Source organism: Streptomyces sp. C1-1, assembly GCF_050214755.1.
GTDB lineage: Bacteria > Actinomycetota > Actinomycetes > Streptomycetales > Streptomycetaceae > Streptomyces.
In genome coordinates, this window is record NZ_CP189826.1 from 4,032,278 (window position 1) to 4,088,668 (window position 56,391).

Genomic DNA, 56,391 nt, shown 5'->3' on the forward strand with positions numbered 1-56,391 from the left:
GGGCCTCGGGGCCGGGCGCGCCGGGTGTCTCGACGGCGACGACGAGTCCGTTCCGCAGGTGGAAGGTCGCGCCGGGCACCCCGGACACCCGTAGCTCTCCGGTCAGCTCCTCGCGCCCACAGGCGGCCAGGGACCGCGCCAGCAGGTCGTAGCCCGACATCACGCTCCTCGCCCGCCGCAGCCGTCTCGCACATACGCCTGACGCGTAGCGCTGAGGGGGGAAGATTTATCAGCCGGAGCGCATATTCCGGACGGAGATTTCCGACCTGTCGCTCAATGGCGGAAGTTGGGCCGAGGGTCCGCGCAATTGGTTTTGTTCGGCGCTCATTTGATCGAACGGGAAGGGGATTTCGAGCAGGTCGGCGGTCAGGCTCCGGCCTTGTCGTGGGCGTCGCCGGGGGCTGCGCCCCCGGACCCGGCTTCGGCCTCGACGGCCTCGTCCTCAATCGCCGGACGGGCTGGGAGCTCGACGGCGTCCTCCGGTTCCGTCTCGTCCGTCTCCCCCGCCGAGTACGCCCTCAGGTAGCCCACCACGGTGTTCGTCACCGCCACCAGCGGGACGGCCACCACGGCGCCGCCGATGCCCGCCACCATGCCGCCCGCCGCGACCGTCAGGACCACGGCGAGGGGGTGGACGCGTACCGCGCGGCCGAGGATGAAGGGCTGCAGGATGTGGCCCTCGATCTGCTGCACGGCGAGAACCACGACCAGGGTCATCAGCGCCGTGAAGACGCCCTGGGTGACCAGTGCGACGACCACCGCGAGCGCGCCGGAGGCCACCGCGCCGACCAGGGGGATGAAGGAGAACAGGAAGATGAAGACGGCCAGCGGGACGGCCATGGGGACGTCGAGGAAGTAGATGCCGAGGCCGATGAAGACGGCGTCGATGAGGGCGACGAGGACCGTGCCGCGGACGTAGGCGGTCAGGGTGCGCCAGGCCCGCGGGCCCGCGCCGGCGACGCCCGGACGGGCCGCCGCGGGGACCAGCTTCAGGAACCACTCCCAGATGCGCCGGCCGTCGTAGAGCAGGAAGAGGGTGGAGAAGAACGTCAGCAGGATGCCGGTGAGTGCCTCGACGACGACCTGGACGCCCTCCAGGCCCGCCGAGGTGATCTGGTCGGTGTTGGCGCCGACCGCGTCCCTGAGGTTCTTGGCGATCTGGTTGATCTGCTTCTCGGTGACGTGGAAGGGACTCTTCAGCAGCCAGTTGCGCAGATCGTCGATGCCGTTCTGGATCTGGTCGGAGAGCGTGTCGATGTTCTCCATGACCTGCCAGGTCACGAACCAGCCCAGGAGCCCTATCACGATGAAGCCGAGGATCGCGGTGAGGGCGGTGGCGGGGCCGCGCGGGACGCCGTAGCTCTTCAGGCGGGCCACCGTGGGCTGCAGCAGCGCGGTGATGAGCAGGGCCACGACGAACGCGAAGACGACGAGCTGTACGGCGCTGATGACCCGCATCAGCACCCACACGGTGCCCGCGAGCACCAGCAGCCGCCAGCCGGCCTCGGCGGCGACGCGCACGCCCCAGGGCACGGCCTGGGCGGGGTCGGGGCGCACCGGGACGACGACGGCCTGGGGCACCTCGTCCGACACGGGTTCCTTCGCCGAACGCACCGGACGCGGGCGGTGCGGCGGCCCGATCTCGGACTCCTCGCGCTCCACCTCCGCGCGGCGTTCGTCCAGCCGCTCGCCGACCTCCGTCAGCCCGGCGCCGAGTCGGCCGAGCCACCCTGGCACTCGCGACATGATCCGTCCTCTTCCCCCGCGTCCCCGGGTGCTGGCCACCACTCCCCCCTGGAGTCGTTCGCGTCCGACCGTACAGGGCGAAAGCCCCTCCCCCTAGGACGGGGAGGGGCTGCGCGGGGTTGAGAGGTGAGGCGGTGAGCCTCGCCGACTCAGTACCAGTGGTTGGCGACCCAGAAGGACTGCGCCTCGCACGGGCTGCCGTAGCGGCTGTTCATGTAGTTGAGGCCCCACTTGATCTGGGTGGCCGGGTTGGTCTGCCAGTCGGAGCCGGCCGTGGAGTACTTCGAGGCGGGCAGTGCCTGGAAGAGACCGTAGGCGCCGGAGGAGGCGTTGACCGCGTGGTAGTTCCAGCTGGACTCGTGGTCCACGATGTAGCTGAAGCACTGGAACTGGTTGCCCGGCACCATCTGCCGGGCCATCGCCTGGATCTCGGCGACCGTGTACGAGCTCTGGACCGGGAAGTCGGCGCTGCTGCGGCTGGCGGCCTGCTTGACCTCGGCGCGCTGCTTGGCTTCCTTGGCGGCCTTCTCCGCCGCCGCCTTCTTGGCGATGGCGGTGTCGGCTGCGGCCTTGCGGGCGGCAGCCTCGGCGTCCTTCTTGGCGCTCGCGTCGGCCTGGATGGCCTGCGCGTCGGCCTGCTGCGTCAGGGAAGCGGTCTGCACCTGGGCCTGCTGGCCCGTCGGTATGTCCGCGAGCAGCGTGGTGTCGGCGGCCGTCGGCTCGGCGTCGTTGTTCTGCGCGACGCTGCCCGAGGCAACTCCGACGACGCTTCCGACGGCGGTGACCGCGGTGGCCGAGGCCACTGCGAATCCCCGGACCGAAATCCGGCTCACACGGTTTCCTTCCAGCATCGCCCGCTTCGGTGACCCTGGCGGACGCAATCGTGCCCCTGGCGCTGGCCTCCCAACTACGGGGTCACGGGAGACACGGGCCCGGTGGGCAACTCCCGCTCGGGGAGCGCCGCGTGGTGCTCGGGCGGCATACGACGACGCTATGGAGTTGGCTGTGGTGCTCTTGTGGTGCCGTACCGCTGGGGGTACAGGTGTGTCGTATGCGGGGCCTGACAGGAGTGAGACTCTGCCGTACGGGGACGCCGGGTGGCAATTCTGAGTTGCGTGTGAAAGCTCACATGCTGTTTGCCCCACGGGATTTCACGGAACGGCACCACGCGAAGGCGCCGCCCCGCTAGGCTCTCGGCCTTTACGAGACGGCGCCAACTGGTGCGGAATCGGTCAGATTTGACCGTCTTCCAGCATTTCGGTCACAAGCGCCGCGATCTGGGACCGCTCGGACCTCGTCAGGGTCACGTGCGCGAAGAGCGGATGCCCCTTCAGCTTCTCCACGACGGCGACGACACCGTCGTAGCGCCCGACGCGCAGATTGTCCCGCTGTGCCACGTCATGAGTGAGAACCACCCGTGAATTGGCACCGATTCGGGACAGAACGGTCAGCAGGACGTTCCGTTCCAGCGACTGCGCCTCGTCCACGATCACGAACGCGTCGTGCAGCGAGCGCCCGCGGATGTGGGTGAGCGGCAGGACCTCCAGCATCCCGCGGGAGGTGACCTCCTCGATGACCTCGCGGCTGGTGACCGCGGACAGGGTGTCGAAGACCGCCTGCGCCCAGGGGCTCATCTTCTCGGCCTCGGAGCCCGGCAGATAGCCGAGTTCCTGCCCGCCCACCGCGTACAGCGGACGGAAGACCATCACCTTCTGGTGCTGGCGGCGCTCCAGGACCGCTTCGAGGCCGGCGCACAGCGCGAGCGCCGACTTGCCGGTGCCGGCCCGACCGCCCATGGACACGATCCCGACGTCCGGGTCGAGGAGCAGGTCGAGCGCGATCCGCTGCTCGGCGCTGCGGCCCTTGATGCCGAACGCCTCCCGGTCGCCGCGCACCAGCCGGACGCTGCCCTCGGCCGTGACCCTGCCGAGCGCCTTGCCGCGCTCGGAGTGGATGGTCAGGCCGGTGTGCACGGGCAGGTCGGAGGCCTCGGGGACGTGGATGTGCCCTTCCTCGAAGAGGATGTCCACCTGCTCGGCCGCCAGGGTCAGCTCGGACATTCCGGTCCAGCCGGAGGAGTCCGTGATGGCGAGCTCGGCGCGGTACTCCTCGGCGAGGAGACCGACGGAGGAGGCCTTGATCCTGAGCGGCAGGTCCTTCGACACGACGGTGACGTCGAACCCCTCGGCCTGCAGATTGCGGGCGACCGCGAGGATGCGGGAGTCGTTGTCCCCCAGGCGGTAGCCGGTCGGCAGAACGCTGGGGTCCGAGTGGTTGAGCTCGACACGGACGGTCCCGCCGAGTTCCCCGATCGGGATGGGGGCGTCGAGGCGGCCGTACTTCACCCGGTAGTCGTCGAGCAGACGCAGGGCCTGCCGGGCGAAGTAGCCGAGTTCGGGATGGTGCCGCTTCGCCTCCAGCTCCGTGACCACCACGATGGGGAGCACGACCTCGTGCTCCTCGAAGCGGGTCAGGGCGTTCGGGTCGGCCAGCAGGACGCTGGTGTCGAGAACATAGGTGCGCCGGTCTGGCTTGTGGCGCTTTGTGCTGGTCACCACGGAAGGACGTACCCCCTCGGATGAGGTCGGGGAGCGACGGAGTGGAGCTGGACCGGTCGACGGCCGCGATGCACGGGCCGAGAACCGGCCCTCCGCCTTGTCTTCCGTGCTGGAACCGCACGGTCGGGCTGGTGCAAAGGGCCTCCCGGGCGGACGGCCCCGTGCCGTCCGCTGAGATCCGACACCCGTGGTTCGGGCATCGACCTGACTGGCTTATGCCCTCGAACACGCGTCACCATGCCGACACTCACGACGGCGCCCCGGTGAACTCCTTGTTACACCCGCCCCAATGTGGGTAGGGCCGTCAGCCTCCGTAGCGCCGGTGTCGCGCCGCGTAGTCGCGCAGGGCCCGCAGGAAGTCGACCTTGCGGAAGGCCGGCCAGAAGACCTCGCAGAAGTAGTACTCGGAGTGCGCGGTCTGCCACAGCATGAAGCCGGACAGCCTCTGCTCGCCGCTGGTACGGATGACGAGGTCGGGGTCGGGCTGGGCGCCGGTGTAGAGGTGGCGGCCGATCATGTCGACGTCGACGGCCTCGGCGAGGTCCTCCATGGTGGTGCCCTTGTCGTGGGCGTCGAGGAGCATCGAGCGCACGGCGTCCGCGATCTCCTGGCGGCCGCCGTAGCCGATGGCCACGTTGACGAGTATCCCGTCGACGTGGGCGGTGGTCTCCTCGGCCTCCTTGAGCGTCGTCTGCATGTTCGACGGCAGCAGGTCGGGGGTGCCCACGTGGTGCACCCGCCAGCGGCCGTCGGCTGCGAGGGTGCGCACGACGTCCTCGATGATGCCGAGGAGCGGGCCGAGTTCCTCCTGCGGCCGGTCGAAGTTGTCCGTCGACAGCAGCCACAGGGTGACGACCTCGACGTCCGTCTCGCTGCACCAGCCGAGGAACTCCTCGATCTTCTCGGCGCCGGCGCGGTGGCCGTGCACGGTGGTGGAGCCCGAGGCCTTCGCCCAGCGCCGGTTGCCGTCCATGATGACGCCGATGTGCTTGGGCACCTGAGCGTGGTCCAGGTGGCCTTCCACCCGGCGCGCGTACAGCCTGACCAGCAGGCCGCGCAGCTTGTCGCGCAGGTTCACGTGATTGTCAGCCCCTCAGATGCGATCGGACGGCGGGCCCAGGCGTGCGCAGGGCGCTCCCTGTCCGTATGGCGGTCCCCGGCGGCGAAAGCCTACCCCCGCCGCACCGCCACTCTCCCAAAGGCGGCCGGGGAGCACAAAAAACGGGCCGGTCCGTGGGGGGGAGACGGACCGGCCCGAGGGGGGGTTTCCACCATAACCCTTCGTAAGTGATGCTGCGTGCATCGGCGTGCCACAACTACTCTCCGGAATCGAACGGCGACGCGCGGGTGCTGGTCGAGGGCCCTTTTCGTGGCCGCCCCATGGCCGAAAGACAGCTGATGGACAGGGGTTTCGCGCAGGAGGCGGCGAGTCCGGGAGGTCCGGCGCGCCGGTGCGGCCGTTCGGCGGAATGCCGTCGGGGTCGCCCGGGCGGGTGACGCGGGCCGCGAACCCCGGCTTGACGGCGGTATCGGCCCCGGACACGTGAGAACGGCACCGCGCAGCCCCCTCCACCGCGCGGTGCCGACCGCGCAGCTTTGCTGACGCGAATTACCTTGGTCTGAACCTACGTGACGGTTGGGGCTGGATGCGACTCGCGGGCATAACAATGTGGAAACCGGGGTGCGTGGGCCGGACGGACCGGGCCCGGTGAACCGCCGACGGCGGCGGACAGCAGCTGTCCTCATCCCGTCCCGCGGGTCGTCGTCGGCAGCGACGGTTCCCGGCCAATCCCACCGAAGCGGGCATCGGGGGGCTGTCGGCGTGGCTTGCGGACGTCGAAGAGGTGACGGGTGCTGTGGGCGACGAAGGGGCCCTTGCTCTCGATCTCCTCGTGCAGGGACCGCAGGCGGTCCTCGTACGCCTCGACCGTGAAGCCGGGGACCATCCACACCACCTTGCGGAGGAAGTGGACGACGGCCGCGATGTCGTGGAACTCGATCCGCAGGCGCTCGGCGCGCAGATCGACGACCTCCAGGCCGGCGGCCTCGGCGCCCGCGCGTTCACGGCCGGGGTCACGGCCCATGCCCTGCTCCGGCGGGAGCGGGCCGAGGAAGCGGTCGACGAGTTCGAAGACGCTGCGGGGTCCGACGTGCTGGGCGAAGTACGTGCCGCCGGGCCGCAGGACGCGGGCGATCTCCGTCCAGTGCGGGGTCACCGGGTGCCGGCTGCTGACCAGGTCGAAGGCGCCGTCCGCGAAGGGGAGCGGCGCGTCCTCGTGCGCGTCGACGACCACGGTGCCGCGCGGGCCGAGCAGTTCGGTGGCCTTGGCGACGTTCGGCGGCCAGCCCTCGGTCGCGGCGCTGAGCGCCGGCGCGCTCGCGGCCCGGCCCAGGGCGAAGTCGAGTACCTCTCCTCCCCCGGTCTGGATGTCCAGCGCGGCGGTGGCACGGGCGAGCCGGCCGGCCAGCGACACGGCGTATCCCCACGAGGGCCGTTCCTCCGTGGCCCGTCCGTCGAACCAGGAGAAGTCCCAGCCCTCGGTGGGGACGGCGGCACCCTCGGCGAGAAGGGCCTCGAAGGAGCGGGGGGTGTCGTCGGCGGCCATGAGGTGATCCTGACAGGGGTACGGCGACGGGCGCCTCCGAATTTTCCGGTGTCCCGCCCGTCGGTTCACCCCGTGCCGTACCGCGGGCCGAGGCCCGGTCGGGGGAGCTCGTACGCCTGCCGGACGGTCTCGGCGTGCCCAGCCGGGTCGCCGGACCCGGTGCGGCCGCCGTTCACCGCACGAGGGGCCCGACCTCCTGGGCCGCGAACCGCACGAACCCCTCCGGGTCGGGTTCGTCGCCCGTCGGCTGAAGGATCACCCGGTCGGCGCCGGCCTCCGCGAGCCGTCGGACGGCCTTCGCGACGGTGTCGGCGTCTCCGGCGACGCCGAGGTCGGGGACGGATTCCAGGCCCTCGGCGGTGAGTTCGGCGCGCAGCCGGGAGGCGGCGTCGGGGCCGGTGGCGGTGAGGAGGTAGACGACGATCTCGTGGAGTTCCGCGGTCCGTCCGGCCGCCTCGCGGCCCTCGTCGACGAGCCGGCGTGCCGCCCGTACGCCGTCGGCGTTGGTCGACGCGGTCAGCAGGGTGCCGTCGGCGGCCTCCCCGGCCAGCCGCAGCGAGCGCGGGCCGGTGACGCCGGCCAGCACGGGGACGGGCGTGGCGGGCGGCCAGTCGAGGGCGACGTCGTCGAGACGGACGTAGCGTCCGGTGGTGGTCAGCCGTTCCCCGCGGAGCAGGGCGCGCAGGGCGAGGAGGTGCTCCCGCAGCAGGGTGACCGGCGACGCGGCCCGCGCCCCGACCTGCCCCATCCAGTCCTGCACTCCGTGTCCGACGGTGACGATCGGGCGGCCGGGGAACATGCGGTGCAGCGCCGCGGTCTCCATGGCGGTGACGGCGACGTTGCGCAGCGGCACCGGCAGGAGACCGATCCCGACCTTCAGCCGCTCCGTCCAGGCGAGGGCGGCGGCGACCGTGGAGATACCGCCCTCCAGGAAGCAGTCCTCCCACAGCCAGAGCTCCTGGAGCCCGCTGTCGTCGGCGAGTTCGGCGACGGCACGCAGTCGCTCGGGCGGGAGTTGGGGTCGGAACACAACGCCGAGTCCAGTCATGCCCCCTTCCTACCCGGCGGGGACGAACCGGACAACTTCTTTACTCCTCGCCGGTGTTGTCGTCCCGCCCGTAGTGCAGCAGTACGACCCCGCTGCCGAAGACGTGGCTCTCGACGAGCCTGAGCGAAGCGGCGATGTCGCCCTCCGGGAAGAGCCGCCTGCCCCGGCCGACGAGGGCGGGATGGACGTACACCCGGTACTCGTCGACGAGTCCGAGGCGCAGGAACTCGGCGCCGAGTTCGGCCCCGCCGACCCAGAGATCGCCTTCCGTGCGTTCCTTGAGGGCCCGGACCTCCTCGGGCACGACCTCCCGGACCAGGGTGGCGTTCCAGTCGACCTTCTCCAGGGTCCGCGAGTACACGAACTTGGGGATGTCCCGCCAGATCGCGGCGAACTCGGCGGTGGTCGGGGAGGCGTCCGGGTCGGCGTCGGCGGTGGGCCAGTGGGCGGCCATGAGCTCGTAGACCCGGCGGCCCTCGATCAGGCCGCCCAGTCCCCTGACCGTGTCGTTGAAGTGCCGGTGGAGTTCCTCGTCGGCCCGGGACCAGCTGATGTCGTGGTCCGGTCCCTCCATGTAACCGTCGAGGGAGACGGACATCATCAGGACGATCTTTCCCATGGTCCCCTTCTTTCCCGTGCGCAGGGCGGATACCTTCGGTTCGCGCGGTGGGCGGCACCGCCGGGAGGTCCTGAGTATGGCGCGGCGATGGCGTGACGGACGGGGCGAACTCGTAGTGCGTCCGGAGGACGGGGCGGCCGCCGTGTCCGTGTCCCTGGAGATCGCCGCCTCCTATCGGGCGCGTACCAGAGGGCTGCTGGGGCGGGACGGCGTCGACGGCGCGATCCTGCTCTCCCCCGCGAACAGCGTGCACACCTTCCGCATGCGCTTCCCCATCGACGTCGCCTACCTCGACCGCGGCCTCAGGGTCGTCGCCGTGCGCACCATGCGTCCGGGCCGGCTCGGGCTGCCCCGGCTCCGCTCACGGCATGTCCTGGAGGCCGAGGCCGGAGCCATGGAGGGGTGGGGCCTGCGGGTCGGGGAGCGGGTGGCGGTTCGGGCCTAGGGCCGGGGGCGCGCCCTGAGCGCGGCGGTCAGGGACTCCCACGACCTGTACCGCTTGAACGGGGTCTCGAAGACCTTCGAGAACAGCCACGCGCCGGTCACCGAGACCGGCAGCGCGACGGCGAGCGTGAACAGGAACGTGGGCAGGCCAGGCGCCACGAAGTGCGGGGCCACTCGGCGGATCACGGCCAGGACGATCGGCAGATGGATGAGGTAGAGGCTGTAGGAGAAGCCGCCCAGGCTCTCGACGGGCCGCGTGGTCAGCAGCCGCACCAGGACGGCGGGCCTGCCGGTGGCCACCCCGGCGAGCAGCAGCGTCATGGCGGGGGCGATGGCCAGATCCACCCAGAAGTAGTGGTTCACCGTCCAGACGGAACCCTGTACGACGCCCAGCACCAGGACGGGCAGAGCGGCCAGAGCCGCGAACCAGGCCCACGGCAGGCGCCGCACTCTCTCGGAGGCGGCGACGACTCCCGCACCGGCCATGCCGGCGACGAACACGGGGGCGAGGTGCGGAGCGAGCCAGTTGTCTCCCTCGACGGGGGACGCGCCGGGCGCCGCCAGGCCGCCGGCGATCACCGGGAGTGCCACGCAGGCGACGAGGACCACGGCGTTCGTGCGCCGCCTGACGTACAGGAAGAGAAGGAAGAGGAGGTACAGCTCGGCCTCCACCCCGATCGACCAGAAGGCGCCGTTCGGTGTCGGAGCGGTGAACACGTCCTGTGCGACGAGGCCGTAGACCAGGACCGTCGCGGCGGTGGGCGGTCCGAAGTGCGACGCCGGAACGACGAACCAGGAGATGGCCAGGCTCAGGACCAGCGCCGCCCAGTACGGGGGCAGGATGCGCCAGGCGCGGCGGCGCAGGAACTCGGCGGCGCCACCCGAGCGCCAGCCGTGGCGTGCCGGGGAGATCGCCAGGGAGAAACCGGACAGCACCAGGAAGAAGACGACGGCGACCCGCCCGAACATCAGCCCGTCCAGCCAGGCGGGCGCGGAACTGTCGGGATAACCCGGGAAGGTGTACAGCCAGCAGTGGAACAGGACGACGTACAGCGCCGCCAGGCCGCGCAGGCCGTCCAGGCCCCGCACCTGCTGCCGGCGGGCGGGTGCCCCGCTCGCCCGTTCCGTCCGCCCCGCGGGGCCGGCCACCTCCACGGCGCTGCCGACCGGCGGACTCGAATCAACTGAAATCGCTCGGACCCTTCTCTGGGCGCACAGGCCTGCCACGGACCGTCACCGACTGGTACGTGGTGCCCGGCCGAGCGGTTCAACGCGCGCCCGTCAGCTCTCGCCGCGCGGGAACGACACCTCCACGCGGCGGTTCTTGCGCCGTCCCTCCTCCGTGGCGTTCGAGGCGATCGGGTAGTCCTCGGAGTAGCCGCGGACCTCGAAGGTGATGCCGGGGTCGTTCAGTTCCTGGGCGAGGACGTCCTGTACGGCGTTCGCGCGCTGCCTCGACAGGACGAGGCCGTGGGCGTAGCTGCCGAGGTCGTCGGTGAAGCCGAAGACACGGACGTGCGTCGCGTTCTGCTTCTTGATCTCGTCGGCGATCGTCGCGATACGGGACTTGGCCTCGCCGTTCAGCTTGGCGCTGTCCTTGCTGAACAGGACCTCCGCCTGCAGGGCGAACGTCACGGACGTGTTGGTGTCCGAGCGGCGTTCGTCGCCGTTCTCGTCCTCCACGACCGACTTGATGTCCAGGACCTTGGGGGCGGCGAGGGTGGCGCCCTCCGGCAGCTTCAGATCGGGATCGTTCGGGTCGACCTCGACCGGGGCGGAGGCCGAGGGCTCGGTGCCCGGGGGCACGCTGGGGCTGCCGTCGGCGTGCGCCGACACGGCACCGACGAGGTTGGTCGCGACCATGAGGGTGGCGGCCGTGAGGAGCAGGGGGAGGCGGGGGGCGGTCACCTGGGGCCTCACCCGGAGATCTCGATGTCAGCGGGCGCGAACATAGGCAGTTGGAAGGACACTTGGGTCGTGTCGGCGGGCGGCGCGGGGAACTGCATGAATACCGGGACGCTCTCGCCCGACTTGACGGAAGTAATGCCCGTCGTGGTCAGCGGGCGACCGTCCGTGTCGCGCAGGACGTAGTACCGCTTCTTGCCTTTGGAGTCCACCAGTGTGGCGCCGCCCAACGATCGGCCGTTCCTGATGATCTCGGTTTCGTTGCCACTCAGCTGCGCCGGAAGCGTGAGTGTCTTGCCGCTGTCGTTCTTCAGATTTCCACTGACTGTGACAAAACCACCGGAATCCCGCTTGGCGGAAGTGACCTGAATAAGCAGGCCGTCGGGACCTTTCAACTCTGCCAGGGGCTCTTCGGACTGACCTTCCTGAGCACTCGGGTCGGTCCCCCCGGCTTTGGACGCAGACGCCGTTGCCTCCGGCTTCTTGCCGTCGCCACCACTGCCGCAGCCGGCCACTCCGAGGGCCAGTCCGACCGCGACGGTCAACGCGACCGCCCCCCTGCGGGCCTTCGTGGTGAACCGAATGCTCATGACTGCGTTTCCCTTGTCTCGTCGTTCGTTTGTCACTCGGCCAGGTGGACGTCGAACAGGTCCTTGGGTTCCGGCAGATCGGTGAGATCCTTCGGATCCAGCTTCCAGTCCCTGTCCTTGCAAGTGAGCTGCGGCAGCGTGTCGCCTCCGGCGTCACCGGCCGGAGGGACGAACGAGCACAGCGGGTCGATGACGGCCGTGGCGGACGCCCTGGAGCGCTTGTCCGCGACACCCGGGACGATGGAGTCCCCGACGGGCTTGTTGGTCGTGACCTCGACGGTGTAGGTGAGGAGTTCCGGCCGCTGACACATCGCACCGCTCAGCACCGCGTCGTTCTGCTCGGCGAGTTGCGCTGCGCGGGCACACGCCTGGTCGTCCGGCAGATTGCCGTCGAAGAGGTCCTGCCACTTGGCCGGATCGAGTACGTCCGTCACCCACTGGCCCGCGAGTTCGTCCCTGGTGTGCTGAGCCGCCGCGAGCGCTGCCGCATCGGCCGCCGTTTGTGCACCGTTCCGATTCACAGCGGCCTGGCCGACCGCGACGTAGGCGAACGCGAGAAAGAGCAGACCCGCCACCACCGTGATGTAGATGGGGAAGGCCTGCCCTGCATCGTCGTGACTACGCAGGCGCATCAACCACCGGTCACCTCGGTGATCTTGTCCGTGATTGCGTTGAAGATCGTCTGCCCGATGTCCGTACCCGTGATCGCCAGCACGATCGCCACGACCACCGCGATGATGCCCAGGTACTCCACGGCCGTCTGGCCCTTGTCGTTGCGGGCGGTGCGAGCCTGCAGGTACGCGACGGTGGTGTTGATCCAGTTGCTCATGGTGCTCCCCTCCGGGTTCGCTTCCGATCCCGGAACCGTACGATGCCGTCCCTCGCCGTCCCGAGGGTCCCAGGACCCAATCCCGGGCCCAAACGCGCCTTCGACCCCGCACGGCGCCTCACCCCGTCCCTCGCGTACCGAGCCATGTGGCGGTGGCCTCGGAGCGGTTGGTGCTGTGGAGTTTGGCGAAGATGCGGTTGATGTGGTTCTTGACGGTCTTCTCGCTGATGAAGCAAGTGGCGGCGATCTGCTGGTTGTTCATGCCGGACGCGATGAGGTCCATGATCTCCGCCTCCCTCGTACTCAGCCGGGACCGTGACCCCAACTGTCCCACATCCGGTTGCACTTGCGAAAGACTTTGTGAAGAAACTAGTGGAGACTTGACAGTTACAGCAGAAGGGGAATGTGCAATCGCACTTCGCAGTACGTCGGCCGCCGTCGCCGTGAAGTGCGCGCGGCCCTCCCTGACGTCCCGTATCGCCGCGACCAGCCGGTCGGCCGTGAACTCGCCGTGGACCAGGTAGCCGCCCGCGCCGCGGCGCAGGGCCTCCTGGACGATCTCCGACTCGCTGCTGTACGTGAGCATCAGCACCGGTGCGATCGGCACCAGGTAGGGCAGGACCGACAGGCCGTCCATGCCGGGCATGCGGACGTCGAGGAGGACGACGTCGGGGCGGCAGCGCCGGGCCGCCTCGTAGGCCTCGCGGCCGTCGGCCGCCTCGGCGGCGACCGTGATGTCCTCGCGCCCGGAGAGCAGGGCGGTCAGGCCCGCGCGGACGACCAGGTTGTCGTCGGCGACCACCACCCTCAGCGGCGGGGGCGGCTGGGCCGCGGGCAGGTCGGGAAGGTCCGGCATCGACGGCCTCCTCTCGTCGGCGTGGGAAATCGGCGTGACGCTCATGCGGTCAGTGCGGTCAGGGCCGTGAGCGGCAGCTCCAGGCGGACCTCGGTGCCCTGCGGGTGGTCTCCGCGGCCGACACTGATCCGGGCGCCCACCGAGGCCGCCCGCTCCGCCATGCCGACCAGGCCGAAGTGGCCCGCGCGGCGCAGTTGTTCGAGGGTGGTGCCGGGGGGCAGGCCGCCGCCGTCGTCGTAGACGCTGATGCACAGCAGGCCCTCGTGCACGCCCCCGCTCACGTCGATCCGGGTCGGGGCCGCGTGGCGGTGGGCGTTCTCCATGGCCTCCTCGGCGATGGTGAGGAGCTGGCGGGCGACGGCGGGCGGGACCGGGGGCACGGTGTCGTCGCCGGTCGGGCGGCAGGCGGCGGACAGGCCGGTGCGGGTGGCGAAGTCCCGGGTGCGGGAGGCGAGTTCGGCCAGTACGTCGGTGCCGTGGTCGGGGTCGTTCTCGCGCCGCAGGTCGGTGAGGAGTTCACGGGTCTCGGCGGCGGCGCGGCGGGCGGAGCGGGCGACCAGTTCCGCCTGCTGCCTGAGCCGGGCCGGATCGGCGCCGTCCCGGCCCGCCGAGGCCGCGAGGCCGTCCGCGGCGAGGGCGACACCGTGCAGGGTCTTGGCCACCGAGTCGTGCATCTCCCGTGCCAGGCGGGCGCGTTCGGCGCTGACCGCCTCGGTGACGGCGAGGCGGGCCTGGACCTGGGTCAGGGCCTGGGTCGCCGTGCCGAAGCGGAGCATCAGGCCGCGCAGCGAGGAGCCGACCGCGCCGGCGATGACGCACAGGCCGGGCAGGAGCAGCGACTCGGCGAGGGCGGCGTGCAGGTCGTGCCTGGTCGCGTAGACCAGCAGGAGGATGAGGGACTGCAGGGACGCGAAGCAGGCCGCTCCCCGCCAGCTGTAGACGATCCCGGCGAGCAGCGGGGTGCAGACGCTGACGTACGCGAGCGTGGTGTCCGGGCCCGCCGAGATCAGCAGCAGGGAGCCGAGGAGGGTGTCGACCGCCAGCAGGGTGGGGTGGCGCAGGAGCAGGGGGCCGAAGCGTTCCCAGTCCCGGTAGAGGACGTAGGAGCCCATGAAGGTGACCACGACGGCGGCGCCGACCAGACGGACGGGCATGCCGGGGGCGGCGTTGACGAGGGCGGCCGGGGCGGCCAGGGCGATCATGGCCAGGCGGAAGGCGAAGACCTGACGGCACATGGCCTGCAGGGCGTTGACCTGGATGGAGAGGGCGGGGGGTTCCGGGGTCTCCGGCAGGACCCGGTCCGGCGGGAGCAAGGGGGTCACCGAGGGCACCGGGACGTCGGGGGCGCCGGTGCGCGCGTGGTCCGCGAGGACCGTGCCCGTCGGCGGTGTGGTGATCCGCGCCGTCCGCGGGCGGCGCCACGGCGGCCCGCCGCGTTCCTTCGTCGTCGCCATGCTCGTCGCCCTCCCCTGCCTACTTGCCCGTGAGCGTGCCGAAGTCGGTGCCGGAGCCCAGCAGCAGTCCCGCGCCGAGCAGGAGCAGTGTCGCCGGGACCATGAAGGTGGTGATCATCAGCGTGGCCCGCGGGACGGCCCGCGCGGCCTTGCGGCGGGCGTTCTGGGCGTCCGTGCGGCGCATGTCCTTGGCCAGCGAGACGAGGGTGTCCACGATGGGGGCGCCCAGTTCCTCGCCCTGCTGCAACGCCGTCACGAACATGGCCACCTGCTCGGAGTCGTTCCTGCGCCGCAGTTCCGCGAAGGCCTGGCGGCGGCTCATGCCGAGGTCCATCTGGCGCAGGGTGATGCGCAGTTCGTCGGCCCAGGGGCCCTCGTAGCGGGACGCCACCCGGTCCAGGGCCTGCCGGAAGCCGAGGCCCGCGCTCACCACGACCGCCAGTACGTCCAGGAAGTCCGGGAGGGTGCGCTCGATGACGTCCTTGCGGTGGCGGATCGCCACCCAGATGCCGACCTCGGTCCAGAACGCGCCGAACGCGAGCAGCAGCAGCGCGACCAGGTACTGGCCGCGCAGCAGGAACACCAGGAAGCCGACGGCGCCGAGGAAGCCGTAGACCGCTCGCCGGGCCGCGTACCGGTCGATGGTCAGACCGCCCGGGTTGCCCGCGAGGTCGATCTTGCGGCGGTACTTGGCGACCAGCCCGGGGCCCATCAGACGCAGGACCGCGGGGGCGTAGCGCATGCCGAGGCGGTCGATGAGGGAGTCGACCGCGCCGGTGCGGGTGGCGCCGACCTCCAGGGCCAGGAGCAGGTCGCCGGGGAGCTTGGCCTCCGCCCGGTACATGCGGATGCCGGCGAAGACGCCCCAGACGCTGAGGCCCATCACGAGCGCGAGCAGCAGTGCCATGTCACATACCCCCCTTTCCTCAGACGTCGATCCGCGACATGCGCCGGATGAGCACGAACCCGACGGCGTACATGGCGAAGGCGATGATCACGCACGCCTGGCCGACGGGCGAGCCGGTCATGCGGTCCAGGGCGCCGTCCTTGACCCCGTTCATCAGGAACAGGGAGCCGATGCCCATCACGGGTACGGCGTACGCCGTCATGTTGACCTGGGAGAGCTGGGTGCGGATCTCGCGCCGGGTCTCCTTGCGCTCCTCCAGCGTCTCGGTGAGGTTGCGCAGCGCTCCGACGACCTGTCCGCCCGCCCGGTTGGACAGCACCAGGGTCGTGACGAGGACGACCAGTTCGCGGGAGGGCAGCCGCTCCGCGAGGTCCCCCAGCGCCTCGTCGAGGGACTGGCCGATCGCCAGCTGGTTGGCGACCTTCTCCAGTTCCTCGCCGGCCGGCGCCTCCAGTTCCTCCGCCGCCATGCTGATCGCGGTGCGCAGCGCCAGCCCGGCCTGCGTGGCGTTCGCCAGGATGCGGGCCAGCTCGGGGAGTTGGTTGATGAACTTCTCGATGCGTTTCTGGCGCTGCCAGTTGAGGAACTGCCAGGCCGCCCAGACACCGAGCAGGCCTGCGAGCGGGCCGAAGAAGGGGGCGAGGGAGGCCTGGCCGATGAGCCACAGCGCGGCGACCCCGGCGAGCATGTAGACGAAGAACTCGCCCGGGGTGATGTCGAGGCCGGTCGCGGTGAGCTTCAGCTCCAGTTTCCGGCCGAGCCCGGTGCGGCGCAGCCGGCGGTCGAGGTTGCGGAAGCGGCGGGCGCGGCCGGTGACCGGTATCTGGCCGGTGTGCGAGAGCCGTTCGATCAGCGCGGCGCGCTCGGCGCGTCCCGTGGCGTACGCGTGCAGACCCATGACGGCCAGGAGGCAGGTCAGCAGTGTGATGCCGGTGGTGAGGGCGACGAGGTCTTGCAGATCCATGGGGGCGGCACCTACCTGGCTTCTCGGGTGGCTAGCTGGTCTGCGGACCGGGCGACGCCGAAGGCCTGGGGGACGGCCTGGTTCGCCATGTAGAGGCGGTCCGCGCTGCGGCGGGTGAGGGGGTAGTGCTCGAAGGCGCCGTGGATCCGGCCGTCCGGGGCCATGGGCCGGGCGTTGAAGCGGGCCACGGTGGCCAGCCGGTACGGCTCCCCGCCGTGGCTGTCGAGCAGGGCGACCTCGGTGACGCGGCGGGCGCCGTCGGCGAAGCGGGTGAGCTGGATGATGACGTCGACGGCGCTGTTGATCTGGTCGTGCAGGGCGACGAAGGGGACCTCGACGTCGGACATGGACGCCAGGGTCTGCAGGCGCATCAGGGCGTCCTCGGCGCTGTTGGCGTGGACGGTGGCGAGGGAGCCGTCGTGGCCGGTGGACATGGCCTGGAGCATGTCGAGGGACTCGCCGCCGCGGACCTCGCCGACGACGATGCGGTCGGGGCGCATGCGCAGGGAGTTGCGGACCAGGTCGCGGATGGTGATCTGGCCCTTGCCCTCGACGTTGGGCGGGCGGGACTCCAGGCGGATCACGTGCGACTGCTGGAGCTGGAGTTCGGCGGAGTCCTCGATGGTGATGATGCGCTCGCCCTCTGGGATCAGTCCGGAGAGGGCGTTGAGCAGGGTCGTCTTGCCGGTGCCGGTGGCGCCGGAGACGATGACGTTGAACTTGGCCCTGACCAGGCCCGCGAGCAGGAACAGGATGTGCTCGTCGAGCGAGCCGAAGCTCACCATCTCCTGGAGGGTGAAGGAGCGCGGGAAGCGGCGGATGGTGAGCGTGGCGCCGGTGAGCGACAGCGGCGGAATGATCACGTTGACGCGCTCGCCGGACGGCAGGCGGGCGTCGACCATCGGGTTCGACTCGTCCACGCGCCGGTTGACCGTCGACACGATCCGCTCGATGGTCTGCATGAGCTGGTCGTGGGAGGCGAACCGGAGCGGCAGTTGCTCGACGCGGCCGCCGCGTTCCACGAAGATCGCGTCGGGGCCGTTCACCATGATCTCGGTGATCGACGCGTCCTCCAGCAGGGGTTCCAGGATGCCCAGGCCCAGGGCCTCGTCGACGACGCGGCGTATCAGCTGGGAGCGTTCGACCGTCGACAGCACCGGGCCCTCGCGGCTGATGATGTGCCCGAGGACGCGCTCCAGGCGGGCCCGGCGCTCGGCCGCGGCCAGCGAGGACATCTCCGCGAGGTCGATCTCCTCCAGGAGCTTGGCCCGGTAGGAGGCGACCAGGTGCGCGTCCTCGCCCCGATGGCCGTTCTCCTCGGGGGAGTTGATGCGTGCCCGCAGGCTCATGGGTCGGTGCTCCTCGCTGTGCCGTGCGTCAGTGGTCGAGCGGCATGGTGGCGGTCTTGCTGGCGTAGTGGCCGTCGCCCACTCCCGGGAAGATGCCGGGGATGCGGACGCGGGAGGTGACCTGGACCTCGGTGCCGAGGCCTGCCTCCGCGCAGGTCACTTGCAGGCTCACGGCCTGCGCGCAGGCCGCGCCCGCGTCCTGCCCCAGGGAGGCGGCACGAGCCCCCGCCCGGGCCGCGGTGCCCGCCTGCTGGGCGGCGTAGGCGACCAGCCCCAGCTGCACTCCGGCGAGCGCGACGAGAAGCAGGACGGGGAGGAACCCGAGGTACTCGATGGCCACTTGGCCCGCGTCACGACGTCTGCGGTGGTACGACATCTCACTCCTTCACCTCCTCCACGGCGCCCGCGTGTCCGTGCACGGTGAGGGGGAAGGAGACCGACCCCGGGAACAGGACGGGGACCTTGATCGCCACGTCCGCGGTCACGAAGCCGGTGCCGTCGCACTGCTCCACCGTGGCCGCTCCCCTCCATGCCCCCGACAGATGCTTCAGCGCCGCCTGCTGGCAGACGCCGAACCGCTCGCCCCGGGGTGCGGCCGTTCCCGCCCGTACGCCCTCGTCGGCAGCATTCCCCGCGAGCGAGTAGGCGTACCCCACCAGCACGAACTGCCACACCAGCACCAGGGTCAGGATGATCAGCGGTGTCATGCCCAGGAACTCGATGGTCACCTGGCCCCGGTCGCCGCGCCGCCTCCTCATGGCCCCAGCTCCCTGCGCCGCCGGAAACTCACCGACCCCCGGTCCCCGCGGAGCCGCCCCCCGCCGCGGTGCGCCCCTTCCATGGCCCGCATCAGGCCCAGCTCTCCGGCGAGGCCCCAAAGGGCCTGCTTGATCGCACCCTTGTTGTCCAGTTCGTGGATCCGGCCGGCGTCCACCGCGGACTGCAGTTCCTTGAAGTTCGCCGGGATCGCGGTCGCCGCGACCGCGGTGCCGGTGATCTTCTGGATCAGCGGCGGCTGGATCTCGGCGGCCCGCGAGTGCCGGTTGACGACGACCGTCGTCTCCTCCGCCTTGCGGATCTGCAGCCGGTCCCACATCCGCACCGTCCGCTTGGCGCCCCGCACCGCGACCACGTCGGGCGTGGTGACCAGCAGTGCCAGGTCGGCCATCTCCACGGCGGCGGCACCGGACCCGCTCAACTGGGCCCCGCAGTCGACGACCACGACCTCGTAGCGGGACCTGAGAGCGCTGACGATCTGCCGGGCCGCCCGGTCCGTCATCTCCTCGCCGCGCTCGCCCTCCCCCGGCGCGAGCAGCAGCGACACGCCCGTGTCGTGCCGGAAGACCGCGTCCGCCAGGACCCGCGGCGAGATGTCGGTGATCGCGGCCAGGTCGACCACCGACCGCCGGAACTGCACGTCCAGGTAGGAGGCGATGTCGCCGGTCTGCAGGTCCATGTCCACCAGGGCCGTGGCCCGTCCCGAGGCCTGCGCGGCCAGGGCGAGCTGGATGGCGGTGAGGGTCGCCCCGACCCCGCCCTTGGCCCCGCTCACCGTCACGACGGTGCCGCCGACGCCGGTGAACACATCGCCTCCGGCGCCCAGATGGCGCCGTACACCCACCGACCACTGGGCGACGGCCTGCACGCGGCTCGCGAGTTCCTCGTAGCTCAGCGGGAGGGCCACCAGGCCGCGCGCGCCGTAGTCCATCGCGGCCTGGAACAGGCCGGGGCTCGCGTCCGTGGTGACGAGGATGACCCCGACCGCCGGGAAGCGCAGCGCCACCTCGCGGATGAGTTCCAGGGCCGGGACCGGGCCGATGCGTTCGTGGACCACCACGACCTCGGGGAGCTCGTCGACCGACTCGGCGGCCAGGCGGGCGAGGGTGTCGACGAGCTGGGTGGAGTCGACGACCGGGGCGACCGGTTCGGCGTCCGGGAGCTGGCTGAGCAGGGTCGTGAGGGAACGGACCGCGTCCGCGTCACCGACGGCCGGGAGGATCCTGGTGGGCATGCGGGCTCACTTGTCCTTCGCGAGTTCGTACGTGCGGTCCTTGTCCGGGACCGTCGTGCCGCCGCCCGGTGCGACCAGCGCGAGCCGGACCCGCTGGGCGAACGACTCGGCGTAGGTGATGCGCTGCGCGTCGAGGGTGGAGAGGGCGAAGGTGATGGGGACGGTGTCGGTCGGCTGGTTCTTGCCGGCCTCCGCGGGGTCGAGCGCCTTGATCTGGCCCACGTTCAGGACCTTCGCGTTCGTTACGATGATCTTGGACTCGGCGGGGTCGCCCTGCCGCTGGCCCGCGAAGGTGGCGTAGACGTTGACCGTCGAACCGGGCGTGATCTGGCCCGCCACCCCGGTCGCCGCGTCGATCATGATGGCGACCTCCTGCTGTCCGGGCTGCAGGGCCGGCTGATCCACGATCATGTCGGTCTGCAGCAGGGAGCCCGGCTTCAGCGTGGTGACGGCGATCTTGCCCCGGATGTCGCCGATATGGGTGACCGCGTTCTCCGACAGCCAGCGCCTGGGCATCGAGATCTTCTCGAACTGGTCTGCACTGAGCTGGGTGTACGGCTCGATCTTGGCCTTGACCTGGTACGCCGTCACCTCGGGCCCGACCTTGGACCGCACGTCGCCGATCACGGACAGGACGCCGGCGAACGCGCCGAGGGCGCAGACGATCGACAGGACCAGCAGGAGCACGCCGCGGCGCTGACGGGAGTTCATGAACCGTACAACCTCATTGGGGGATATCGGTCGAGCGGATGGGGGGTGTGCGAGCGGTACGCGGGGTGGTGGGCGGCGGCTTCAGGAGCCTCTCCCGGCGGGGAGCTGCCTGGGGCCGTCCGGGGGCGGTGGCGGGGTGGCGGAGCAGAACACGCAGCGGTCGCCGATCACGTCGATGCCGCACCAGTGGCAGACGCCCTGCCGGACGGACGTGACCAGCTGGTAGAGGACCGAGAGGTCGGGCAGGTAGGCGGCGAACTCGATCAGCTTGTTCGTGCCCCACCAGGCCGCGGACTCGGCGGGCGCCGGGATCTCCCGCAGTCCCTGGGCGTTCCACTGCTTGGCCAGGGTGGCGGTGACCCAGTCCGACTGGAGCTGTCCCTTGGCGACCAGCATCCGGGTGCCGAACTCCGGTCCGGCAAGGGCGGCCCCGGGCCCGAGCTTGACCAACTGCGGCTCGGGATGGGCCAGTACGGCGAACTGGCTGCCCGGCACCCAGGACTTCGCGTGCGACTTCAGGCCCACGGGAACGCGGTCCAGCCGGGCGACGGAGCCGAGCAGCGCGCCCGCGTGGATGTAGTGGGTCAGCAGCCGGCCCGCGGAGGCCAGGACGCCCGGACTGAGGTCGCAGGAGGCGAGCTGGCGCAACTGGCGGGCCAGGACCGCGAGTCCGAGCGGGGGCAGGTCGGGCCGGAACAGGGCGATCCGGTCGCTCTCCAGCAGGGAGCGGATCGTCCGCAGCCGTTGCTCCACTCCGGCGGGGGCCGCCTTCGAGCACACGACGACGAGATGCCCGTACTGGTCGATCAGGGCCTGTACGGCCGCCAGCGCCTGGTCGAGAGGCTGACGGTCCAGGTCCCGCAGGACGACGGCGGGCAGGGTCCGTTCGTCCTGCGGCGGCAGCGCCATGTCGGCACTGGTCACGGCAACGGCTGTTGGCACGCGCAGCTCCCCGTGTTGCGCCGTCGGCGCGCCGGGATTACTCCGGTGCACCGAAATGACTTCACTGCGTGACTACGTCAGCACTGTAACCACGGGCCTGTGACCGGAGAACAGCGTTTGTGCAGCTGATGTGGAACTGCCGCCTCGCAAGTTGCGCCAAAACGGGGCACCTTGTGCATCTTGCCGATCCCGAGCCGACCCTCGCCCTCGACCGCCCGCATTTGGTCTGGACCTCTTGACAGCAGTATTGGTCTGGACCAACTTATTGTCATGTCCCCACAGAGACGATCAGCACGGTTCTGGTCAGGAGCCGTCACCGCCGCCCTCGCCCTCACCTTCCTGGGCACGGGCCAGGCGTCCGCCGCGGACGTCAACAACGCCCAGAACGCCGGCTTCGAGTCGGGCCTGGGCAACTGGACCTGTTCCGCGAGCAGCGGGACGACGGTCTCCTCCCCCGTCCACAGCGGCTCGGCCGCCCTGAAAGCGACACCGGCCGGGCAGGACAACGCCCAGTGCGCCCAGACGGTGGCCGTCCGGCCGGGCTCCACGTACACCATGAGCGCCTGGGTGCAGGGCGGGTACGCCTTCCTGGGCGTCACCGGCACCGGCACCACCGACGTCTCCACCTGGACCCCGGACTCGTCCGCCTGGAAGCAGTTGTCGACGACCTTCACCACCGGCGCGTCGACGACGTCCGTGACGGTCTACACCCACGGCTGGTACGGGCAGGCCGCCTACTACGCCGACGACGTCTCGGTCTACGGCCCCGACGGCGGCGGGGGCAGCGGCGGCGGGGGCCCGACGGTCCCGGCCGCGCCGGGCGGCCTCGCGGTCTCCGGCACGACGTCCTCCTCGGTGTCGCTGGCCTGGAACACCGTGTCCGGCGCGACCGGCTACAACGTCTACCGGGACGGCACCAAGGTCACGGCGGTGACGGGGACGTCGGCGACCGTGACCGGCCTGGCCGCCGCCACCTCGTACTCCTTCCAGGTCACGGCGGTGAACTCGGCCGGTGAGTCGGCGAAGTCCGGGGCGGTCACCGGGACGACGGCCACCTCCGGCGGGGGCGGCGGAGGCGGCGGCACACTGCCCAAGCACGCCGTCACCGGGTACTGGCAGAACTTCAACAACGGAGCGAAGGTCCAGAAGATCTCCGACGTCTCCGCGCAGTACGACATCATCGCGGTGGCGTTCGCGGACGCGACGACGACACCGGGCGCGGTGACCTTCAACCTCGACTCGGCGGGGCTCGGCGGCTACACCGTCGACCAGTTCAAGGCGGACATCAGGGCCAAGCAGGCCGCCGGGAAGAAGGTGATCGTCTCGGTCGGCGGCCAGAACGGCACGGTGTCGGTGAGCGACTCGGCCTCCGCGACGAACTTCGCCAACTCGGTCTACTCCCTGATGCAGACCTACGGCTTCGACGGCGTCGACATCGACCTGGAGAACGGGCTCAACGCCACCTACATGTCCCAGGCGCTGCGGTCCCTCTCGGCGAAGGCGGGCTCGTCCCTGATCATCACCATGGCCCCGCAGACCATCGACATGCAGTCGACGTCCGGCTCCTACTTCCAGACCGCGCTGAACATCAAGGACATCCTCACGGTCGTCAACATGCAGTACTACAACAGCGGTTCGATGCTGGGCTGCGACGGCAAGGTGTACTCGCAGGGGTCGGTGGACTTCCTGACCGCCCTCGCCTGCATCCAGCTGGAGGGCGGCCTCGCCCCGTCCCAGGTGGGTCTCGGCGTCCCGGCGTCCACGAGCGCCGCGGGCAGCGGGTACGTGTCGCCGACCGTGGTGAACAACGCCCTGGACTGTCTGACGGCCGGCACCAACTGCGGTTCCTTCAAGCCGTCGAAGACGTATCCCGCCCTGCGGGGCGCGATGACGTGGTCGACGAACTGGGACGCGTCGGCGGGCGGTTCGTGGTCCGGCTCGGTGGGAGCGCATGTGCACGCGCTGCCGTAGCCGAAGAAGGGTGAAACATTTCCCCGGGGTCACCGCATCAATGAAGTGAGAACGGCGCCGGCGGACAGGGGGAACGGGCATGAGACAGGCACGCGCGGACGAGTACGCGGAGTTCGCGGCGGCGCGTGCCGGGCATCTCTACCGTTCCGCCTGTCTGCTCACCGCCGGTGACACGCATCTCGCCGAGGACCTGGTGCAGGAGACCCTCGGCCGGCTGTACGTCAGCTGGGGACGCGTGTCACGGGTCGGCAACCCCGCCGGGTACGCGCAGACCGTTCTCGCGCGCACGTTCCTCGCGCATCAGCGCCGGCGCAGCAGTACCGAGCGTGCCACCGACGTGCTGCCGGACCGGGCGCACGACGGCACCGGGGACACACCGCTGCGGCTGACCCTGCTGGAGGCGCTCTCCCGACTGCCCGCGAAGGACCGGGCGGTGGTCGTCCTGCGCTACTGGGAGGACCGCTCCATCGAGGAGACCGCCGACGCCATGCACGTCAGTTCGGCCGCCGTGCGCACCCGCTGCGTCCGTGCGCTCGGGCGGCTGCGCGGGCTGCTGGGCGAGGAGCTCGGCGAGTACGCACGCCCCTGACCGCTCCTTCACACCTCACTTCGCGAAACGGTGGTCCGTCATGCCCGACGTCGAACAGCACAGCGACCCCTTCGAGGAACAGCTCTCGGCCGACCTGCGCCGCGCCGGCGCCGGGTTCGACGCCGACCGGGCCGCGCTCGTCGCCGCGGGGGCGGTGCGCGGACGGCGCCGGATGCTCAGGCGGCGCGCCGCCGTCGTGGGCGGCGCCGCCTCCCTCGCGCTCGTCGGGCTGGGCGGGGCGCTGCTGCTGCCGGGCGGCAACGGGTCGGCACCGCGGGACGAGGCCACCGTGGGCACCTCCGGCAACTCCGCCACCGCGGCCCCCGCCCCCGACCCCGTCTCCGGCGACGCGTTGATCCGTGCCCTGGAGAAGCTGCTGCCCGAGGGGAAGTTCAGCAAGGCGGAGGCGCGCGGCACGGACGAGGAGCCGGGTCCGTACGTGAGTGGCGTGTACGACGACGGCAAGGGCGCGGCGGCGATCGCCGTGAGCCTCGGGCGGGTCCAGCCCGGCAGCGACGAGGCACGGCAGACCACCGAGTGCCCGGGAAAGGTGTTCACGCACTACGACACCTGCGGCACGACCCGGCTGCCGGACAGCTCGGTGGTGATGGTCCTGCAGGGGTACGAGTATCCGGACCGCCGGGTGGACACCAAGCTGTGGAGCGCCGAGCTGGTCACGCCCGAGGGGCAGCACATCGGCATCAGCGAGTGGAACGCGGCGGCCGAGAAGGACGCGCCGGTCACCCGGCCCGAACCGCCGCTGTCCCCGGCCGCGTTGCGGCAGCTCGCGGCGGCCCGCGTCTGGCGGGACGCCATCGACGCGACACCCGAGGTCCCCGGCCGGCCGGCCGGCGATCCCACGCCCACCGCCACCCGGCCCGCCGTGGCGGTCGCCCCGACGCTGCGGGGCCTGCTGCCGAAGGGGAGGTTCACGGTGTCGGAGGACAGCGGCGACGACACCGGCTTCGGCTATCTCGTCGTCGACGACGGAAAGGGCAAGTGCCTCGTCCAGGTCAACGTCCAGGACGACATGTCGGACGTCGCCGGTGACCTCTTCGGCTCCGGCTCCCAGACGCTGCCGGACGGGACGAGGGTCGCCGTGCACCAGGGGCCCAGTGAGAAGGGCGGCGCGGGTGCCGTGATGTGGACCGTCGACACCATGCGCGGGGACGGGAGGCGGGTCGTGATCAGCGAGCTCAACTCCGGCGCCCCGCACGACGCCGCGACGCGCGGCACCCCCGCCCTGTCGGTCGAGCAGCTGCGGGCCATCGCCCTCAGCCCGAGGTGGTGGCGGTAGCCCCGACGGCCTGAGGACCGTCTGCCCGGCCGGGCAGGTGACGGCCGCCCGGGGCTGGGCAACCCCCCGGGCGGCCGGACCGAGCGGAACGGCTATCGCCGACCACAGCCGTCCGCCCCGCACGTACCGAGCTCGAACCACACGGTCTTGCCCGGTCCCTCCTGGTGGCAGCCCCAGCGCAGCGCCAACGCCTCCACCAGGAACATCCCGCGCCTGCTCTCCGCGGTGTCCGTGTCGAGCACGCGCGGCTCGCGGCGGCCGCCGTCGCTCACCTCGCAGCGCAGCACGCCGTGCGCCGCGCACAGGGTGAGCCGGAAGCGGCCCGCGGAGTGCCGCAGGGCGTTCGTGGCCAGCTCGCTGACCAGCAGCTCGGCCACGTCCGCCAGGTCACCGTCGCCGTCCGTGAGCCCCCACCGCTCCAGCTGCCCGCGCACCTCGGCGCGGGCCTCACGGACACTGGTGGGGCGAGGGGCGTAGTCGGTGCTCGAACAACCGGCTCCCAGGGGCGGTTGGGGATACGCGGTGTGCACCATGGGGAGAGGATGGCCTTCCCGCGGGCGCGGCGCACGGGGAGGACTACCCGAATCCATACCTGCCACTACCCGTACTGCAGCCGCACGGTCGCCCCGTGGGCGTCGTCACGCACGTCGACGTACGCGCACACCTGGCGGGCGAACCACAGCCCCTGCTCCGGCTCCAGTTCGGTGGCGGGCGGCGGGACGAAGCCGGCCAGGGGGTCCTCGACGCGGCGGGTGATGCGCAGTTCGCAGACGCAGGCGGGGGCCTCGCCCCACAGCGTGACGCCGGTGACGGGGCCGAGGGCGGCGGCCGCGGCGGTGACGGACTCGGCGAGCAGCTCCGCGTCCACCCGGCCCAGTCCCCGCGCCGCAGCCCGGGAGCGCACGGCGTCGGCCCAGGGCTCGCCGAGCGGCTCCGCGTCGGACGGGGGCGGCGCCAGCGGTACGGCGTCCAGCTCGGCGGCGAGCCGGACCGGGTCCTCGTAGACGCCGGTGCCGGGGTGGGCGCGGCGGGCCGCCGCGGCGAGGGCCTCACCGGTGATCCGGGTGTCGTAGGCGCACAGGGCGGTCGTGGCCATGGGCGCGAACAGGAGGTTGGCCAGGGCCTCGTAACGCAGCCACTCGCCGGTCTCCCGGGCGGAGCGTCCGGCGCGGCCGTCCCACACCGGTTCCATCAGCAGGTGGAGACGGCCGCCGGGACCGGCGTTCCCGGCGAGGTAACCGGCGCTCTGGGCGACGGCGTTGGCGGCCGAGCCGGTGTACCAGTCGGTGTGCTCGATGAAGGCGACGTCCTTGGCGTCGGCGCCGAGCGCGTCCCGCAGGAGGCCCAGCTTGCCGGGGGCGGCGATGGCGACGGGCGGGGGTTCGCCGGGCGCGCCGAGGCCTTCGGCGAGGAAGGGCAGGGCGGCGGCCACGAACTCGTCGTCCGCGCCGAAGACGGCCATGCGGTGGTCGAAGCGGGTGGTGGGTTCGGCGGTCATGGTTCTCCTCGAATGGGGAGGGTGCACGGGCGGTTCAGCGCTGGGCCGTCATCCAGGCGGCGATCTGGCTGCGGTTGCTGAAGCCGAGCTTGCTGAGGATGCGTTCCACATGGCCTTCGGCGGTGCGGCGGGCGATGACGAGACGGTCGGCGATCTGCTGGTTGGCCAGTCCCAGGGCGACGAGCTGGGCGACCTCGGACTCGCGGCGGGTGAGGCGGACGACGTCCGCCGGCCCGTCGGCGCGGGCCGGCGTGCCGTGCGCCGGCGGGCGTTCGGCGGTCTCCTCCCCCATCGCGTATCCGACGGCCTTCGTGAGGCCCAGCGCCGCGCCGCACCGGTAGGAGCGTTCGAAGGCGGCCGCGCCGAGGGCCTCGCGGGCGCGGGACTCGCTCTCCAGCCGGGTGGCGCCGAGGGCCTGGGAGCCCCAGCGGAAGCGGTCGACGTCGGCCCAGACGCGGTCGGAGCCGCCGAGCAGGACGGCCGCCCGCTCGAAGGCGCCGAGCCGGGCGGCGGTCTGGGCGAGCAGGTCGAGGGTGAGGCCGATGCCGGTGGCGTCGCGCACGGCGAGCTTGAGCCGCAGCGCGTCCCGGGCGTGCCGTTCGGCCCGCTCCCAGTCCTGTTTGACGCTGTGGGCGAGGGCGAGCATCCGCTGCACGTACGACAGCACCCATTCCTCGCCCTGCTCCTCGCACAGCCGCCGGGTCTCCACGCAGACGGCGACGGCCTCGTCAGCCCGGCCCAGGAAGCTCAGGGCACAGGCGAGTTCGACCCGGTCCAGGCCGACCATGCTCAGGTGCTGGCCGGGGACGCGGCCGCGGGCGACGGTGGCGCGGAAGTGCTCCAGGGCGCCGGTGAGGTCGTCGTTGAACAGCCGCAGGACGCCGATGACGTACTCGGCGTGCGCGGCCTCGGCCTCGTCGCCGAGGGAGCGGGCCAGGTCGCGGGCCTCCTCGGCGCGCCGGCGGCCGGAGGTCAGGTCCTCCTGGGAGCCGGCGAGCAGTCCGGCGATCCACAGGGCGCGGGCCCGCTCCCGGGTGGGCTCGGGGCAGGCGGTCAGGGCCCGTTCGAGCCAGTAGCGGCCCTCGCGGGGTGCGCCGCAGGCGTGCCAGTAGAACCACAGGCTGCCCGCGAGACGCAGTCCGGCCGGTGCCTCGCCCGGCCCGCTGAGGCTGAAGTCGAGGGCGGCGCGCAGGCTGTCCTGGTCGGCCCGGAGCCGGGTGACGATCGCGCGCTGCCCTGGCCCGAACCAGGCGCGTTCGGACTCGGCGGCCCGGCGCTGCATCCAGTCCCGCTGCCGCCGCCGGGCCGCGGTCTCCTCGCCGTCCCGTCTCCCGAGCCGGTCCAGGCCGTAGTGCCGCAGCGTGTCGAGGAGCCGGAAGCGCACCCCGTCCGGGCCCTCCTCCCGGCTGAGTACGGACTTGTCGACGAGCCCGGCGACGGCCTCCAGCACCTCGTGGGAGGCGACGCGCTCGCCGTCCGCGCACACCGCCTCCGCCGTGCGGGCGTCGAAGGAGCCGGCCAGCACGGAGGCCCGGGCCCACACCAGCTGTTCCCGTTCGGTGCAGAGTTCGTGGCTCCAGTCGACGGCGGCGCGCAGTGTCTGGTGGCGGGGCAGGGCGGCGGAGGAGCCGGCGGTGAGCAGGCGGTAGCGGTCGTCGAGGCGTTCCAGGAGCTGCTCGACGCCGAGGACGCGCATCCGGACGGCGGCCAGTTCGATGGCGAGCGGGAGTCCGTCGAGGCGGCGGCAGAGGCGGGCCACGGCGGGGCGGTTGGCGGCGGTGAGCCGGAAGCCGGGAACGACGGCGGCGGCCCGGTCGGCGAAGAGGGCGAGCGCCGGGTAGCCCTCGGGGTCGGAGAGGTCGCCGTCCGGGTCGGGCACGGGTAACGGGCGTACTTCCAGCAGGTGTTCCTCGGTCAGGCCGAGGCGGTGGCGGCTGGTGGCGAGGACGCGGATGCCGGTGGTGCCGTGCAGCAGGGCGGCGGCCAGTTCGGCGCAGGCGCCCAGCAGGTGTTCGCAGTTGTCGAGGACGAGGAGCAGACGCCGGTCGCGGACCTGCTCGATCAGGGCGTCCAGCGGAGGCCGGCAGGAGTGGTCGTGCAGGCCGAGGGCGTCGGCGGCGGCGACCGGGACGAGTGCCGGGTCGTGCAGGCCGGCCAGCTCCACCAGGCGGACGCCGTCTGCGAAGCCGCGTTCGACGCGGGCCGCGATGCGTGCGGCCAGCCGGGTCTTGCCGACGCCGCCCGGCCCGGTCAGGGTGACCAGGCGTGCTCTCGCGAGCAGCTCGCGGCCCTCGGTCAGTTCGCCGCGCCGGTCGACGAAACCGGTCGTCTCGACCGGCAGGTGACGGTCCCGTCGCGGCGCTGATCCGCCCATGATCAGCCTCCCGTTGAAACGGAACCTCACTCTCCTCCGGCTTCGGCATATATGCACGCGCCGCTCACACGGCCGAGTGCAACTTTGCCCGAGGAGAGGGCGGGAGGAACGGCCGCGCGTACACTGCGCGGCCCATAGCGGAACGGTTCACACCGGGAGGCGGAGGAGGCCGACGGGTTCGGCGGCCGGGTGCGGGGTTCCCGCGACCGTCAGTCGGCGTCCTCGGCGTCCTCGGCGTCCTCGGTGTCGGCTCCCTTGTCGTCCTCGTCCTCGAAGTACGCGTCGAGGACTGCGTCGAGCTGCGTCTCCCACTCGCCGAAGCGGGACCGGGAGGACGCCTCGATCTCGATCGGGTACCAGCGGCGCTCAGGAGTGTGCACCGTGATGGTGAACCGCTTGCCGAAGCGGGGGGACTCGGTCTCGACGGCGCCGATCTCGTCCCAGCGGAACTCGCACTCCTGGTCGTCGAGGAACAGTCGCACGCCCCTTGCGTCGGCGACGATTCTGGCGCGGCGGTCGGAGGCCTCGAACACGGGTCCCTCGGGGGCCTCTTCCCCGTCGTCGTCCGTCGCGGGCTCCTCGACGGCGTCCTCCGTCCCGGCCCCGGCGGCATCCGTGTCCGCCTCCGCGGTCCCGGCCTCGGCGTCCTCGGGCCCGGTGTCCTCCGGCTCTTCGGTCGCGGGCGAGGTGAGCCCGGGGATGAAGGCCGGGTCGAATCCGGCACCCGTGACGGGCTCGCCCTTCAGGGGCTGGCTGCTCGAACCTATGCGCTGCTCCACAGCGGGCAGTATGGTCGACGATCCTGTGCCGGACACAGTCGGCCCCAACTTCGTTATCAGACGCCTACATGCGGCTCACACGAACACACTGACCGCCGCGGCCACGGCGAACCCCGCCACCGACAGCACCGATTCCAGCACCGTCCACGACTTCAGCGTGTCCCGCTCGCTGATGCCGAAGTACTTCGCCACCATCCAGAAGCCGCCGTCGTTGACGTGCGAGGCGAAGATGGAGCCCGCCGAGATGGCCATGATGACCAGGGCGACGAAGCTCTGGGAGTGGTGGCCCCCGGCGAGGAGCGGGGCGACGATGCCGGCCGTGGTGACGATGGCGACCGTGGCCGAGCCCTGGGCCACCCGCAGGACCACCGAGATCAGGTAGGACAGGACGATCACGGGCAGGCCGACGTCGTTGAAGGTGTCGGAGAGGGCCTGGGCGACCCCGCTGGCCTTGAGGACCGCGCCGAAGACACCGCCCGCGCCCACGACCAGGAGGATGTTGCCGACCGGCTTGAGGGAGGCGGTGGAGACGGTCTCCAGGGACCTGCGGGACCAGCCGCGGCGGATGCCGAGGAGGTAGTAGGCGAGGAGCAGGGCGATCGTCAGGGCCACGAAGGGGTGGCCGAAGAACTCGATCACCGAGCGGCCGGTGGAGGGGTCGAGGGCGATCGAGGAGAAGGTCGCGGCCAGGATGAGGATCAGCGGGGTGCCGATGATGCCCAGCACCGTGCCCAGCGGCACCGGCTTCTCCGGGGGCTCGACCCCCGACGCCCGCTGTTCCTCGACGACGGCCTGCCGGGCCTCGGCGGCCGCCTCCACCATGTCCTGCGGTACGGCCACGAAGACGCGGTTGCCGATCCACGCCGAGTACGCCCACGCGGCGAGCACGGCGGGGATGCCGCAGACGACGCCCATGAGGATGACCCGGCCGAGGTCCACGTGGAGCAGACCGGCCGCGGCCACCGGGCCGGGGTGCGGGGGCAGGAAGGCGTGGGTCATCGACAGGCCGGCGAGCAGGGGCAGGCAGTAGAGCAGGATCGACCTGCCGCCGCGCTTGGCGGCCGCGTACACGATCGGCGCGAGGACGAAGATGCCGACGTCGAAGAAGACGGGGATGCCGAAGATCAGGCCGGTGAGCCCCATGGCGAGCGGGGCCCGCTTCTCGCCGAAGAGGTTCAGCAGCCGGGAGGCGAGCACCTCGGCGCCCCCGCTGACCTCCAGGATCGCGCCGAGCATCGTGCCGAGACCGATGATGATCGCGACGTGCCCCAGGATGCCGCCCATGCCGGACTCGATCGTGGACACGGCGTCCGACCGCTGGACCGTGCCGAAGAGTTCGGTGACCGACAGGCCGGCGAGCAGGCCGACGGCTATGGAGACGGCGAGCAGCGCCACGAACGGCTGAAGTCTGACCTTGATGATGAGGAAGAGGAGCAGGGCGATACCGATGGCGGCGACCGTGAGCAGACCGGCCGTGCCGTCGACCAGGAGGAGCAGACCGCCGGTGTGGGGCGGGGTCTCGGGGGCGGCCGCGGCGAGCGAAGGGGGCATTCGAGGGTCCTCTGGGTAAGTACATGCAGCTTTCGGGCAGGGGGGATCGCGGCACGGCACCTCGCGAGGTGCCGTGCCGTGCGGGTCGTGCGGGGAGTCGGGGGAGGGTCAGCCGAGGACGGCGAGCGCGTCGATCTCGATGAGGAGGCCGGCGGGCAGACCGACGTAGACCGTCGTGCGCGCGGCGGGCGGCTGGGTGAGCCCCTGCTCCTCGAAGTAGGTGTTGTAGATGCCGTTCATCTCGGCGAAGTGGTCGACGTCGGTGAGGTAGACGCGGATCATCATCACGTCGTCCCAGCTCGCGCCGCCCTCCTCCAGGATGGCCTTGACGTTGGCGAGGGTCTGGAGGGTCTGCTCGCGCAGGGTGGGGCCGGCGGGCGTCGGCGGCTTGCCCTCCTCGGCCGGCAGGAAGCCGACCTGGCCGGCGACCTGGAGGATGTTGCCCTTCTTCACGCCGTGGGAGAACCGGGCGGGCGGGGTGGTGTGGGTCCTGGGGGTGAGGGCGGTCTTGTCCGTCATACGGGGTCCTTTGCTGTGGTTCTGCCCGAGTACTCGCCGCTGATCGCGTCGGCCGTGCGGCGCACCAGCGGGAGCAGGGTGAGGAGTTCGTCGGCGGTGACGACGACGTTCGGCGCGGAGACCGACATCGCGGCGACGACCCGGCCGTCGGCGCCGCGGACGGGGGCCGCGACGCAGTTGATGGATTCCTCGTGGCCGCCGAGGTCGGTGGCCCAGCCCTGTTCGCGCACCTTCTCCAACTCCCGCAGGAAGGCCGCGGGGTTGGGCGTGGAACGGGACGTGTACATGGGGTAGTCGAGCTTGTCGGCGAGGGCCCGGCGCTCGGCCTCGGGGAGGTCGGCGAGGAGCAGCTTCGCGACGGCCGCGACGGTGATGGCGACGGGTTTGCCGATCCGCGAGTACATCCGCACCGGGTACCGGCTCTCCACCTTGTCGATGTAGAGCACCTCGTCCTCCTCGTACACGGCGAGGTGCACGGTGTGCCCGCACTGTTCGTTGAGGCGTACGAGGTGGGGGTGGGCGATCTCGCGGATGTCCAGGTTCTCCATCGCCTCCTGGGCGAGGGCGATGAGGCGGGCGCCGAGGCGGTAGCGCTGGTCGGACTGGCGGTAGACCATGCCGTGCTCGTGGAGCGTGCGCAGGAGCCGGAGCGCCGTGGACTTGTGCACGCCGAGGCGGTCGGCGACCTGGCCGAGGTCGGCGGGGCCCTCGGCGAGCAGCGGCAGGATGCTGAGCGCGCGGTCGACGGTCTGGCTCATGGGGTGCGTACCTCCTCCGGGGCCTTGCCGGCTTGCGTCCAGCCGGGGCCGAGTCGAAGTGTCTCCCAGGTGTCGTCGTCGAGGGCGGCGAGGTGGTCGGCGTGTGCGCGGGCGGGTGGCGGCGCGAGGTCGCCGGGGGCGGTGAGGGCAGCGGCCGCCCACAGGTGGCCGTGGCGCAGGCGGGTCTTCACGGGCAGGCCGCGCAGGGTGGCGGAGAGGAACCCCGCGGCGAAGGCGTCACCGGCGCCGACGGTCGCCACGACGTCCACGGCGGGGGCGGGGACGAAAGTATCCGTTCCCGCGGCTCGAGTGCCCGCCGACACGAAGGCGGTGGCCCCCTTCGCCCCCTGCTTCACCACCAGCACTCCCGGCTCGGGCAGCACCGCCCGGATCTCCGACGGGCCGCCCGTGACCCCCCAGGCATCCTCCGCCTCGTCCTCCCCGACGAACACCACGTCGGCTCCCCGTGCCAGTTCCAGCAGCACCCGGGGGCCGTCGGCGTCCGGCCACAGCCCCGCCCGGTGGTTGACGTCGAAGGAGACGAGGGGCCGGCCCGGCGCGGGTGCCGTCAGCTCACGCAGCAGCTCCAGGCACCCGGGCGACAGCGCGGCCGTGATCCCCGAGAGGTGCAGCACGCGCGCCGCCCGCAGCGCCGCCGGGTCCACCGTGTCCGCGGACATGGCGGAGGCCGCCGAACCGGCCCGGTAGTAGGCGACCTCGTGCGCGTCCGTCGACCGGTCCCCCGCCGTACGGAAGTACACGCCCGTGGGGCGCGAGGAGTCCCGTTCCACCGAGGAGACGTCGACGCCGAACCCCCCGATCGTCTCGACGAGGTGATCGCCGAACCCGTCCGCGCCGACCCGGCTGACCCACCTCACCGCGTGGCCCGCGGCGGCAAGTCCGCACGCCGCGTTCGACTCCGCCCCGCCGATCCCCCGCTCGAACGACGGAACGTCGGCGAGGCGGCCCGGGCGGCTGGGCAGGAAGGTGACCATGGACTCGCCGAGCGCGACGACGTCCACGACGTCGGGGGCGTTGCGGGGTCCGTCGGTGGTCACGATCGTCGTAGCTCCCAGGTGAGATGCGGGTAACGGCTTTTCGTTGACCCCGCGTTGGCCGAGATGTTAGACAGCAGTAAGCGACATACGCAATGAGCATTGCATTTACTGCAACGCACCTGATCAGGGAGGCTGTATGGCCCGCGACACCGGCTCCGAAGCGCTCGCCCGCCTCGCGGAGGAACGCGTCGACCACCGTTTCAAGGGCCTCCCGCCGGACGCCGACGGCCTGACGGTCGGTGAGCTCGCCGCGCAGCGCCGCAATCTGTTCACGGACGGGTTCACCACCCCCGTGCTCGCGCTGTCCGCCGAGCGCCTGGAGCACAACCTGGCGCTCATGGAGACGTACGCCGCCCGGCACGGCCTGGCGTTCGCCCCGCACGGCAAGACCTCCATGGCGCCCCGGCTGTTCGGGCAGCAGATCGACCGCGGGGCGTGGGGCATCACGCTCGCCGTACCCCATCAGGTGCGCGTGGCACGGGAGTTCGGCATCCAGCGGGTCTTCCTCGCCAACGAGCTCGTCGACCCGGCCGCGCTGCGGTGGATCTCCGCCGAACTCGACGCCGACCCCGGCTTCCGGCTCGTCTGCTACGTCGACTCCGTGCGCGGCGTCGAGCTGATGGACGCGGCCCTTGCCGGAGCGCGGCGCCCCCTCGACGTCGTCGTCGAGCTCGCCGCCGGCGACGGCGCCCGGACCGGCGTCCGGACGGAGGCCGAGTGCGCGGCCGTCGCGGACGCGGTCGCCGGCACCCGCACCCTCCGGCTCGTCGGGGTCGCCGGGTACGAGGGCGAGGTGCCGCGGGCCGATCCGGAGCGGGTGCGCGCCTGGCTGCGGCGGCTGGTCGAGCTGGCCGTCGGCTTCGACGGGGCGGGGCGGTTCGCGGGACTCGACGAGATCGTGGTCAGCGCGGGCGGCAGCGCCTGGTTCGACGCGGTGGCCGACGTGTTCGCGGAGATCCCCGCACTGTCGGCGCCCGTACTGAAGTTGCTGCGCTCCGGCGCCTACGTCTCGCACGACGACGGCCACTACCGCAAGCTCACGCCGTTCAACCGGGTCCCGGAGGAGGGCGCCCTGGAGCCGGCGTTCCGGCTGTGGGCGCAGGTCGTCTCCCGTCCCTCCGCCGAGCAGGCCTTCGTCAACGCCGGGAAGCGGGACGCGGCCCACGACCTCGATCTGCCGTTCGCCCAGGTCGTACGCCGGGACGGCGCCGAGCGCCCGGCCACCGGCGTCTCGGTGACCGCCCTGTCCGACCAGCACGCGTGGCTGCGGACCACCGACGAGGCGGACCTGGAGGTCGGAGACTGGGTGGGGATGGGGCTGTCCCATCCGTGCACGTCCTTCGACAAGTGGCAGCTGATCCCGCTGGCCGAGGCGGACGGCACGGTCGTCGACTACATCCGTACGTTCTTCTAGAGGGAGCCCGCCATGGAAGAGCTCGTCATCCGGGACGCGGACGTCGTGGACGGCAGCGGTGAGCCGTCGTACCGCGCCGACGTGGTGGTCGACGGCGGCAGGATCGTCTCGATCGTGAAGGAGGCCGCGGCGGCCGGCTGCCAGCGGCCCGAGGCCCGCCGGGAGCTGGATGCCGAGGGGCTCGTGCTGTCCCCGGGCTTCATCGACATGCACGCCCACAGCGACCTCGCCCTGCTGCGCGACCCCGACCACAGCGCGAAGGCCGCGCAGGGGGTCACGCTCGAGGTCCTGGGCCAGGACGGGCTGTCGTACGCGCCGGTCGACGACCGCACTCTCGCCGAGGTGCGCCGGACGATCACCGGCTGGAACGGCCACGGCGACGACATCGACTTCGACTGGCGCTCGGTCGGCGAGTACCTGGACCGCCTCGACCGGGGCATCGCCGTCAACGCGGCCTATCTGATCCCTCAGGGGACCGTGCGGATGCTCGCCGTCGGCTGGGAGGACCGCGAGGCGACGCCCAGGGAACTGGACCGGATGCGGCAACTGGTCGCCGAGGGCATGGAGCAGGGCGCGGTCGGCATGTCCTCGGGACTGACCTACACCCCCGGCATGTACGCCGAGGACACCGAACTGACAGAGCTGTGCCGGGTGGTGGCGTCGTACGACGGCTACTACTGCCCCCACCACCGCTCGTACGGGGCGGGCGCCCTGGAGGCGTACGCGGAGATGGTGGCCCTGACCAGGGAGGCCGGCTGCTCCCTCCATCTCGCCCACGCCACGATGAACTTCGGCGTGAACGAGGGCCGGGCGCCGGAGCTGCTGCGGCTGCTGGACGAGGCGCTGGCGTCCGGCGCGGACATCACGCTGGACACCTACCCCTACACCCCCGGCTGCACGACGCTGGCGGCGATGCTGCCGAGCTGGGCGAACGAGGGCGGTCCGGAGGCGGTCCTGAAGCGCCTGGCGGACGACGACACGGCCGAGCGCATCCGGCACCACATGGAGGCGGTGGGTTCGGACGGCTGTCACGGCGTGCCCATCGAGTGGGACACGATCGAGATCTCGGGGGTGAGCGACCCGGACCTGGCCGGCTTCGTCGGCCGCAGCGTGCGGGAGTCGGCGGACCTGCGGGGCGAGAGCCCGTGGGCGACCGCCCGGCACCTGCTGCTGCGCGACCGGCTGGGCTCGACGATCCTGCAGCACGTCGGCCACGAGGAGAACGTGCGCACGATCATGCGGCACCCGGTCCACACCGGCGGCTCGGACGGCATCCTGCAGGGCACCAAGCCCCATCCGCGCGCCTACGGCACCTTCCCCCGCTATCTCGGGCACTACGTGCGGGAGTTGGGCGTGCTGTCGCTGGAGGAGTGCGTCGCCCACCTCACCTCGCGCCCGGCGGCGCGGCTGCGGCTGCCGGACCGGGGCCTGGTCCGCGAGGGGTACCGAGCCGACCTCGTCCTGTTCGACCCGGAGACGGTGGCGGCGGGAGCGACGTACGAGCATCCGCGGACACTGCCGACGGGCATTCCCCATGTCCTCGTCGACGGCCGCTTCGTGATCGAGGACGGGCGGCGGACGGACGTGCTGGCGGGGCGGGCGGTCCGTCGCAGTCCCGTGCGACGGAACGCCACCCGCGGCTGAGTTACGGCTTGGGCAGCGTGCAGCCGCTCGCGCTCAGGTTCAGCTTGTTTCCCGTCGTGAAGCAGGCCGGGATCTGGTAGGTCTCCTCGGCGTAGTTGATGCCCTGGCGGACGGTGACGTTGCCGCTCGCGTCGACCTCGCACGGGTTGTTCTCCGTGCAGCGCTCGCCGTCCTCGTTGCCGGTGTTGTTGACGGCGACGACCTTGCCGGTGGCGTTGTCGATCACCGGCGAGCCGGAGGTGCCGCCGATGGTCTGGCAGGCGGAGGTGTAGCGGAGCGAGTCCTTCCAGGTCCAGTCGCCCTCCTTGAGGCGGTAGACGAAGCCGTCGATGTTGCAGGCGTAGGTCCGCTTCCAGTAGCCGGAGACGACCGTGATGGCGGTGCCGGCCGTGGGGTGCGTGTCCTGCACGGTCAGCGGGCTGATGCCGTACGAGCTCCTGATCGCGGAGTACGTGGTCGTCAGCCGGTAGATGGTGACGTCCGTGTCGGTCATCGTCGAGTAGACGACCTGGTTGGCCCGCAGCGTGGCGACCCGGGTGCCGGAGGAGTTCAGCAGGCCGAAGGAACGGCTGGAGGACTGGCCGGTGATGACCTCGCCGGGCGACGGGAAGCCGGTCTCCAGGCAGTGGCCGTTGGTCATGACCAGCGCCGGGTCGGTGTCCGCGGAGTTCGGGAAGCGGATGACCGAGCCGGAGCAGTTGCTGAGCGAGACGGTGCCGGCGAAGTTGACGGCCTTCAGGGCGGGTGCCGCCGTGTCCTTGACGGGCGCCGCGACCGCGGGCGCCGCTCCGGCCCCGGCGAGTACCAGGGCGGTGACGACGGCGCCGAGAGGTTTCTTCATGTGGGGGTCCCCTCTTGCGACTTGGGCGACCGGAGATCTTCCGGCCGCCCGCGTATTTGTCATGGGCATTGTGAGGGGAGAGGGATGGTGGGGCAAGGAGTCGTTTCAGGACCGGATTCGGGAGAGGCTTTGCGCCACCACCCGACTACCGGGGCCGCTTGCCGTGACCGGGGTTGTTGCCGGAGTTGCCGGGCGCGGAGGTGGTCTCGACGGGGGCCGAGCCGGACGTGGTGGCGGGGGCGGAGGGCCGCGCGGAGGCCGTGGCGGCGGCCGTCGGACTCGGGCTCGGGGTCGAGGTCCCGCCGCCGGGTGTGGTGGCGTCGGTCGCGGGCTCGGCGGACACCGGCGCGCCGCCGGGGGACGCCGGTGCGTCACCGCTCGCGGCGGACGCCTCCTGGCCGGTGGGCGCGGGAAGGTCGGTGGCCGACGGCCCCGTGTGCGCCCCCTTCCCCCCGGTCCCGCCCGCGGACGCCCCCGAGAAGGAGAACCCGGCGATCACGGCCGCCACCGACACGGCTCCCACCGCTCCCGCGACCGCGATCCGCGGCGAACGCCACCGGCCGGGCCTGCGCCGGGCACGGTGGCCGGGTGCGGCACGCCGCTGGGGACGGTCCGTGACCGGCAGCACGGCGGGCAGCCGGGCCGTCTCGTCGTAGGCGTTCTGCCAGCCGTGCGCGGCGGCCGGGTCGGCGTACTCCTCGTAGGAGGGCGCGGGCTGCTCCTGCGGGTGGTACACGCTCGGCGGGTCCTGCACACCACCGCTCGCCGGGTGGCAGGCGATGTCCGTCCCCTGCGCCCCGTTCTCGTACTCGGCTGGCCTCGACATGGCCGCGCATTGTAGAGACGGGTGGGGCCGACGAGACAGCTACCGGCGATAACAGCACAAACCTCGCGTCTCACGTGGCGGAAAACACGGCCCGAAAGGCGTTACCGGGCCGTAAGCTCCCTGACATGCAGGTGATCCAGTCGACGAAACTCGCCAACGTCTGTTACGAGATCCGCGGCCCGGTGCTCGAGGAGGCGATGCGGCTGGAAGCGGCCGGACACCGCATCCTCAAGCTGAACACCGGCAATCCGGCGGCGTTCGGCTTCGAGTGCCCGCCGGAGATCCTGGAGGACGTCCTCAGGAACGTCTCCACCGCGCACGGCTACGGCGACGCCAAGGGCCTGCTGGCAGCCCGCCGGGCGGTCGTCATGCACAACCAGACCCTCGGCATCGAAACCGACGTCGAGCACGTCTTCATCGGCAACGGCGTCTCCGAGCTGATCGTGATGGCGATGCAGGGGCTGCTGGACGACGGCGACGAGGTCCTCGTACCGGCCCCCGACTATCCGCTGTGGACCGCCGCCGTGTCGCTGTCGGGCGGCACCGCCGTGCACTACCGCTGCGACGAGCAGTCCGACTGGATGCCCGACCTGGCCGATGTCGAGCGCAAGGTCACCGACCGCACCAAGGCGATCGTCATCATCAACCCCAACAACCCGACGGGGGCCGTCTACGACGAGGCGGTGATCAAGGGGCTCACCGACATCGCCCGCCGCAACAACCTGCTGGTCTGCTCCGACGAGATCTACGACAAGATCCTCTACGACGGTGCCACGCACACCCCGACCGCCGCGGTCGCCCCGGACCTGCTGACCCTGACCTTCAACGGCATGTCGAAGGCCTACCGGGTGGCCGGGTACCGGGTCGGCTGGATGTCGATCTCCGGGCCGCGCGCCCACGCCGACTCCTACATCGAGGGCCTGACGATCCTCGCGAACATGCGGCTGTGCGCGAACATGCCGGGTCAGCACGGCGTGGTCGCCGCGCTCAGCGGCCGGCAGTCCATCAACGACCTGGTACTGCCGGGCGGCCGGCTCAAGGAGCAGATGGACACCGCGTACGAGCTGCTCACGCAGATCCCGGGGGTGAGCTGCGTACGGCCGAAGGGCGCCCTGTACCTGTTCCCGCGGCTCGATCCCAAGGTGTTCAAGATCAAGGACGACCGTCGGATGGTGCTGGACCTGCTGCGCAGCGAGAAGATCATGGTCGTGCAGGGGACCGGGTTCAACTGGCCCGAGCACGATCACTTCCGGGTGGTGACCCTGCCGACGGTCACGGACCTGCGGGACGCGATGGGCCGGATCGGACGCTTCCTGGACGGCTACGGCCAGCCCTAAACCTCTGCGGCCTCCTGATCTTTTCAGTTCGCTCAACTTTAGACGGAATCTAAGCTAGGATGGTTTCCTGACAGCACAGGAGGTCATCCATGTACGAGCCGATCCGCACCAAGTCGGTCCACAGCACGATGGCCGGCACGACCTCCGACTTCCCCCACCGCTCCCGCGAGGAGGAGCTGGACATCCAGCTCGCCGGGCATCTCGCGGCGCTGCTGACCGTGACGGACGAGCTGCGGGCGGCGGCCCCCTCCCCCGGCCTCGACGAGGCGGCGGAGCGACTCGCCCGGCAGGTGGCCCGGCTGCGGGGCGGGGTGACTCCGGTCCGTATGACGTCGGCGCCGTCCGATGCCGACGTCACGGCCCTGCACGAGCGGGCCCACGCCCTCGCGGGCCGCGCCCTGGTCGTGGCGGCCTCCCGCGCCGACACGGCGGCGGCGATCCTCGCCGCCGAGCAGATGGACGTCCACGCGGCGGCGCTGGAGCCGCGCGAGCTGGCGTCCACCTGAGCCCTTCCCCGCGGGGCTCTCCCTGACGGCCCCGGTCCGCGTGCACCCGCAGCGACGCGCGGACCGGGTGCCATGCACTGCGTTGGCTTGGCGTGGGGTGCGGTGTCGCCGTGGGGCGTTCTGTGCGTCGGCGGCTGCGGGTTCGTCGTGGCTTGTCGCGCAGTTCCCCGCGGCCCCTCAAGAGCGCGTTTCCGCGGCTCTTCGAGGGCGTTGCAGGGCCGGGGCCGGTATGTCACCCCCCGTTCATCGGTTGCGGCGGGGAATGTTGGGTTCCGGGAGCACTCTCCACGGCGTGAGACGCATCGTAGGGATCGTCCTCGCGGTCGTGTTGATGGGCGGCGTGGTGGCTGCCGTCCTCGCGGGCCGGGAAGCGGACGACAAGGGCACGGCAACGAAGACCGTGCGCATGGTGATCGGGTCGGAGAAGGCCGAGTACTTCGCCGACCCCGCAGTGGTGAACGCCCTCGCCGCCAAGGGCTACACCGTGAAGGCCGAGACCTCGGGGTCCTGGGCCATGGAGGGACTCGACCTCAAGGGCTACGACCTGGCCTTCCCCTCCAGTCAGGCGCCCGCCGTCGAACTGGCCGCGCGCTACCGGGTGCACGGCGCCCTGCCGCGGCCCTTCTACTCGCCGCTCGTCGTCGTGGCCCACCGCAGCGCCGCCCAGGTGCTCGCGGCGAACGGCCTCGCGACCCTCGACACCGGGCACCGCGGCACATTGAGAATGGCCGCCCTGCTGGACGCCGCCCGCCACGACCGGACCTGGCAGCAGCTCAAGGGGGCGAGCAGCTATGGCGAGTTGAGCGGAACCCTCTTCATCGCCAGCACCGACCCGGAGTCCTCCAACTCCGGCGCCCTCTACCTCGCCGCCGCCTCGTACGTGGCCAACGGCGGCCGGGTGGTCTCCGACAAGGGCGGTCTCGACCGCACCGAGCCGGTGCTGAGGAAGCTCGTCACCGTGCAGGGCGCCCAGCAGACCGGCTCGGACGCGGTCTTCCGGGACTTCGTCAGCGGGGCCGGCAACCCGCTCGTCTGGGTCTACGAGTCGCAGGTCGCCTCGCTGCTCGCGGGCGGACAGAAGCCCGGTGACCTGGTTGTGCTCTACCCGGACACCACGGTCGACAGCGACCACACCGTCGTACCGCTGACGGACGCCGGCAAGACGCTCTCCGAACTCCTGTCCACCGACCGGGAGTTGCGGCGGCTCGCGGTGCGGCACGGGTTCCGGCCGCAGGGCGACACGTCCGAGTTCGCCACGGACACCACATACCTCAAGCAAGCACTGACCGGCGTCCGGCAGGCGCCCGTGCCCACCTCCGCGGTGCTGCACGAGATGGCGCGCCGGGCGCGCGGATGAACGGGGGAACTCCTGTGAACGGCTTCAACGACACAGCTCAGCACGGCCATCAGCCCACCCTCAGCGGCGACGACGTCTTCACGCTGACCCCACCCGAGGCCGTCGCGCCCGTGCCGCGGGAGAAGGCCGGCGGACTCGTGCCGGTGGACGACGGCGTCCGCACCGACATGGCCGCGAAGGCCTCCGCGTACGTCGCCGGTCTCGCCGCCCTCGACGCCCGCTCGCCGGAGTTCGCCGGCAAGGTGGGCGAGATCACCGGCCTGGGCGCCGGCGAGATGCGGGCCGCGGCCGCGCAGTCCAACCGCATGCTGGAGCGGACCGTGCGCAGCCTGCCGGACAAGGGCGGGGACGCCCAGTCGAAGGTCGCCGGCTCGCTGGTCGAACTCCGGCGCGTCGTCGAGGACCTGGACCCCCGGGACCTGCCCGCCGGCAAGGGACGGAAGTTCCTCTCCCGGCTGCCCGGCGGGAACAAGCTGCGCGACCACGTCGCCAAGTACGCCTCCGCGCAGGGCACGTTGAACAAGATCGTGGGCTCGCTGCGCGGCGGCCAGGACGAACTGCGCCGGGACAACGCCGCGTTGCAGACCGAGCGGGTCCGCCTCTGGGAGACCATGGGCAAGCTGCAGGAGTACGTCGTGCTCACCGAGGCCCTGGACGCGGCCGTGGAACAGCACGTCGCCGGCGTCGCGGACCCCCAGGAGGCCGACGGTCTCCGTGCCGACGTGCTCTTCCCGGTCCGGCAGAAGCACCAGGACCTGCTCACCCAGCTCGCGGTGTGCGCGCAGGGCTACCTCGCCATGGACGTCGTACGCCGCAACAACGACGAGCTGATCAAGGGCGTCGACCGGGCGGCCACGACCACCGTGTCCGCCCTGCGCATCTCGGTGATGCTGGCGTCCGCGCTGGACAACCAGAAGAAGGTCGTCGAGCAGGTCAACGCCCTGCGCGGCACCACGGAGGACCTCATCCGGGGCAACGCCGAGATGCTGGCCACGCAGAGCGGGGAGATCCAGCGGATCGCCGCGGACCCGGCCGTGGGGGCCGAGACCCTGCGTGCCGCGTTCCAGCAGATCTACCGGACGCTGGACGCGATCGACACGTACAAGGTCCAGGCGACCGAGGCGATGGCGACGACGGTGGAGAACCTGACGACCGAACTCCGGTCCGCGAGCGCCTACTTGGAGCGCAGCCGGTCGCGGGGCGCGCTGGAAGGGGGTCTCGCGTGAGACGGACCCTCACCGCCGTCCTGTCGGCGGCCGCCCTGCTGACCGCGTGCAGCACGGCCCACAAGGACGACCCCACCGCCCCCGAACCCGGCACCCTGCGCATCCTCGCCTCCAGCGAAATCGCCGACATGGCTCCCGTCCTGGAGCAGGTCCGCAAGGACACCGGGCTCAGGGTCCGCCCCACCTACATGGGCACCCTCGACGCCGTGAACCTGCTGGCGTCGGGCCGGGCGGACGGCCGCTACGACGCCCTGTGGCTCTCCTCGGACGACTATCTGCGGCTGCGCCCCGAGGCGGCGAAGAAGATCGTCTCCGAGACGCCGGTCATGTCGAGCCCGGTCGCCGTCGGCGTCAGGACGGGCACCCTGCGGGCGCTCGGCTGGCAGCCGGAGAACGTCACCTGGTCCCAGGTGGAGAAGGCCGTACAGGACGGTGAACTGACCTACGGCATGACGGACCCGGCCCGCTCCAACTCCGGCTTCTCCACGCTGATCTCGGTCGCCTCCGCGCTCTCCGGCGCCCAGTCGGCGCTCACGGACGCGGACGTGGCGAAGGCGACTCCCCGCCTGAAGGAGTTCTTCAAGGGCCAGAAGCTGACGTCGGGTTCGTCGGGCTGGCTGGCGACGGCGTACAAGCGGCGCGCGAACGTCGACGCACTCCTCAACTACGAGTCCGTCCTCGCGGGCATCCCGGGCCTGACCGTGATCCGCCCCAAGGACGGCGTGGTGACGGCCGACTATCCGCTCTCCTCCCTCGCCACCACCGACGCGGCGACCCGCGAGGAGGTCCGCCGCCTGACCGAGGCACTGCGCACGCCCGCGATCCAGCGGCGGATCACCACCGCCACCCACCGCCGCCCGGTGATCCCGTCGGTGCCACCCGCGCCCGGCCTCGACACCGCCCGCCGCCGCGAACTCCCCTTCCCGGGTTCCCGTTCGGTCGCCGACGGCCTGCTGCACTCGTACGAGAACGAACTGCGCCGCCCCTCCCGCACCGTCTACGTCCTCGACACCTCCGGCTCGATGGACGGCGACCGGCTGGCCCGCCTGAAGCGGGCCCTAGCGGACCTCACCGGCGACTTCCGGGACCGTGAGGCGGTGACGCTGATGCCGTTCGGTTCCGGGGTGAAGAGCGTGCGGACGCACGTGGTCGACCCGGCGGACCCCAAGGCCGGACTGGACGCCATCCGCGCGGACACCGAGGCACTGTCCGCCGACGGCGACACCGCGATCTACACCTCGCTGGAGAAGGCGTACGGGCATCTCGGCACCGACCGCGACACGTTCACGTCGATCGTGCTGATGACGGACGGCGAGAACACGACGGGCGCGAAGGCCGCGGAGTTCGACTCCTTCTACCGCTCGCTGCCCGCCGACCGGCGGGAGATCCCGGTCTTCCCGATCCTCTTCGGCGACTCCGACCGCGGGGAGCTGTCCCACATCGCCGACCTGACCGGCGGCCGCCTCTTCGACGCTCGGAAGAGCTCGCTGGACGGCGCCTTCGAGGAGATCCGTGGCTATCAGTGAGTACCTCGAGTCCCGCAAGAACATCGCGGGCAGTGTCTGCGGACTGGCCGGCCTCGCGCTCACTTTCACAGGCGTGGCGGGCCCCTACTGGCCGGTGGTGGTCGCCGGTCTGTACGGCGCCGGTGCCCTGATCGCCCCACCGGAACGCCCGCCGCTGCCGGACTTCCCGTCGCCGTCGGCCCAGCTGGAGGAACTGCGGGCCGATTTGGAGAAGCTCGGCGCATACCTGGCGGAGGTCGACCTTGCGCCGGCCGCTGCGGACCGCCTCACGGAACTGACGGACCTGCTGACCGCCCTGCTCGACCCCGGCCGGGCGTCCGAACTGCTCGCCCAGGACCCGGAGGGCGTGCACACCCTGTCCCGGACGGTACGGCAGGACATCCCCGAGGCCGTCGACAGCTACGTACGAACCCGCTGGTGGACCCGCCTGACCCCCGGCTCCGAACCCCCGGAACACCACCTGGAACGCCAACTCGCACTCCTCCAGGAGGAGGCGAAGACACTGGCCACGGCGCTGAGGGAGACGGAGACCCGCCGCCAGGAGACCCACACCCGCTATCTGGAGGAACGCTCACGGTAAGCGCCCCGCTTCCAGGGGCGCGGGGAACCGCGCGACAAGCCACAGACGGCCCGCGGACGAAAACGGCGAAGGCCCGCCCCGTTCCTCCCGTCGGGGCGGACGGAAAGAGAAGGACAGGCCCGAGCCACACACGCCATTGTGCGCGGCCTCGCCGTACAACACCGCGGCCGGCCGTGACGATCACTGGTCAGGGCACATCCCAGCCGGCCGCGGAGTCTTTCAGGGAGCTGACGTCACCCCAGCCGCTGCACCAGCGCCCGGTACTCGTCCCACAGCTCCTTCGGCGTGTGGTCGCCGAACGTGTTGAGGTGCTCGGGAACCAGCGAGGCCTCCTCCCGCCACACGTCCTTGTCGACGGTGAGCAGGAAGTCCAGGTCGGACTCGGACAGTTCGAGACCCTTGGTGTCGAGGGCGCCCTTGGCCGGCAGGACGCCGATCGCGGTCTCCACACCCTCCGCCTTGCCGTCCAGCCGCTCCACGATCCACTTCAGGACGCGGCTGTTCTCGCCGAAGCCCGGCCAGACGAACTTGCCCTCGTCGTTCTTGCGGAACCAGTTGACGTAGTAGATCTTCGGCAGCTTGGACTGGTCCTTGCCCTTGGCCACGTCGATCCAGTGGCCCATGTAGTCGCCCATGTTGTAGCCGCAGAACGGCAGCATGGCGAACGGGTCGCGGCGCAGCTCACCGACCTTGCCCTCGGCGGCCGCGGTCTTCTCGGAGGCGACGTTGGCGCCGAGGAAGACGCCGTGGTTCCAGTCGAAGGACTCCGTCACCAGCGGCACCGCGGAGGCGCGACGGCCGCCGAAGAGGATCGCCGAGATCGGCACGCCCTTGGGGTCCTCCCACTCCGGCGCGATGATCGGGCACTGGGAGGCGGGCACGGTGAAGCGGGCGTTGGGGTGGGCGGCCGGGGTGTCGGACTCCGGCGTCCAGTCGTTGCCCTTCCAGTCCGTGAGGTGGGCCGGAGTCTCCTCCGTCATGCCCTCCCACCAGATGTCGTTGTCGTCGGTGAGGGCCACGTTGGTGAAGACCGAGTTGCCCCACAGCGTCTTCATCGCGTTGGCGTTGGTGTGCTCACCCGTGCCGGGCGCGACGCCGAAGAAGCCGGCCTCGGGGTTGATGGCGTAGAGCCGGCCGTCCTCGCCGAACCGCATCCAGGCGATGTCGTCGCCGATCGTCTCGACCGTCCAGCCGGAGATCGTGGGCTCCAGCATGGCGAGGTTGGTCTTGCCGCAGGCCGACGGGAAGGCCGCCGCCACGTACTTGGACTCGCCGGTCGGCGGGGTGAGCTTGAGGATCAGCATGTGCTCGGCCAGCCAGCCCTCGTCCCGCGCCATCACGGAGGCGATGCGCAGGGCGTAGCACTTCTTGCCGAGCAGGGCGTTGCCGCCGTAGCCGGAGCCGTAGGACCAGATCTCGCGCGACTCGGGGAAGTGCGAGATGTACTTGGTGGAGTTGCACGGCCACGGCACGTCGGCCTCGCCCTGCGCCAGCGGGGCGCCCAGCGTGTGGACGGCCTTGACGAAGAACCCGTCGGAGCCGAGCTCGTCGAGGACCGGCTGCCCCATGCGGGTCATCGTGCGCATGGAGACCGCGACGTAGGCGGAGTCGGTGATCTCGACGCCTATCGCGGAGAGGTCGGAGCCGAGGGGGCCCATGCAGAACGGGACGACGTACATCGTCCGGCCCTTCATCGAGCCGCGGAAGATGCCCTTCTCGCCCTGGAAGATCTCCCGCATCTCGGCAGGGGCCTTCCAGTGGTTGGTCGGGCCCGCGTCCTTCTCCTGCTCGGAGCAGATGAAGGTCCGGTCCTCGACGCGGGCGACGTCGCTCGGGTCGGAGGCGGCGTAGTAGGAGTTCGGGCGCTTGATCGGGTCGAGCTTCTTGAAGGTGCCCTTCGCGACGAGCTCCTCGCACAGGCGCTCGTACTCGGCCTCGGATCCGTCGCACCAGACCACGTTGTCCGGCTGGGTCAGTTCCGCGATCTCGTTGACCCACGAGATCAGTTCCTGGTGGTTGGTGGGGATCACGGTGGGAGCCGCGATGTCGCGCGCCACGATTGCTCCTAAATGAGGGATTTGTGATTTTGGAGGCCCCGTGGGGGCTGCGGCCCGGACGCTGCATGACTGGATCTTCAGCGCTCATCCGGTGCCGACCGCACTCATTTGATGATCCGAGTCGAGTGCCCATATGTCCAGAGGGCCTCACAAGTGAGCGGAGTGGGGATCGTCACGCACAACCGTGTTTCCACGCGTGATTTTGCGTGCACGTTGAGTTCATCTGAAGGTTCTTTTGCCGGACGACCGAACACCCACCGGCCATGAGATGATGGCCACTCTTCGCCAACATCTCGGCCCGCGCTGACCCGTAACTTACGGTTCCGTAGGTACGATGCAGGGCATGACTGCGCCCGTCCCCGACGCCGCCAAGAACACGCCGGCCGCCGGCCGCCGTCCCGAGGCGAACTCGATTCCGCAACAGATCAAGCAGCACACCCAGCAGCTCACCGATCCACTCAAGCCGAAGCTGCGCGGCTGGCTGCACCTCGGCATGTTCCCCGCCGCCCTGATCGCGGGCCTGGTGCTCACCGCCCTCGCCGACTCGCCCCGCGGCCGCATCGCCTGCGGCATCTACGCCCTGACGGCCTGTCTGCTGTTCGGCGTGAGCGCGCTGTACCACCGCGGCAACTGGTCCCCGCGCATGGACGGCATCCTGCGCAGGCTGGATCACGCCAACATCTTCCTGATCATCGCGGGCACCTACACCCCGCTGACGATGCTGCTGCTGCACGGGGCGAAGGGGCAGTGGCTGCTGTGGGGCATCTGGGGCGCGGCCCTGGCGGGCATCGCCTTCCGGGTGTTCTGGGTGGGCGCCCCGCGCTGGCTCTACACCCCCTGCTACATCGCGATGGGCTGGGCCGCCGTCTTCTTCCTGCCCGACTTCATGCGCGCCGGCGGCGTCGCGGTCCTGGTCCTCGTGATCGTGGGCGGCCTCCTCTACAGCGCCGGGGGCGTCATCTACGGCATCAAGCGGCCGAACCCGTCACCGCGCTGGTTCGGCTTCCACGAGGTGTTCCACTCCCTCACGCTCGCCGCGTTCGTCGTCCACTACGTGGGCATCTCGCTGGTGGCGTACCAGCACGCGTAGCGCCTCCCGGCGCCCAGCAAGGGCCACGGCTTCCGAGCCGTGGCCCTTTTTGCATGCTGATTTCGATTGACAGACACCATATTTTGAGAGCTACTCTCATTTCATGGCTACTGTCACTCCGGATCCCCGGCGCTGGTGGGCCCTGGCGGCCCTGGTCGCGAGCATGCTCACGCTCGGCTTCGACATGACGATCCTCAACGTCGCGCTGCCGACCATGGCCGCCGACCTCGGCGCCACCACCGGTCAGCAGCAGTGGATGGCCGACTCCTACATCGTGGTCTTCGCCGCCCTGATGCTCCCCGCGGGCCTTCTCGGCGACCGCTTCGGGCGCCGGCGCATGCTGATCACCGGGCTGGGGATCTTCCTGGCCGGTTCGCTGGTGGGCGCGCTGGCCGCGGACGTGAACTGGGTCATCGCCGCCCGCGCGGTCATGGGCGTCGGCGCGGCACTCGTCACCCCGCTCGCGCTGTCCGTCCTGCCCTCGCTGTTCAGCCCGGACGAGCGCACCAAGGCCGTCAGCATCATCTCCACCGCGTCCGCGCTCGGCCTGCCGCTCGGCCCGATCATCGGCGGCTGGCTGCTGAACCACTACTGGTGGGGCTCCGTCTTCCTGATCAACGTCCCCATGGCCGCGATCGGCATCGCCGCCTGCGTCCTGCTGCTCCCCGAGACCAGCGACCCGGCCTCCCCGAAGGTCGACACCGTCTCCACGGCGTGCACCGCACTCGGCCTCGGCGCCCTCGTCTACGCGATCATCGAGGCGCCCGACCGCGGCTGGAGCGACCCCCTGGTCCTCGCCCTGTTCGCCGCGTCCGCCGCCCTGCTCACCGCGCTGGTGCTGCGCGAACGCCGCACGGCGCGCCCCATGCTCGACATGACGCTGCTCGGCCACCGCGGCTTCCTGCTCAACACCGTCGCCGCGACCCTGGTGATGTTCGTCCTGTCCGGCCTGCTGTTCGTGCTGCCGCAGTACCTCCAGGCGGTACGCGGCAACGACGCCCTGGGCACGGGCGTCCGACTGCTGCCGATGATCGGCGGCCTCACCGTCGCCGCGAAGGGGGCGCCGGCCGCCGCCCAGCGATTCGGCGCACGGGCCACGGTCAGCGCGGGCCTGGTGGTGCTGGCGTTCGCCGCGTTCCTCGGCAGTCGTACGACGGTCCACTCCGGCTACGGCTTCACCGCGCTCTGGCTGTCGCTCACCGGCGTCGGCTTCGGCTTCGCGCTGGTCCCGGCCATGTCCGGGGCGCTCGCCACCCTGCCCAGGGACCGGGCGGGCAGCGGCTCGGGCCTCCTGATGACGTTGCGTCAGGTCGGCGGCGCCATCGGCATCGCCCTGCTCGGCAGCCTGCTCTCGAGTGCCTTCCGCGACCGGCTCGACGTGAGCGGGCTGCCCGCCGGGGCCGCGGACACCGCCGGCGACTCCGTCGTCGCGGCCCACATCGTCGCCGTCCGGGCGCACTTCCCCCATCTGGCCGCCTCGGCGGACGGCGCCTACGTGCACGGCATGGGCCTGGTCCTGCTGGTGTGCGGCGCCGCCGCCCTCGTATCGGCGCTGCTGGCCGCCGCGTTCCTGCCGAACACACCCGTCGCCGGGAAGGAGCCGCAGGACGCCCCGCGGATGGCCACCGCCGTCACGGATGCCGGACAATGACGTCCATGACGGCCGCACGCTCCCCCCTCTCCCCCGCCGACCGCCCCCGGCTCGGCCTGCGCGAACGCAAGAAGATCAAGACCCGCGAGGCGATCCGCACCGCGACCTACGGGCTGATCCGGGAGCAGGGGTACGACGCCACGACGATCGAGCAGATCGCCGAGCGCGCCGAGGTGTCGCCGTCGACCGTCTTCCGGTACTTCCCCACCAAGGAGGACATCGTCCTCACGGACGAGTACGACCCGTTGATGCTGGAGGAGCTGCGCGCGCGGCCCGCCGACGAGGCGTGGATGGACTCCGTGCGGTACGTGATGCACCGGGCCATGGACGTGATGATGACCGAGGACCCCGAGGTGGTGCGCACCCGGGCACACCTGTCGGCACAGGTCCCCGCGGTCCGTTCCCGGATGGTCGAGTCCATGTCGCAGACCGGACGCCTGCTGCGCGAGGCCATCGCGGAGCGCTCCGGTCGGGCCGCCGACTCCCTGGAGGTCCGCGTCTCCGCGATGTCCCTGGTCGGCGGGCTGATGGAGGCCAACATGTGCTGGGCGGAGAACGACTTCCGGGACGACCTGCGCGAGCTCGTGGACCGCGCGCTGGACGTCCTTGAACACGGCCTCCCCACGGAAAACCCCTGAGCCCGTCGTTCCCTCCCGTGACATCCTGACCGGGTGAACGGTCCCGAGATCCACGTCGAGTTCGCCCCCGAACTGGCCCTGTTCGTCCAGCGCCGGCCGAACCGGACCCTCGTCACCGACGGCGTCTCGTCCCTGGGCCACGCCGTGGAGTCGGCGGGCGTCCCGCTCACCGAGGTCGGCACGCTGCGGGTCGACGGCCGGGAGGTCCCGGTCTCCTACGTCCCCGCCGCCGGCGACCGCGTGGAGGTACGCACCGTCGAGCGCCCCCAGCGGGTCCCCGGGGCGCCCCTGCGCTTCCTCCTCGACGTCCACCTCGGCACCCTCGCCCGCCGGCTGCGCCTGCTCGGCGTGGACACGGCCTACGAGTCGACGGACATCGGCGACCCGGCGCTCGCCGCCCTCTCGGCCGCCGAGAAGCGGGTCATGCTCAGCCGCGACCGGGGCCTGCTGCGCCGCCGCGAGCTGTGGGCCGGCGCCTACGTGTACAGCACCCGCCCCGAGGACCAACTCCGCGACGTCCTCGACCGGTTCCGGCCCGAGCTGCGCCCCTGGACCCGCTGCACCGCGTGCAACGGGCTGCTGAAGGAGGCCACCAAGGAGGAGGTCGCGGACCAGCTGCACGGCGGCACCCAGCGCTCGTACGACGTCTTCGCCCAGTGCCGGGAGTGCGGGCGTGCGTACTGGAAGGGCGCGCACCACGAGCAGTTGGTGGCCATCGTGGAACGCGCCCTGGCGGAGTTCGCGGGCTAGGGACCGCTCAGCCGTTCAGCGCCGAGCGCAGTCGCTCCGGGTCGGTGGTCGGGGCGTCGCAGGTGAAGTTGCGGCAGACGTACGCGGTCGGCCGGCCGTCGGTCAGGGGCCGGTCCGCGAGCAACGGGAACTCGTCGCCGTCCGCGGTCCCCACGGCCACGACCGCGCCGGGGGAGGTCCCCAACAGAGCCGTACGGTGCAGGGTCCGCGTGCCGTCGTCGTCGAGGCCCGCACCGACGATCGCGACCTCCCGCGGCCCGTCGAGCAGCGCCTCGGCGACCGCGAGCCCCCAGCCGATGAACCGCGGCACCCGCGGACCCAGCGCCTTCACGACTCCCGACGCCCGCTCGGCGGCGGTGCGGTGGGGCTCGGAACCGGTGTGGGCGGCATAGCTCAGCAGGGCGCCCGCGGCGGCCGTCCAGCCGGACGGCACGGCGTTGTCGGTCGGGTCCTGCGGCCGGCGGATCAGCCGCTCGGCGTCGGCGGCGGTGTCGTAGAGCGCACCCGACTCGGGGTCGACGAAGCGGGCCAGGACGTGGTCGAGCAGGAATCCGGCGAACTCCAGCCAGACGCCCTCGCCCGTGACGGACGCGAGCGCGAGGAAGCCCTCGGCGACGTCGGCGTAGTCCTCCAGCACGCCCGCGTTGGCGCCGGCCCGGCCGTCCTTGCTGGTACGGGAGAGGCGGGCCTGCTCGTCGAGATGCAGCCGGACGAGGAGGTCGGCCGCCGTGACGGCCGCTTCGACGAGGTCGGGGCGGTCGAAGTAGGCCCCGGTCTCGGCGAGCGCGGCGATCGCGAGGCCGTTCCAGGCGGCGACGACCTTGTCGTCCCGGCCGGGAGCCGGGCGCTCGGCGCGCGCGGCGAGCAGGCGCTCACGGACGGAGGCGATCTTCTCCGCGTCGAACAGGCCGTCCTGCTGTGGGAGTTGCAGCACCGACTGACCGTGCTCGAAGGTGCCCTCCTCGGTCACGCCGAAGTACTGGGCGGCGAGTTCGGCGTCGTCGTCCCCCAGCACCTCGCGCAGCTGCTCGGGCGTCCACACGTAGTACGCGCCCTCGACGTGTTTGCCCGTCCCGTCGTCGCTGTCGGCGTCCAGCGCGGAGGCGAACCCGCCCTGCCCGGTGCGCAGTTCGCGCATCATGAAGTCGGCCGTCTCCAGCGCGACCCGCCGGGCGAGCTCGGAGCCCGTGGCCCGCCACAGGTGCGCGTAGACGCGGCACAGCAGGGCGTTGTCGTAGAGCATCTTCTCGAAGTGCGGCACGATCCAGTCGCGGTCGACGGAGTAGCGGGCGAAGCCGCCGCCGAGCTGGTCGTAGATCCCGCCGCGGGCCATGCGCTCGCAGGTGTCGGCGGCCATCTGCAGGGCGCCCTCGGAGCCGGTGCGGGCGTGATGGCGCAGCAGGAACTCGACCACCATGGACGGCGGGAACTTCGGGGCGCCGCCGAAGCCGCCGCGCTGCGCGTCGTACTCGCGGGTGAGCCCGAGCAGGGCCTGCGCGAGCTCCTCCTCGCCGGGGGCCTCGGGGCCGCCGTAGGAGATCTCCCGGCCGGCCAGGTCCCGGACGATCTTGCCGGCGACCTCCGCGACCTCCTCGCGCCGGTCGGCCCAGGCGCTGCGCACGCCCTCCAGGACCTGCCGGAAGGAGGGCATGCCGTGGCGGGGGGCGGGCGGGAAGTAGGTGCCGAAGTAGAACGGTTCGGCGTCCGGGGTGAGGAAGACGGTCATGGGCCAGCCGCCCTGGCCGGTGGCCGCCTGGACGGCCTCCATGTAGACGGCGTCGACGTCAGGACGCTCCTCGCGGTCCACCTTGACGCTGACGAAGTGCTCGTTGAGAAAGTCGGCGGTGGCCCGGTCCTCGAAGGACTCGTGGGCCATGACGTGGCACCAGTGGCAGCTGGAGTAACCGACGCTCAGCAGAACGGGCTTGTTCGCCTTGCGGGCCTCCTCGAAGGCCTCGGCCGACCAGGGCCACCAGTCGACGGGGTTGTCGGCGTGCTGGAGCAGGTACGGGGACGTCTCATGGGCCAGTCGGTTCACTCCTCCACTCTCCCACGGGCTCGGCCACGGCGTAGAAACGCATGTTGACCGGGCGCGCCCCCTCGGGGGCGGTCTCGCGGGAGTGGCCGTAGCGGTCCAGCATGGCGCGGTACTCGCGCATGAACGCGAGGAGTTCGTCCTTCGTGAGCCAGGTGCCGTGGCGCTGCACATGGGCCCAGCCGTCCGGGCCGCGGTACTCCTCGTGGGCGCGGCGGAAGAGCTGGGTGTCGACGTCGATCTTCAGCAGGGCGAGATGCCGGGCGGCCTCGAACTCCTCCTGGGTCATGCTCGCCGGGTCGGGCGTGGTGTGGCTGAACGGCAGCAGCCGCCACCAGCGCTCCCGGCCGCCCGACTTCTCCGGGATCTCCTCGATGAGCCGCTGCTCGGCGAGTTTGCGCAGGTGGTAGCTGGTCGTCCCGGAACTCTCGCCCAGTTCACGGGCGAGCACGGTGGAGTTCGCCTCGGCGTGCCGGCCGAGGTAGTCCAGGATGCGGCGGCGCAACGGGTTGCCGAGGGACTTGTACAACGCCGTGCGCTCGAGGCCGGTCATGCCGGTGTGTCCGGAGTCGGTCGTCTCGGTGTGTCCGGAGTCGGTGGTCCCGGTCCTGCCGTCGCTCATGCGGCCACTGTCAGCCTGGTCGCTCATGCGGCCACGGTAACCCTGAGCAACCCTGATCCGACCCTGATGTCTGCCGATTTTTCTTTGCAGAATTTTCTCTGCGGTCTAGCGTGGGGGCTTGGGAACGGAATGGGGGAAGAGCGTGAGGAAGCAGTCGTACGAGAAGCAGTTGGCGGGATGGACACTCCTCCTGCTGGGCATGGCGGTCGGCGCGGTGGCCGTGGCGCTGAAGAGGTGGACGGTGGTCTTCCTGGCCGCGGCGGCCGTGCTGCTGGTGCCGTGGACCGTGGTGCTGGGCCTGACCCTGCCGGCCGACACCGAGGTGCGGCACTGGTCGCTGGCCTGGACCGGCCTGGACGTCCTGATGGCGGCGGGCTGCGCGGCGACAGCCCTGCTGGGCCTGCGCGGCCGTCCCGCGGCCCGCCTCACGGCCTCGGCCACGGCGGCCGTCGCCGTCCTGGACGCCTGGTTCGACATAACGACCGCGCAGGCGGGCTCCGGCCTCGCCCAGGCCCTGGCCTGCGCGGTCGGCGAGGCGGCGCTGGCCTGCGTCTGCGTGTTCCTGGCGGTGACCGACCGCCGCTCCCGGACCTGAGGGGCCGTCATGCGCCGTCGATCGCGGTCCTCGTGCGCGGTTGATGGCGCCGTTGATCGCGCCGTTGATCGCGTCGTTGATCGCGGCCCTCTGTCGCTCGCGTCCCTCGCGAAGGACACTCGTAGGCACAGGAGTTGCCGCCGGAGGGGGAAGCGACATGCGGGACGGCCATCGGGCGGAGGCCGAGCGGCTGTTGGCTCGGGCCGTGGAGGAGGAGGTGCGGCGCTCCGGCGGGCGCACCGACGGGGCCGTCCTGCTGTCGCGGGCGCGCGGGGCCCTGGACGCCATGGCGGAGACGGCCGCCGAGGAGTACGCGGCGTACACCCGCGCGCTGGACGAGGCGGACGCCGGACGGCTCACCTTCGCCCAGCGGTACGCGAAGGAGGGGTCCGGAACTCCCCTGCTGGTGGCGGCCGTCGCCGCGATCGCCGCCGTCGTCGCCGACCTGGCCTTCGGCACCGACACCGGCACGGCGGTCGGGGTGGGCGCGACCGTGGGTGTCGTGGCCGCCGCGGCGACGGTCGTCAAGGTCGCCGGCTCCCATCTGCCCGACGCACACCACCACGCCGGTGCCGCGAACCAGCCGGGCGGCCCCGAGCAGCTGCGCCTGCAGTGGCTGACGGCGCTGGAGGTGCGCGGCATCCGCCCCTTCCTCGACCAGCAGCGGGTACTGGCCGCCTCGACAGGACCGAAGCAGAGCGGCCCGCGGCTGAAGGGCGCGGACAAGAGCGCGGCGGCCCGCGGGCGGACCGTGCTGCAGCAGTCGTTCGGCCAGCTCCCCTCCCCCGAGGGCGCGTTCGCGGGCCGACGGCAGGAGATGGCCCGGATCCGGCAGTGGGTGCAGGCTTCCCGCGCGAGCACGGAGACCCGGCCGACGGTCGTCGTGCTGCACGGCGCCCCCGGCAGCGGCCGCACGACCCTCGCCGTGCGCGCCACGCACGACCTCAAGGACTACTTCCGCGGCGCCTGCGTCGTCGACCTGCGCGGCGGCAGCCCCGAAGAGGCCCCGCTGTCCACCCGGGATGCCCTGCTCCACCTCCTCAACCGCCTCGGCGCACCCCGCGAACAGCTCCTGTTCCGCGAGCGGTCCTCCCCCGACCAGCAGGTCAAGCGGCTGAGCGAGCTGTACCACCAGCACCTCAAGGGCCTCGCGGTCACGGTCGTCCTGGACGACGCCTCCGACCCCGAACAGGTCCGCGCGCTGGTCCCCGAACGCTCCGACAGCCTGGTCCTGGTCACCACCCGCGAGCCTCTCGCCCTCCCCTCCGACATCCAGGCGTGGGTGCACGAGCTGCCGGTCGAGGCCCTGGACGCGGCGGGCGCCGAGGAACTCCTGGACGCCGCCGCACAGGACAGCTCCGAGCCCTACGACGCCCAGTCCGCCGAGCGCATCCGGGAGTTGTGCGGCGGCCTGCCGCTGGCCCTGCGCATCGCCGGCTCGTCGCTGGGGCCGCGCTCCCCGCGCCGGCTGGCCACGGACCTCGGGGCGTACGGCCCCGTCGAGCCGACCGAGCGCGCCCTGTGGCTGTGCTACACCGACCAGTCGGACACGGCCCGCCGGCTGCTGCGCCGCCTCGCGCTCGCCGGCCGGGCCTCCCTCGGCGCCGCGGCCGCCGCCGCCCTCCTCGCCACCGACGAGACCGAGGCGACCCGCCGGCTGGCCGCCCTGTCCCGCGCGGGCCTGATCGACCACGTCCGCGGCAGCCGCTACCGCCTGCACGACCTGGTGCGGGCCTTCGCCCAGGCCCGCCTCCTCGACGAGG

54 protein-coding genes (2 of these 54 only partly in view) are annotated in these 56,391 nt (G+C 71.5%); 18 read left to right on the plus strand and 36 right to left on the minus strand.

Features of this window, described 5'->3' with window-relative positions; translation table 11 throughout:
• From ACQF4J_RS18195 to ACQF4J_RS18230, 8 genes are all read right to left on the minus strand, one after another.
• On the minus strand, positions 1-160 hold the 5' portion of the coding sequence (locus ACQF4J_RS18195; protein ID WP_351566242.1) for a MarR family transcriptional regulator. It extends 665 nt beyond the left edge of the window; the window shows 160 of its 825 coding nt (coding positions 1-160); its start codon is at positions 158-160; its stop codon lies off the left edge, out of view.
• A 206-nt stretch (positions 161-366) separates the two neighbouring features.
• Complete coding sequence (locus tag ACQF4J_RS18200) at positions 367-1,746, minus strand: AI-2E family transporter (RefSeq protein ID WP_351566239.1); 1,380 nt, start codon at positions 1,744-1,746, stop codon at positions 367-369.
• Positions 1,747-1,895: 149 nt separating this feature from the next.
• On the minus strand, positions 1,896-2,579 hold the full coding sequence (locus tag ACQF4J_RS18205) for a transglycosylase SLT domain-containing protein (protein WP_200705428.1): 684 nt from the start codon (positions 2,577-2,579) through the stop codon (positions 1,896-1,898).
• A gap of 399 nt (positions 2,580-2,978) precedes the next feature.
• On the minus strand, positions 2,979-4,304 hold the full coding sequence (locus ACQF4J_RS18210) for a PhoH family protein (RefSeq protein ID WP_351566236.1): 1,326 nt from the start codon (positions 4,302-4,304) through the stop codon (positions 2,979-2,981).
• Positions 4,305-4,608: 304 nt separating this feature from the next.
• Positions 4,609-5,382 (minus strand): isoprenyl transferase, encoded by a 774-nt coding sequence (locus ACQF4J_RS18215; protein WP_351566233.1) that lies wholly within the window; start codon positions 5,380-5,382, stop codon positions 4,609-4,611.
• A gap of 664 nt (positions 5,383-6,046) precedes the next feature.
• The gene (locus ACQF4J_RS18220) at positions 6,047-6,910 is read right to left on the minus strand and encodes a methyltransferase domain-containing protein (protein ID WP_351566230.1); all 864 of its coding nucleotides are present in this window, start codon (positions 6,908-6,910) and stop codon (positions 6,047-6,049) included.
• A gap of 172 nt (positions 6,911-7,082) precedes the next feature.
• Complete coding sequence (locus tag ACQF4J_RS18225; RefSeq protein WP_427166157.1) at positions 7,083-7,958, minus strand: LLM class flavin-dependent oxidoreductase; 876 nt, start codon at positions 7,956-7,958, stop codon at positions 7,083-7,085.
• Between the two features lie 40 nt (positions 7,959-7,998).
• Positions 7,999-8,577: a dihydrofolate reductase family protein gene (locus ACQF4J_RS18230; RefSeq protein WP_351566224.1), complete on the minus strand. Its 579-nt coding sequence runs from the start codon at positions 8,575-8,577 to the stop codon at positions 7,999-8,001.
• Positions 8,578-8,653: 76 nt separating this feature from the next.
• On the opposite strand from ACQF4J_RS18230, the gene ACQF4J_RS18235 reads away from it, so the two are divergent.
• Complete coding sequence (locus tag ACQF4J_RS18235; RefSeq protein WP_351800758.1) at positions 8,654-9,022, plus strand: DUF192 domain-containing protein; 369 nt, start codon at positions 8,654-8,656, stop codon at positions 9,020-9,022.
• On the opposite strand, the gene ACQF4J_RS18240 is transcribed toward ACQF4J_RS18235, so the two are convergent.
• From ACQF4J_RS18240 to ACQF4J_RS18310, 15 genes are all read right to left on the minus strand, one after another.
• Positions 9,019-10,170: an acyltransferase family protein gene (locus ACQF4J_RS18240; RefSeq protein WP_351566219.1), complete on the minus strand. Its 1,152-nt coding sequence runs from the start codon at positions 10,168-10,170 to the stop codon at positions 9,019-9,021. The two genes, ACQF4J_RS18235 and ACQF4J_RS18240, sit on opposite strands and share 4 nt — an antisense overlap.
• A gap of 132 nt (positions 10,171-10,302) precedes the next feature.
• Positions 10,303-10,884: an OmpA family protein gene (locus tag ACQF4J_RS18245; RefSeq protein WP_351566593.1), complete on the minus strand. Its 582-nt coding sequence runs from the start codon at positions 10,882-10,884 to the stop codon at positions 10,303-10,305.
• 53 nt (positions 10,885-10,937) lie between these two features.
• Positions 10,938-11,516 (minus strand): hypothetical protein, encoded by a 579-nt coding sequence (locus ACQF4J_RS18250; protein ID WP_200705334.1) that lies wholly within the window; start codon positions 11,514-11,516, stop codon positions 10,938-10,940.
• Between the two features lie 32 nt (positions 11,517-11,548).
• A complete protein-coding gene (locus tag ACQF4J_RS18255; RefSeq protein ID WP_351800762.1) occupies positions 11,549-12,148 on the minus strand; it encodes a pilus assembly protein TadG-related protein in 600 nt (199 codons plus the stop codon).
• Complete coding sequence (locus tag ACQF4J_RS18260; RefSeq protein ID WP_351800764.1) at positions 12,148-12,345, minus strand: Flp family type IVb pilin; 198 nt, start codon at positions 12,343-12,345, stop codon at positions 12,148-12,150. The genes ACQF4J_RS18255 and ACQF4J_RS18260 overlap by 1 nt, the downstream gene beginning before the upstream one ends.
• A 118-nt stretch (positions 12,346-12,463) precedes the next feature.
• Positions 12,464-13,201: a response regulator transcription factor gene (locus tag ACQF4J_RS18265; protein ID WP_351800766.1), complete on the minus strand. Its 738-nt coding sequence runs from the start codon at positions 13,199-13,201 to the stop codon at positions 12,464-12,466.
• Positions 13,202-13,242: 41 nt separating this feature from the next.
• A complete protein-coding gene (locus ACQF4J_RS18270; protein ID WP_351566205.1) occupies positions 13,243-14,655 on the minus strand; it encodes a sensor histidine kinase in 1,413 nt (470 codons plus the stop codon).
• Between the two features lie 19 nt (positions 14,656-14,674).
• Positions 14,675-15,562: a DUF5936 domain-containing protein gene (locus tag ACQF4J_RS18275; protein ID WP_351800768.1), complete on the minus strand. Its 888-nt coding sequence runs from the start codon at positions 15,560-15,562 to the stop codon at positions 14,675-14,677.
• Positions 15,563-15,581: 19 nt separating this feature from the next.
• Positions 15,582-16,526 (minus strand): type II secretion system F family protein, encoded by a 945-nt coding sequence (locus tag ACQF4J_RS18280; protein ID WP_351566199.1) that lies wholly within the window; start codon positions 16,524-16,526, stop codon positions 15,582-15,584.
• 11 nt (positions 16,527-16,537) lie between these two features.
• Positions 16,538-17,875: a CpaF family protein gene (locus ACQF4J_RS18285; RefSeq protein ID WP_351566196.1), complete on the minus strand. Its 1,338-nt coding sequence runs from the start codon at positions 17,873-17,875 to the stop codon at positions 16,538-16,540.
• A 28-nt stretch (positions 17,876-17,903) separates the two neighbouring features.
• On the minus strand, positions 17,904-18,251 hold the full coding sequence (locus ACQF4J_RS18290) for a TadE/TadG family type IV pilus assembly protein (protein ID WP_351566193.1): 348 nt from the start codon (positions 18,249-18,251) through the stop codon (positions 17,904-17,906).
• A gap of 1 nt (position 18,252) precedes the next feature.
• Complete coding sequence (locus ACQF4J_RS18295; RefSeq protein WP_351566190.1) at positions 18,253-18,633, minus strand: TadE/TadG family type IV pilus assembly protein; 381 nt, start codon at positions 18,631-18,633, stop codon at positions 18,253-18,255.
• On the minus strand, positions 18,630-19,886 hold the full coding sequence (locus tag ACQF4J_RS18300) for an AAA family ATPase (RefSeq protein WP_351566187.1): 1,257 nt from the start codon (positions 19,884-19,886) through the stop codon (positions 18,630-18,632). The genes ACQF4J_RS18295 and ACQF4J_RS18300 overlap by 4 nt, the downstream gene beginning before the upstream one ends.
• Before the next feature lie 6 nt (positions 19,887-19,892).
• Complete coding sequence (gene cpaB, locus ACQF4J_RS18305; protein ID WP_351566185.1) at positions 19,893-20,597, minus strand: Flp pilus assembly protein CpaB; 705 nt, start codon at positions 20,595-20,597, stop codon at positions 19,893-19,895.
• An 81-nt stretch (positions 20,598-20,678) separates the two neighbouring features.
• A complete protein-coding gene (locus ACQF4J_RS18310; RefSeq protein ID WP_351566590.1) occupies positions 20,679-21,506 on the minus strand; it encodes a hypothetical protein in 828 nt (275 codons plus the stop codon).
• Between the two features lie 303 nt (positions 21,507-21,809).
• Here ACQF4J_RS18310 and ACQF4J_RS18315 point away from each other — a divergent pair, with 303 nt between their 5' ends.
• From ACQF4J_RS18315 to ACQF4J_RS18325, 3 genes are all read left to right on the plus strand, one after another.
• Complete coding sequence (locus ACQF4J_RS18315) at positions 21,810-23,510, plus strand: chitinase (RefSeq protein ID WP_427166162.1); 1,701 nt, start codon at positions 21,810-21,812, stop codon at positions 23,508-23,510.
• A 79-nt stretch (positions 23,511-23,589) separates the two neighbouring features.
• On the plus strand, positions 23,590-24,099 hold the full coding sequence (locus tag ACQF4J_RS18320) for a SigE family RNA polymerase sigma factor (RefSeq protein WP_351566179.1): 510 nt from the start codon (positions 23,590-23,592) through the stop codon (positions 24,097-24,099).
• A gap of 40 nt (positions 24,100-24,139) precedes the next feature.
• Entirely contained in the window at positions 24,140-25,396 is a 1,257-nt protein-coding gene (locus ACQF4J_RS18325) for a hypothetical protein (RefSeq protein ID WP_427166165.1), read from the plus strand.
• A gap of 92 nt (positions 25,397-25,488) precedes the next feature.
• Here the strand turns inward: ACQF4J_RS18325 and ACQF4J_RS18330 are convergent, their stop codons facing one another.
• The 8 genes from ACQF4J_RS18330 to ACQF4J_RS18365 form a co-directional block, all read right to left on the minus strand.
• Positions 25,489-25,929: an ATP-binding protein gene (locus tag ACQF4J_RS18330; RefSeq protein WP_351566173.1), complete on the minus strand. Its 441-nt coding sequence runs from the start codon at positions 25,927-25,929 to the stop codon at positions 25,489-25,491.
• A gap of 65 nt (positions 25,930-25,994) precedes the next feature.
• Positions 25,995-26,894, minus strand: coding sequence for an anti-sigma factor RsbA family regulatory protein (locus ACQF4J_RS18335; RefSeq protein WP_427166167.1), 900 nt, complete (start codon positions 26,892-26,894; stop codon positions 25,995-25,997).
• Positions 26,895-26,928: 34 nt separating this feature from the next.
• A complete protein-coding gene (locus tag ACQF4J_RS18340; RefSeq protein ID WP_427166168.1) occupies positions 26,929-29,268 on the minus strand; it encodes an ATP-binding protein in 2,340 nt (779 codons plus the stop codon).
• A 209-nt stretch (positions 29,269-29,477) separates the two neighbouring features.
• Complete coding sequence (locus ACQF4J_RS18345; RefSeq protein WP_427166169.1) at positions 29,478-30,047, minus strand: hypothetical protein; 570 nt, start codon at positions 30,045-30,047, stop codon at positions 29,478-29,480.
• A gap of 75 nt (positions 30,048-30,122) precedes the next feature.
• On the minus strand, positions 30,123-31,598 hold the full coding sequence (locus ACQF4J_RS18350) for a GntP family permease (RefSeq protein WP_351566164.1): 1,476 nt from the start codon (positions 31,596-31,598) through the stop codon (positions 30,123-30,125).
• Positions 31,599-31,706: 108 nt separating this feature from the next.
• The gene (locus ACQF4J_RS18355; protein ID WP_351566155.1) at positions 31,707-32,117 is read right to left on the minus strand and encodes a RidA family protein; all 411 of its coding nucleotides are present in this window, start codon (positions 32,115-32,117) and stop codon (positions 31,707-31,709) included.
• Complete coding sequence (locus ACQF4J_RS18360; RefSeq protein ID WP_351480569.1) at positions 32,114-32,875, minus strand: IclR family transcriptional regulator; 762 nt, start codon at positions 32,873-32,875, stop codon at positions 32,114-32,116. The genes ACQF4J_RS18355 and ACQF4J_RS18360 overlap by 4 nt, the downstream gene beginning before the upstream one ends.
• Entirely contained in the window at positions 32,872-33,933 is a 1,062-nt protein-coding gene (locus ACQF4J_RS18365) for a sugar kinase (RefSeq protein WP_351566152.1), read from the minus strand. The genes ACQF4J_RS18360 and ACQF4J_RS18365 overlap by 4 nt, the downstream gene beginning before the upstream one ends.
• Positions 33,934-34,069: 136 nt before the next feature.
• Between ACQF4J_RS18365 and ACQF4J_RS18370 the strand changes: the two genes are divergently transcribed.
• A complete protein-coding gene (locus ACQF4J_RS18370; RefSeq protein WP_351800778.1) occupies positions 34,070-35,347 on the plus strand; it encodes an amino acid deaminase in 1,278 nt (425 codons plus the stop codon).
• 12 nt (positions 35,348-35,359) lie between these two features.
• The gene (locus ACQF4J_RS18375; protein WP_351566146.1) at positions 35,360-36,991 is read left to right on the plus strand and encodes an N-acyl-D-amino-acid deacylase family protein; all 1,632 of its coding nucleotides are present in this window, start codon (positions 35,360-35,362) and stop codon (positions 36,989-36,991) included.
• A gap of 1 nt (position 36,992) precedes the next feature.
• Here ACQF4J_RS18375 and ACQF4J_RS18380 read toward each other — a convergent pair whose 3' ends face one another.
• On the minus strand, positions 36,993-37,832 hold the full coding sequence (locus ACQF4J_RS18380) for a trypsin-like serine peptidase (protein ID WP_351566143.1): 840 nt from the start codon (positions 37,830-37,832) through the stop codon (positions 36,993-36,995).
• Positions 37,833-37,977: 145 nt separating this feature from the next.
• Positions 37,978-38,658, minus strand: coding sequence for a hypothetical protein (locus ACQF4J_RS18385; RefSeq protein ID WP_351800780.1), 681 nt, complete (start codon positions 38,656-38,658; stop codon positions 37,978-37,980).
• Between the two features lie 125 nt (positions 38,659-38,783).
• Here ACQF4J_RS18385 and ACQF4J_RS18390 point away from each other — a divergent pair, with 125 nt between their 5' ends.
• The 6 genes from ACQF4J_RS18390 to ACQF4J_RS18415 all read left to right on the plus strand — a co-directional run bounded on the left by ACQF4J_RS18390 (position 38,784) and on the right by ACQF4J_RS18415 (position 45,190).
• Positions 38,784-39,995 carry a pyridoxal phosphate-dependent aminotransferase gene (locus ACQF4J_RS18390; protein ID WP_351566132.1) on the plus strand — a complete coding sequence of 404 codons (1,212 nt, stop codon included), beginning with the start codon at positions 38,784-38,786 and terminating at the stop codon, positions 39,993-39,995.
• Positions 39,996-40,084: 89 nt separating this feature from the next.
• On the plus strand, positions 40,085-40,501 hold the full coding sequence (locus tag ACQF4J_RS18395; protein WP_351566129.1) for a hypothetical protein: 417 nt from the start codon (positions 40,085-40,087) through the stop codon (positions 40,499-40,501).
• A gap of 292 nt (positions 40,502-40,793) precedes the next feature.
• Positions 40,794-41,858: a hypothetical protein gene (locus ACQF4J_RS18400; protein WP_427166173.1), complete on the plus strand. Its 1,065-nt coding sequence runs from the start codon at positions 40,794-40,796 to the stop codon at positions 41,856-41,858.
• The gene (locus tag ACQF4J_RS18405) at positions 41,855-43,084 is read left to right on the plus strand and encodes a toxic anion resistance protein (protein ID WP_427166175.1); all 1,230 of its coding nucleotides are present in this window, start codon (positions 41,855-41,857) and stop codon (positions 43,082-43,084) included. The genes ACQF4J_RS18400 and ACQF4J_RS18405 overlap by 4 nt, the downstream gene beginning before the upstream one ends.
• Complete coding sequence (locus ACQF4J_RS18410) at positions 43,081-44,610, plus strand: substrate-binding domain-containing protein (RefSeq protein ID WP_427166177.1); 1,530 nt, start codon at positions 43,081-43,083, stop codon at positions 44,608-44,610. Before ACQF4J_RS18405 ends, ACQF4J_RS18410 begins: the two co-directional genes overlap by 4 nt.
• A complete protein-coding gene (locus tag ACQF4J_RS18415) occupies positions 44,597-45,190 on the plus strand; it encodes a hypothetical protein (protein ID WP_427166178.1) in 594 nt (197 codons plus the stop codon). Before ACQF4J_RS18410 ends, ACQF4J_RS18415 begins: the two co-directional genes overlap by 14 nt.
• Before the next feature lie 233 nt (positions 45,191-45,423).
• Here ACQF4J_RS18415 and ACQF4J_RS18420 read toward each other — a convergent pair whose 3' ends face one another.
• Positions 45,424-47,247 (minus strand): phosphoenolpyruvate carboxykinase (GTP), encoded by a 1,824-nt coding sequence (locus ACQF4J_RS18420; RefSeq protein ID WP_351566115.1) that lies wholly within the window; start codon positions 47,245-47,247, stop codon positions 45,424-45,426.
• A gap of 343 nt (positions 47,248-47,590) precedes the next feature.
• Between ACQF4J_RS18420 and trhA the strand changes: the two genes are divergently transcribed.
• The 4 genes from trhA (at position 47,591) to ACQF4J_RS18440 (ending at position 51,376) form a co-directional block, all read left to right on the plus strand.
• Positions 47,591-48,337 (plus strand): PAQR family membrane homeostasis protein TrhA, encoded by a 747-nt coding sequence (trhA, locus tag ACQF4J_RS18425; protein ID WP_351566112.1) that lies wholly within the window; start codon positions 47,591-47,593, stop codon positions 48,335-48,337.
• 103 nt (positions 48,338-48,440) lie between these two features.
• On the plus strand, positions 48,441-49,988 hold the full coding sequence (locus ACQF4J_RS18430) for an MFS transporter (protein WP_351800784.1): 1,548 nt from the start codon (positions 48,441-48,443) through the stop codon (positions 49,986-49,988).
• Positions 49,985-50,626: a TetR/AcrR family transcriptional regulator gene (locus ACQF4J_RS18435; protein ID WP_351566107.1), complete on the plus strand. Its 642-nt coding sequence runs from the start codon at positions 49,985-49,987 to the stop codon at positions 50,624-50,626. The genes ACQF4J_RS18430 and ACQF4J_RS18435 overlap by 4 nt, the downstream gene beginning before the upstream one ends.
• Before the next feature lie 33 nt (positions 50,627-50,659).
• On the plus strand, positions 50,660-51,376 hold the full coding sequence (locus ACQF4J_RS18440) for a Mut7-C RNAse domain-containing protein (RefSeq protein ID WP_351800786.1): 717 nt from the start codon (positions 50,660-50,662) through the stop codon (positions 51,374-51,376).
• A 7-nt stretch (positions 51,377-51,383) separates the two neighbouring features.
• Here ACQF4J_RS18440 and ACQF4J_RS18445 read toward each other — a convergent pair whose 3' ends face one another.
• Together ACQF4J_RS18445 and ACQF4J_RS18450 are read right to left on the minus strand one after the other, a co-directional pair.
• On the minus strand, positions 51,384-53,414 hold the full coding sequence (locus ACQF4J_RS18445) for a thioredoxin domain-containing protein (protein ID WP_427166181.1): 2,031 nt from the start codon (positions 53,412-53,414) through the stop codon (positions 51,384-51,386).
• Positions 53,395-54,060 (minus strand): ArsR/SmtB family transcription factor, encoded by a 666-nt coding sequence (locus tag ACQF4J_RS18450; RefSeq protein ID WP_351800790.1) that lies wholly within the window; start codon positions 54,058-54,060, stop codon positions 53,395-53,397. The genes ACQF4J_RS18445 and ACQF4J_RS18450 overlap by 20 nt, the downstream gene beginning before the upstream one ends.
• 115 nt (positions 54,061-54,175) lie before the next feature.
• On the opposite strand from ACQF4J_RS18450, the gene ACQF4J_RS18455 reads away from it, so the two are divergent.
• Both ACQF4J_RS18455 and ACQF4J_RS18460 read left to right on the plus strand, forming a co-directional pair.
• A complete protein-coding gene (locus ACQF4J_RS18455; RefSeq protein ID WP_351566097.1) occupies positions 54,176-54,628 on the plus strand; it encodes a hypothetical protein in 453 nt (150 codons plus the stop codon).
• 157 nt (positions 54,629-54,785) lie between these two features.
• Positions 54,786-56,391, plus strand: the 5' portion of a protein-coding gene (locus tag ACQF4J_RS18460) for a tetratricopeptide repeat protein (protein WP_351566094.1). It continues 1,598 nt past the right edge of the window; only the first 1,606 of its 3,204 coding nucleotides appear in the window; it begins with the start codon at positions 54,786-54,788; the stop codon falls past the right edge of the window.

Coding starts and splice junctions, on each gene's coding strand:
- ACQF4J_RS18380 (WP_351566143.1), bottom strand. CDS start 37,832: ATGAAGAAACCTCTCGGCGCCGTCGTCACCGCCCTGGTACTCGCCGGG.
- ACQF4J_RS18355 (WP_351566155.1), bottom strand. CDS start 32,117: ATGACGGACAAGACCGCCCTCACCCCCAGGACCCACACCACCCCGCCC.
- ACQF4J_RS18395 (WP_351566129.1), top strand. CDS start 40,085: ATGTACGAGCCGATCCGCACCAAGTCGGTCCACAGCACGATGGCCGGC.
- ACQF4J_RS18370 (WP_351800778.1), top strand. CDS start 34,070: ATGGCCCGCGACACCGGCTCCGAAGCGCTCGCCCGCCTCGCGGAGGAA.
- ACQF4J_RS18255 (WP_351800762.1), bottom strand. CDS start 12,148: ATGCGCCTGCGTAGTCACGACGATGCAGGGCAGGCCTTCCCCATCTAC.
- ACQF4J_RS18275 (WP_351800768.1), bottom strand. CDS start 15,562: ATGGCACTGCTGCTCGCGCTCGTGATGGGCCTCAGCGTCTGGGGCGTC.
- ACQF4J_RS18270 (WP_351566205.1), bottom strand. CDS start 14,655: ATGGCGACGACGAAGGAACGCGGCGGGCCGCCGTGGCGCCGCCCGCGG.
- ACQF4J_RS18435 (WP_351566107.1), top strand. CDS start 49,985: ATGACGTCCATGACGGCCGCACGCTCCCCCCTCTCCCCCGCCGACCGC.
- ACQF4J_RS18375 (WP_351566146.1), top strand. CDS start 35,360: ATGGAAGAGCTCGTCATCCGGGACGCGGACGTCGTGGACGGCAGCGGT.
- ACQF4J_RS18405 (WP_427166175.1), top strand. CDS start 41,855: ATGAACGGGGGAACTCCTGTGAACGGCTTCAACGACACAGCTCAGCAC.
- ACQF4J_RS18260 (WP_351800764.1), bottom strand. CDS start 12,345: ATGAGCAACTGGATCAACACCACCGTCGCGTACCTGCAGGCTCGCACC.
- ACQF4J_RS18300 (WP_351566187.1), bottom strand. CDS start 19,886: ATGCCCACCAGGATCCTCCCGGCCGTCGGTGACGCGGACGCGGTCCGT.
- ACQF4J_RS18250 (WP_200705334.1), bottom strand. CDS start 11,516: ATGAGCATTCGGTTCACCACGAAGGCCCGCAGGGGGGCGGTCGCGTTG.
- ACQF4J_RS18340 (WP_427166168.1), bottom strand. CDS start 29,268: ATGGGCGGATCAGCGCCGCGACGGGACCGTCACCTGCCGGTCGAGACG.
- ACQF4J_RS18385 (WP_351800780.1), bottom strand. CDS start 38,658: ATGTCGAGGCCAGCCGAGTACGAGAACGGGGCGCAGGGGACGGACATC.
- ACQF4J_RS18285 (WP_351566196.1), bottom strand. CDS start 17,875: ATGAGCCTGCGGGCACGCATCAACTCCCCCGAGGAGAACGGCCATCGG.
- cpaB (WP_351566185.1), bottom strand. CDS start 20,597: ATGAACTCCCGTCAGCGCCGCGGCGTGCTCCTGCTGGTCCTGTCGATC.
- ACQF4J_RS18280 (WP_351566199.1), bottom strand. CDS start 16,526: ATGGATCTGCAAGACCTCGTCGCCCTCACCACCGGCATCACACTGCTG.
- ACQF4J_RS18390 (WP_351566132.1), top strand. CDS start 38,784: ATGCAGGTGATCCAGTCGACGAAACTCGCCAACGTCTGTTACGAGATC.
- ACQF4J_RS18335 (WP_427166167.1), bottom strand. CDS start 26,894: ATGACCGCCGAACCCACCACCCGCTTCGACCACCGCATGGCCGTCTTC.
- trhA (WP_351566112.1), top strand. CDS start 47,591: ATGACTGCGCCCGTCCCCGACGCCGCCAAGAACACGCCGGCCGCCGGC.
- ACQF4J_RS18450 (WP_351800790.1), bottom strand. CDS start 54,060: ATGAGCGACCAGGCTGACAGTGGCCGCATGAGCGACGGCAGGACCGGG.
- ACQF4J_RS18330 (WP_351566173.1), bottom strand. CDS start 25,929: ATGGTGCACACCGCGTATCCCCAACCGCCCCTGGGAGCCGGTTGTTCG.
- ACQF4J_RS18360 (WP_351480569.1), bottom strand. CDS start 32,875: ATGAGCCAGACCGTCGACCGCGCGCTCAGCATCCTGCCGCTGCTCGCC.
- ACQF4J_RS18310 (WP_351566590.1), bottom strand. CDS start 21,506: ATGGCGCTGCCGCCGCAGGACGAACGGACCCTGCCCGCCGTCGTCCTG.
- ACQF4J_RS18320 (WP_351566179.1), top strand. CDS start 23,590: ATGAGACAGGCACGCGCGGACGAGTACGCGGAGTTCGCGGCGGCGCGT.
- ACQF4J_RS18290 (WP_351566193.1), bottom strand. CDS start 18,251: ATGTCGTACCACCGCAGACGTCGTGACGCGGGCCAAGTGGCCATCGAG.
- ACQF4J_RS18235 (WP_351800758.1), top strand. CDS start 8,654: ATGGCGCGGCGATGGCGTGACGGACGGGGCGAACTCGTAGTGCGTCCG.
- ACQF4J_RS18230 (WP_351566224.1), bottom strand. CDS start 8,577: ATGGGAAAGATCGTCCTGATGATGTCCGTCTCCCTCGACGGTTACATG.
- ACQF4J_RS18325 (WP_427166165.1), top strand. CDS start 24,140: ATGCCCGACGTCGAACAGCACAGCGACCCCTTCGAGGAACAGCTCTCG.
- ACQF4J_RS18295 (WP_351566190.1), bottom strand. CDS start 18,633: ATGAGGAGGCGGCGCGGCGACCGGGGCCAGGTGACCATCGAGTTCCTG.
- ACQF4J_RS18265 (WP_351800766.1), bottom strand. CDS start 13,201: ATGCCGGACCTTCCCGACCTGCCCGCGGCCCAGCCGCCCCCGCCGCTG.
- ACQF4J_RS18225 (WP_427166157.1), bottom strand. CDS start 7,958: ATGACTGGACTCGGCGTTGTGTTCCGACCCCAACTCCCGCCCGAGCGA.
- ACQF4J_RS18430 (WP_351800784.1), top strand. CDS start 48,441: ATGGCTACTGTCACTCCGGATCCCCGGCGCTGGTGGGCCCTGGCGGCC.
- ACQF4J_RS18200 (WP_351566239.1), bottom strand. CDS start 1,746: ATGTCGCGAGTGCCAGGGTGGCTCGGCCGACTCGGCGCCGGGCTGACG.
- ACQF4J_RS18350 (WP_351566164.1), bottom strand. CDS start 31,598: ATGCCCCCTTCGCTCGCCGCGGCCGCCCCCGAGACCCCGCCCCACACC.
- ACQF4J_RS18315 (WP_427166162.1), top strand. CDS start 21,810: ATGTCCCCACAGAGACGATCAGCACGGTTCTGGTCAGGAGCCGTCACC.
- ACQF4J_RS18220 (WP_351566230.1), bottom strand. CDS start 6,910: ATGGCCGCCGACGACACCCCCCGCTCCTTCGAGGCCCTTCTCGCCGAG.
- ACQF4J_RS18245 (WP_351566593.1), bottom strand. CDS start 10,884: ATGGTCGCGACCAACCTCGTCGGTGCCGTGTCGGCGCACGCCGACGGC.